Origin of the sequence: Flavobacterium notoginsengisoli, from assembly GCF_014207905.1 — a bacterium.
GTDB lineage: Bacteria > Bacteroidota > Bacteroidia > Flavobacteriales > Flavobacteriaceae > Flavobacterium > Flavobacterium notoginsengisoli_A.
This window is the reverse complement of the sequence record NZ_JACHLB010000001.1, coordinates 928,394-986,064: the sequence shown is the minus strand read 5'-3', so window position 1 is coordinate 986,064 and position 57,671 is coordinate 928,394. Positions and strand designations below refer to the sequence as shown.

Sequence of the window (57,671 nt, the reverse complement as noted above, 5' to 3'; positions counted from 1 at the left end):
AGGAACTAATCCGCGATGGTCCATGTAAGCTATAAATTCATTTTTAAGAATTTTCGTGTCACCATTCAAACAAGCAAAACTTTTAAATGAAATTAAAATCAACGCAACAAGAACTAGAAATCTATTCATAAACTAAAATGTATTGATTAAACCTGAAATAAAGAAAAACCTGAAACCTGACTCGAAGCTTTAGCTGAACAGACGAAGCAAACAAAAACTATTTATTCAACCACCAAATACTGGCATTTAAAACCGTTGCAAACCCTACCCAAGCCAAATAAGGAATTAGTAAATAGCCTGAAATTTTATTGATTTTAATGAATTTTAAATACGTTTCGTAAATCATCAACCATAAAAGAACAATTTCGATTAAAGCCAACATCGGATTTTTTAATCCAAAAAATAAATAAGACCAAATCGAGTTTAAAATCAACTGAATTATAAAAAATAGCAATGCTTTTTTAACTTCTTCAGTCTGTTCTTTTATTTTATCCCAAACCAATGCCGCAGCAACTGCCATAAAAATATAAAGAATTGTCCAAACTGGCATAAAAATCCAGTTCGGCGGATTAAAAACTGGTTTTTCTAGCGTTACATACCAAGTTTCAATACTTGGTTTTGTTACTACTCCTGCAGAATAACCTACTGTTAGACAAATTACTAAAGCTATAGCGATTTTTACGAACTTATTCATTTTATTACATTTTGAATTCAAAAATAGTCAAAAGAAAAGTTTAAACCATATAAGTGATATAAGTTCATTTTAGAAAAGCTTGCTTATATTTTCTTATATAACTTATATGGTGGAAAAATGAAAAAGTTATCTTTGCCAAAATTTTATAATTCATGTTTACAGCAGCCGATTTTATTCCAAATAAATATACTTCAACAATCGAAAACGGAAACTTTGAGTGGAGCGCTCCAAGTAATATTGCCTTAGTAAAATATTGGGGTAAAAAAGACAATCAGATTCCAGCAAATCCTTCGGTTAGTTTTACTTTGAACAATTGTAAAACTATTACAAAATTGGCTTTCTCTAAAAAAGAAAATCAGGAGAGTTTTTCATTTGATTTACTTTTTGAAGGAAAACCAAAAGAAGATTTCAAACCAAAAATCCAGAAGTTTTTAGAACGAGTTGAAGTTTATCTGCCGTTTTTAAAAGATTATCATTTTACAATTGATACTCAAAATACATTTCCTCACAGTTCAGGAATTGCATCTTCGGCATCTGGAATGGCGGCTTTGGCAATGAATTTTATGAGTTTAGAAAGAAAACTGAATCCAGAAATGACAGATGATTATTTCTATCAAAAAGCATCTTTTTTAGCTCGTTTAGGTTCAGGAAGTGCTTGTAGAAGTGTGAAAGGAGAAATGGTAGTTTGGGGAAATCAGGCCAATATTGAAGGAAGTTCAGACTTGTTTGGGGTTGAATATCCGTATGCAATTCATGACAATTTCAAGAATTATCAAGACACTATTTTATTGGTTGATAAAGGCGAAAAACAAGTTTCGAGTACAGTTGGACACGATTTAATGCACAATCATCCGTATGCAGAAAGACGTTTTGCACAAGCGCACGAAAATTTGGATAAATTAATTGCCATTTTTGAAAATGGAAATCTAGACGAATTCATCAAAGTTGTAGAAAGTGAAGCATTGACTTTACACGCTATGATGATGACTTCGATGCCATATTATATTTTGATGAAACCGAACACGCTTCAAATCATCAATGCAATTTGGAAATTCAGACAAGAAACCCAAATTCCTGTATGTTTCACATTGGATGCGGGCGCAAATGTACATGTGCTTTATCCCGAAAACGTTACAGAAAAAGTATTACAATTTATTCAGGACGAATTAGTTGTATTTTGTCAGAATCGTCAGTACATTTGCGACAAAATTGGAAGTGGCGCATTATTAATTGACAATTGTTAATTGTTAATTAATAATTGATTAAATTTATGGAGAGAAAAAACGTTATTAAAGAAAAGTCTTTTGCTTTTGCAATTGAAGTAGTTAATCTTTATAAAGTTTTAGCAGAAAAGAAAGAGTTTGTTTTATCAAGACAAATGTTGCGATCAGGAACATCGATTGGAGCAAATATCAGAGAGGCTGAACATGCTCAAAGCAAAGCAGATTTTATTCATAAATTATCTATTTCATTAAAAGAAGCAAATGAAACTGAATATTGGTTAGAGTTGCTACATGAAACAAAATATCTATCAGAGATAGATTTTCAGAATATTAAACCAAAAATAACAGAGTTATTACGATTGTTGACAAGCATTGTAAAAACTTCGAAAAACATATAATTATCAATTGTTAATTATCAATTTTCAATTATGAAAGGACCATTATTTTATTCAAAAATATTACTTTTTGGAGAGTACGGAATTATTCGTGATTCAAAAGGGCTTGCTATTCCTTATAACTTTTACAATGGCGCTTTAAAAAAGTCTGAAGAGCCTTCAGACGAAGCTATTGCATCAAATAAAAGTTTGAGAAGTTTTGCTTCTTACCTTGAAGTTTTACAAACACAGCAGCCAGATTTGGTTACTTTCGATTTAGAAAGTCTTAAAAATGATGTAGAAACCGGAATGTATTTCGATTCTAGTATTCCGCAAGGATACGGAGTTGGAAGCAGTGGTGCACTTGTTGCTGCGATTTATGATAAATATGCTGCTAACAAAATTACGGTTTTAGAAAATCTGACACGCGAAAAGCTATTACACTTAAAAAATATATTTTCTCAAATGGAAAGCTTTTTCCACGGAAAAAGCTCTGGTTTAGATCCGCTAAACAGCTATTTGAGTATTCCGATTTTAATCAATTCTAAAGACAATATCCAGACTACTGGTATTCCGACTCAAAGCGTTGACGGAAAAGGCGCTGTATTTTTATTAGATTCTGGAATTGTAGGAGAAACTGCTCCAATGATTAGCATTTTCATGGAAAGCTTAAAAGATAAAGGTTTCCGTGCTATGCTTAAAAATCAATTTGTAAAATACACCGATATCTGTATCGACAACTTTTTGCATGGTGATATGAAGTCTTTGATTGGTAATACTAAAAAACTTTCTAAAGTTGTTTTAAATAACTTCAAGCCAATGATTCCGGAACAGTTTCATGCAATCTGGCAACAGGGAATTGATACCAACGATTACTACCTAAAACTTTGTGGTTCTGGCGGAGGCGGTTATATTCTTGGTTTTACTGAAGATTTAGAGCGTGCAAAAGCTTCTCTGAAAGATTATAAATTAGAAGTTGTTTATCAATTTTAATTCCTTAAATCCGCAAATTATTTGAGTAGATCTTTCTAAGTTTTCATCCTAAAAAGTTATTTATTATGAAAAGTATTTTTAAAATAATCAAAGCAACTTTTTTAGGAGGAATTCTATTCTTAGCGCCTTTGGTGGTATTGCTTGTTATTCTTGAAAAAGGATACGGTATTATTCAAAAAGTCACTATTCCTCTGGTAAATAATCTCCCCAGAGTTCATGTTTTAGGAATTGCACTTCAGGAACTTGTCGGAATATTAATTATTATTCTGGTTTGTTTTATAGCTGGTTTATTGGCAAGAACTTCAAAAGCAAAAATGCTGATTCAAAAATTAGAAGACGGCATTTTAAGTTTTGTTCCTGGTTATTCCTTTATGAAAAGCATTAATGAAAACATTATGGGACTAGAATCTAAAGAAGACTTAAAAGTAATTCTGGTTCCTACTGACGCTGGCTGGCAATTTGCTTTTTTAATAGAACAGATTGACGAAAACAATTTTACGGTTTTTGTTCCAGATGCCCCAAATCCGTGGAGCGGATCTGTGGTTTTTGTAGAGAAAAAAGATATTAGGGAAATCGAAATGACTCAAAAACAAGCTTTGGCGTGCATTAGAAAATTAGGATTTGGCTCTAAAGAATTGTTAAAAAACAAACTCTAAATTTTTAAAACCAAAAATATCTTTTAACTTCCCTTATCTAAACCTCTACAAACTATAATTTATGTTAAGCAGACAGCACAAACTTTTAATAATGAAAATTGTTAGTCTGTTTTCTGTGGTTAGAGGTTACAATATTCCAATTATCGTTTTAGCCCAATATTTATCGGCAATTTTTATATTGGCTCCAGAAATTAGAGCGTTAGATATCTTACTTGATTTTTATTTATTTCTAATTGTCTTTGCTTCGGCTATTACAATTGCTTCGGGTTATATTATCAATAATTTTTATGATAGTCAGAAAGATTTAATAAACAGACCCAATAAATCTATGCTGGACCGTTTAATTAGCCAGAAAACTAAATTGACGGTTTATTTCTGCTTAAACTTTTTAGCTGTTTTAATGGCTTCTATCGTTTCTTGGCGTGCTTTTTTATTCTTTTCTGCCTACATTTTCTTGATTTGGTTTTATTCTCACAAAATAAAAAAATACCCGATTATTGGAAATTTAATGTCGGCATTGCTTGCTGTAACTCCGTTTTTTGCAATTCTATTGTATTTCTACAATAAGATTTCGTTTGAAGACATCGAGAATCATATGAGTCATTTTGTGGTAATTTCTGCTCATGCTGTCTTCTTGTTTTTGCTTTTGCTGATTCGTGAAATGATAAAGGATTTAGAAAATCTAAAAGGTGATTTAGTGACAAATTATAGAACGATTCCAGTAATTTATGGGGAAAAAATATCGAAACAAATTATTACTGCTTTGACTATTTCGACCATATTTCCCGTTTACATTTTAGTTAATGTTTATGACGTTGGCTACATGGATATCTATTTTTATGTTTGTTTTGGAGTTTTACTGTTCTTCCTTATTTTTCTATGGAAATCTGATTCTAAAGAGCAATTTTTAAAACTTCATAATCTTCTGAAATTCCTGATTGTTTCTGGGGTTTTCTGCATTGTTCTGATCAATCCTAGTGTTTTGTGGCACGGAAGAGAATTGATTTCTAACTACTAAAGTTTTTTTGTTTCACGCAGATTTAGCAGATTTTTTCTTTGTGAATTGATGCAATTTTTAAAAATTATGGTAATGCTAAATATTTAAAAGAAGCCAATTGTTTGAATTCTAGCCCCGATTGAAGTGGAAATCTTTTTATTTTTTTCTTTAAAAAAAATAAAAAATTGAAACGGAAAGCGGGAATCCATGCTTTAAAAAAAGCCTGTTGTGATGCTTCAAATTCATATAAAAGGAATACCTATTAATCTAAGAACATTGAACTTAAGTTTTATTAGCAGGAAAAAACTATCTTTGCACAAATTAATGATTTTATGAACAACAAGGAAGGCAATAATAAAAGAGGCGGATCGAGACCAAATAGCTCAAGATCAAACTCAAGCAAGCCAAAACCTCCTATGGCTAAGCGTGCGCAAGGGCCTAAAAAAGTAAAACCTGAAGTTAAAGCGGCGCAGGAAGCTGCTGCTGAAAAATTCAGAAAACAAAACACACCAGCAAAGAGACAAAAAGCTTCTGACGAAATTCGTCTGAATAAATATATCTCTAATTCTGGCGTTTGTTCTCGTCGTGATGCCGACATCTATATTCAGTCTGGAAATGTAAAAGTTAACGGAACTGTTATTACCGAAATGGGTTATTTGGTAAAAATTAATGATGTTGTAAATTTCGACGGTGTTACTCTTACTCCAGAAAAGAAAGAATATATCTTATTGAATAAACCTAAAAACTTTACAACTGCATTTGATGAAGGGCAGGAATTTCGTAACGTTCTAGAACTTGTTCGTGGCGCAACTAATGCAAAAATTGCTGCAGTTGGAAGAATGGACAAGAATACAACTGGTTTATTATTGTTTACAAATGATACTGATATGATTCGTAAATTTACTTTACCGAATCAGAAATCGTCTAAAATTTATCAGGTTTCTTTAGACAAAAACTTGAAGTTTGAAGATTTAGAAAAAATCAGCAAAGGCTTAGTTCTTGACGGACACCGTGTTTCTGTTGAAGAAGTAAGCTACATTGATAACGAACCTAAGAGCGAAGTGGGACTTAGATTGCGTACAGCAAATGTAAAAGTGGTTCGTTCTATTTTTGAATCGTTAGAATATAATGTTTTACGTATAGACCGCGTTTCTTTTGCTGGATTAACCAAAAAGAATCTTCCTAGAGGAAATTGGCGCTTTTTGACTAATCAAGAAGTTATTAATTTGAAAAACATTTAAGTTGTTTTTCAAATTAAAAATCATATTAATTAAATCCTGTTTTCTCTGAAAATGGGATTTTTTTGTTTTAGAAACTAAAGAAATTGTGTCCGAAAAGGGTAAATATTGATCTTCCGATAGATTGGTTCTTCTCTTCTACTGTTTCGTAACTTGAAAAACCTAGGATAATTTTTATTCCGGGAGGAATGCTGTTTAGAATATCTCTTTTTTGATCTTCTAGAAGAAGTTTTAAGCTTTCTAATAGCTGAAGATTAGCTCTTAAGTAAGAGATTACAAGAAGTGCAGAAAAGTTAAGTATTTCTCTGGCTGTTTCGCTTTTGATTCCGACTTCGTTTGAAACCATTTCCGAAATTCTTCCTTTTTTGTTAGCAAATAATTCTTTTAGTAAATCATTTCCTTCCAAGCGATAACAATCGTCTACTGATAAAATTCTGCCTGCATTAAAATCGACTTCCTGATAAAACGTAGAATCTTCTTCTACCATTGCCACTATTTCGGAGTAAAAATCAGGTTCTTCTGCTTTGTTATAGAGTCCCATTAAAATTGTACCTATCGAGACATCAATTCCTTTTATTAAAAGTGCGTCATTCTCGAAATAAAACTTGTTTAACTTGGAGACCACATTTGAAGAAATAAAGCGTCTAAGTTCAATCTGTAGGTTGGGGGTCATACTCATAACTTAAAAAAATGATTATTTATACTCGTTTAAAATAATCGATAAAGTGAGGCTTTTTATCGTTTATCGTGATAAAAATATAAAATATTTTAACATTTCCAAAAATTAAGTTAAAAAAATGGACTGCTAACAACTGCTTTTTAACAAATAAAATCTGCGAACGCCAGTAAATACAACCCTTTCATTATCAAATAAAAATTAAAAAAAAATCATATTTTTTTCTTTCAGGCAATAATTGAACCCAAAGATCGTTACACAATTAAAATAAAATGTTTCGATATTCCCACAAAACGTGTAAAAAAATCCCGAGATAGATGATCGAAAACAGGAAATTGATGAAGCTTGAAGCTAAGAATCCAAGTACAGATCCTGTGGCGGCTTTTAGAGCTCTTTTGTGATTTTTAGAATCGTATAATAATTCGCCAAAAAATGCCCCAACAAACGGACCGATAATTACTCCAAATGGAAGCGGAGACAAAATTCCGACAATCAACCCAATGTTTGTTCCCCAGATTCCATAAGAGCTTCCACCAAACTTTTTAGTTCCTTGAGACGGAATAACATAATCTAAAATGGTAATAATGACCATTAAAACAAAAGTGATTCCTAAAACCCAATAATTATTTTCTACAGCTTTCGTAAGATACAGCAAAAGCAGACCAACCCAACAGCTTGACAAACCAGGTAAAACAGGAAGAAAACTTCCAAAAACTCCAACAATCATGCAGATAAATCCTAGCAAAACTAATAGTAAATCCATATAAATTTTGATAAATTTGTTATTACAAATTACCATTTTAATCTCTATTGCGCAAATTTTCAAAAATGTGGTCTTGAAAATGAGAAGATTCAAAGCAATAGAAAGTTTCCCAAAAAAAATAATTGTATTTTTGCTTATTCATTCAACATTAAAACTTTGAGGCAGTTTTTCCCTTTTTTCATTTGTATTCTTTTCAATTCTTGTCAATATTTTGAGAAGCAAGTTCCTTCTGAAAAAGAATTACTTCAAAAGGAGCTAAAATCAATTAACTGGAAAGAGGTTGACGAATATCCGTCGTTACCCAACTGCGAGAAAATTGCCGACCGAAAACAGCGTCAGCAATGCTTTTTTGAGGTAATGTCAACTCTAATCGAAGAAAAATTGAACGTTGACACTTTATCTATTTTATATCCAGAATTAGATACAATTGAAGTAAAAGTTACCGTTTTTCCAAATGCTACGATGAAATTTGAACCTCAATTTCCAAAAGATTCTGTAGCTTATGATACGATAAAAATAGACAGTATACTGCACGCGCGTCTGGTCGATTTTCCTAAAATTAATCCTGCCATCAAACGTGGAATTCCAGTAAAAACTCAATTTATTCTTCCGGTTATTCTAAAAGCTAAAGAAGAAAAATAGTTTTATTAAAGCGCTATTTCTTAAACTGACGGCCTTTCCATTGGTAAGAGCCAAACAAACTATATATTGCAACGGTTGAGCTAAAAAACGGATAGAGCAAACTACTCAATAAAAGGCTTTTAATTTTGGTTTCGGTTAAAAATCTATTGGTGAAATAAAGCAAAACAAAATCCACCAAAAACTTAGAAAAAGCAAAAATTACAAAAATCGGATAAGACCAAATTCCGAAGAGAAGAAATAAAAATCCGACAACAAAACTTAAATTTCCGAAAAAGACAATTAAGCCAAGTGCTTTTCCGAAAGTGCTTTTATAAGAACTCGTTTTTGCTGCCCAGCGAACTCTTTGGTGGAATAACGAACTCCAATTTTCTGTTGGTTTTGTTTTTACAATTGCTTCTTCAGCTTTTAAATAATGAACTTCATCTGGAAATTTCTCAATAGCTTTTTGAAGCAAGAAAACATCGTCGCCACTTGCAATTTTATCATTTCCATCAAAACCATTCAGTTCTTCAAATAAAGATTTTTTGTAGGCAAAATTGGCTCCGTTGCACATAAAACCTTTATGAATTCCGAAACTTCCAATTGTCGCACCTTGCAAACTGGTCAAATCTAACTGCTGAAAATGATCTAAAAAAGAATTCTTGCCTTCATAAGTTACCGCGCCAGCGAGCATTGAAATATTGTTTTCCTGAATATAATTATCAAAAGTTAAAAGCCAATTTTCTGGCACCAAACAATCGGCATCGGTTGTAATTATCCAATCGGTTTTTACCTGATGCATTGCTGTTGTAATAGCGTCTTTTTTGGGAGATTTCGAAATTCTGACATTATCGATTATCGAAACTTGGAATTTGGAATTTAAAAATTGGAATTTCTCATTAGAGTTATCATCAACCAAAATAACCTCAAATAACTCTTTTGGATAATTGAATTTTGAAAAACACTCTAAAAGTATTGGCAAATTCTCTTCTTCATTTCGAAAAGGAACTATAATTGTAAAACTTGTTTTTGGGTTTAAATCTGATTTTTGATATTTTTTTACTTTTAAAAATCCATAAATAAGCAATGCAATACTTACTATATAAATTCCTAATATGGTAAAAAACACAAAAATCATTCTGCCGTTTTGGTTTTAAAATTCAGCACAAAATAGCTTCCTAAAACTACTGGAAGAACTACATTTAAAAACCACATTAAAGTGCTGATGAAAATAACGATCCATTCGTTTACGCCCAAAATTCCGAAGAAATAAATAGCTACACTTCCTTTTACAGCAAAATCTAAAAATTGAAATGTTGGCAATGAAGAAGCCAAAAAATAAACTGAAGTAATCGCGGCCATCAATGTTAAATAAGGCAAATCGACATCAAAACCTAAAAACAAAAAGTAATATTGGTGCGAAAAAACCAAATAACGGCAAATGCCTAAAAAGATATTTTTTTGATGAATGGATTTCGGAATTTCATTGATTTTATGAATCAGTTTTTCAATAGAATATCCTTTTACTTTTATTTTTTTGATTGAAAATAAGACAATCAGAATCAACAAAAATCCTCCGAAAAGAATCAGAACTGTTTGGGTTGTAATAACATTAAATTGAGCGTTGAAATACAGTAATCCAAAAATCCCGAAAACAACCGTTAAAACCATCTGAATTCCGTTGCAGATTAAATTTAGGAAAACTACTTTTTTAGCTTCAGATTTCGGATAATACAATGCTTTTCCTGCATACTCTCCTACTCCGTTTGGTGTAAAAATTCCAGCTGTTAAAGCAGCTAAAACCTGTTTTGTGGCTTCATAAACTGATATTTTATGAATTACCTGCGCCAGATTTTGCCATTTTAAGATTTCAAAATAACGATTCAGAACACTCAAAAGCAGTATAAATCCAATTCCTAAAACAGATTGATTTTTTTGAAACAAAGCCATGAATTTATTCCAGTCTAGTTTATCGTTGTTTGCCAGCTGGTTGTAAATAAAATAAAATGCGCCGCCAACAATCAAAAGTTTGATTACAAGTACAAGGAATTGCTTAGCTTTGTGAGGAATTGAAATCATGCCGCAAAAGTAATCAAATGTGGCAATTTGAAAATGAGAAAATGAGTCAATTTTCAAAACTTGAAACTTCAAACCTGAAACAAAAAACACTTGACACAAGAACGCATCATATTAGGCATTGACCCTGGAACCACAATTATGGGTTTTGGATTGATTAAAGTCACCAATAAAAAAATGGAATTTCTGCAATTAAATGAATTGCAACTTTCCAAATACGACAATCATTACCAAAAATTAAGAATCATCTTCGAAAGAACAATCGAATTAATCGAAACGCATTGCCCTGACGAGATTGCGATTGAAGCACCTTTCTTTGGCAAAAACGTTCAATCGATGTTGAAACTTGGTCGTGCGCAAGGTGTGGCAATGGCTGCGGGACTTTCAAGAGGTATTCCGATTACAGAATACGAACCTAAAAAGATCAAAATGGCGATTACAGGAAACGGAAATGCCAGTAAAGAACAAGTTGCCAAAATGCTTCAACAACTTTTAGGTTTGAAAGAATTGCCTAAAAATCTAGATTCAACAGACGGTTTGGCAGCTGCGGTTTGCCATCATTTTAATTCAGGAAAAGTTGTAGCTGGAAAGAGTTATTCGGGTTGGGATGCTTTTGTGAAACAAAATGAAGATCGAGTTAAAAAATAGTTTACAGTCGCAGTCACAGTTTACAGCTGAGACTGAAACTGAAAACTGAGACTGAAAACTAAAAATGAGCGGCATCTACATTCACATACCTTTTTGCAAGCAAGCTTGTCATTACTGCGACTTTCATTTTTCTACTTCGATGAAAAAGAAAGACGAGATGGTTTTGGCTTTGGCTAAAGAAATTGGTATGCGTAAACCTTTCGACTCCGCTCAGGATGACAAAATCATTGAAACCATTTATTTTGGTGGTGGAACTCCTTCCGTTCTGTCGAATGACGAAATCAACTTTTTAATTTCTGAAGTTTATAAAAACTATAAAGTTGTAGAAAATCCAGAAATTACGCTTGAAGCAAACCCAGATGATTTGTCTGCAGAACGAATTTTAGAATTATCTAAAAGTCCGATAAATAGATTAAGCATCGGAATTCAGTCTTTTTATGAAGACGATTTGAAAATGATGAATCGCGCTCATAATTCGGCGGAAGCCAAAAAATGTCTGGAAGAAGCAACAAAATATTTCGATAATATTTCACTCGATTTGATTTATGGAATTCCTGGATTGAGTGACGAAATGTGGAAACAGAACATTCAAACCGCTTTAGATTTTGGCATTCCGCATATTTCGAGTTATGCTTTGACTGTTGAACCAAAAACGGCTTTAAGCAAATTAATTCAAACTGGAAAAATTGCTGAACCGCAAGACGAAGTAGCTTCGAATCATTTTATGATTTTGGTCGAAATGCTTCAAAAAAACGGTTTTATTCATTACGAATTATCCAATTTTGGTAAAGAGAATTATTTCTCCAAAAACAATTCGGCTTATTGGTTAGGCAAAAAATATATCGGAATCGGACCTTCAGCACATAGTTATGATGGCGAAAAAAGAGGCTGGAATATTGCGAATAATTCACTTTATCTAAAAGCAATTCAAAGCAATCAACTTCCTATTGAAACGGAAACTTTAACTGTTTCAGATCGTTATAATGAATACATTATGACAGGTTTACGAACGATTTGGGGTGTTTCTTTAGACCGAATTGAAAAAGAATTTGGTTCGGAATATTTGAATTATTTACTAGAACAATCTGAAAAATTCTTAAACGACGGTTTACTTTCAATTGAAAACAACATTCTTAAACCAACTCAAAAAGGAAAATTTTTAACGGATGGAATTGCAAGTGATCTGTTTTATTTAGATTCTGAGAATTAACCGCAAGGTTCGCTAAGGTTTACGCAAAGGTCGCTATTTATCTTTTTTTGAAAGAATAAAACTACAATTTAAGATTTCAAAATATTATATTTGAGTTTTAATATTGATTTTATGACAGAAAATGATTTATCTCGAATTGTATTTAATTCTGCTTTGAAAGTTCACCAAACTTTAGGCCCAGGACTTTTGGAAAATGCTTACGAAGAATGTCTATTTTATGAATTAAGAAAACTTGGCTTAGCTGTTGAAAAACAAAAAGCCTTACCTTTATTGTATGAAGAAATAAAACTAGATATTGGTTATCGATTTGATATTTTAGTAGAAAACAAACTAATTTTGGAGATAAAAGCTGTAGATTGTTTAAATGAAATTCATTTTGCTCAACTATTGACCTACTTGAAACTAACAGATTGCAAACTAGGATTATTGATAAATTTTAATGTCGCATTATTAAAACATGGAGTTAAAAGAATAGTAAACAATCTTTAATAAAATCCTTGCGCCCTTTGCGTAAACCTTAGCGAACCTTGCGGTTAAATTTATGATAGCAAAAATCAACAACTTCGAAATCGACTTATCAAAACCTATTGATATCTCCATTCCATTAAGCAATACAGATGAAAATCCAATTGCCTGGTACATCGAAAAACCAGAAATCAAACCTGTAGTTTTTGGCGACTGGATAGGGAAAGTTTCGGAAGGAAAATCATCAACCAATTTCAATAATATTTTCTTCAATCCGCATGGGCATGGAACGCACACGGAATGTTTGGGGCATATTACAAATGATTTTTATAGTATTAATCAATCGTTGAAACAGTTTTTCTTTCTTGCTAAATTGATTACAGTTGAACCAACGAAAATTGGAGATGATTTTGTGATTACGAAAGAAAGCATTTCGACTTCGCTCAATGTGACAAAATCGGAAGCAATTATCATTAGAACACTTCCGAATCAAAAAGAAAAGAAATCAAGGAAATACTCGAATACCAATCCACCGTATTTGTCTGAAGACGCTGCAATTTTCATCCGCGAAAGCGAAATTCAACATTTACTGATCGATTTGCCAAGTGTTGACAAAGAACATGACGAAGGAAAATTATTGGCGCACAAAGCGTTTTGGAATGTAAAAGACACACATAATCTAAATCCTGACGCAAGATTAAACGCGACAATTACAGAAATGATTTATGTTCCAGACGAAATTGAAGATGGAAATTACATCCTAAATCTTCAAATTGCTTCGTTTGAAAATGATGCAAGTCCGAGCAAACCTATATTATTTAAGATTTTAGATTGTAGAGTTTAGATTTCTACTCCTTCAAAAAATCTAAAATCTAAAATCTGAACTCTAAAATCTTAAATTAAAAATGATTACCGTTTCAACAGATAAAACAAAACTCGATGTTCCGTTTATACAGAACTTTTTAAAAGACATTTACTGGGCTGCGGGGCGAACTATAGAAGAAGTTCAGCGTACAATTGATGCTTCGGTTTGTTTCGGAATTTATTTAGATGACAAACAAATTGGCTTTGCACGCGTTATAACAGATTTTGTGGTTTTTGCTTATTTAATGGATGTTTTTATTGACGAAAAATATCGTGGAAAAGGATATTCGTCAATATTAATTGACGCAATGATGAAGGAACCTCAGCTTCAAGAAGTTAAAATCTGGCGATTGGCAACAACAGATGCGCACTTTTTATACGAAAAATTCGGATTTACAAAACTGAATCATCCTGAAAAGATGATGGAAAAAATAGTTTAACAAATACTAATTTCACTAATTAGCATGAAAGAATATAATTGGTAAAATTTCTGCTATTAGTGTTGAATTATAATTTTTTATAATATGAATTTAGAAACGTTTTACGAATATTGTCTTTCAAAAAAAGGTGTCAGCGAACATTTTCCTTTTGATGAAGACACTCTGGTTTTTAAAGTGGGCGGAAAAATGTTTGCTTTATCTTCTCTTTCGCAATGGGAAAAGAACGAGCAATCTGTCAATTTAAAATGTGATCCAGACCGCGCACAGGAATTGAGAGCAGAATATGACGAAATACAACCTGGTTTTCATATGAGTAAAGTACATTGGAACACCGTTTCTTTAAATGGAAATTTACCTCTGAAATTTGTTAAGGAATTGATTGATCACTCGTATGAATTGGTTTTCAAAAGTTTGACGAAGAAAATTCAGAATGAAATTATTGACTCGAGGTAAATTTTTTTACCGAACAGGCGGAGCAAATAGAAAATTAGGCATTACATTTGTAGCGTAAGAAAAAAAACTAAGCAGCTTAGCAGCTTTGAAACTTAGCAACTAATAAACAATGAAAGAACAATTTAAAAAATTTCTGAACGAAGAACAAGATCCAAAAGCGATTGAAAAAATCACTTCGAAACTCACTGATTTATTAATGAAAGGTGAAGAAGTTGGATACATCGCAGTGCAAAAAAAGCCTGCCATTACTGTTTTTCCAGATAGTATTGTATTAACAAATAAAAGAATTATTATCTGCAAGCCTAAAAATTTGGGACTTTCTATGGATTTTACAGATTATACTTGGGATGATATTGCAAGTACTTTTGTTAAAGAAAATATTCTAGGTTCTGAATTTTCATTTGGTACCAAAACAGATTTGGCTGTTTCTATTGATTATATTCCGAAGATTCAGGCTAGAAAAATTTATACTTACGCTAAAGAACAATTGGATTTATTAAAAAATCCTGTTCAGACTGCAACGCCAATTCAGGAAATTGTTGAAGAAGCTGAACCAGAATTTGAAGACGAAATCGAAGAAGTAGAAACAGAAGAAGTAACAAGCTTTGCTGAAATTTTACCAGCCGCTCCAGTTGTTACTGAAACTTTTGAACCGCTTCCGACGCAACCTGCTGGAGAGCGTAAATTAAGTGATTTATCTAAAGAAGAACTTTTTGATAAATTACAGAACTACAAAAAACTTCTTGACAATGGTTTAATCATGCAAGGAGAATATGATGCTTACAAAAAAGAGATTTTAAGTTATATGTAATTCTTAAAGTCAAAAGTCGAAAGTCTTAAAGTTTTTTGACTTTGTCTAAAATAAAAAGTCCTAAATAGAATTTCTATTTAGGACTTTCTTTTTTAAGTCTGTAATTCGACTTTATGACTTTTGACTTTCCAACTTTCGACTAAAGCGTAGCTTTCTGTTTTTCTACAAATTTATGCGATTGCAGTTCCAGTAATTCTTTTGCGTTCTTTCGCTGTAAATCGAATAAACCTTTATCTTCGGCGATGTCGGCGTATACTTTATCGTGCATTTCAGCACTTGTTTTCACTAACAGATCGCGTTGGTATTTGTTTTGTGACAAAGTCGCTTTCATAGCTGTTTCGGCTTCTTCTTGTTTAAAGTCAAATTCTCCTTTTGGAGCTAATAATTTGGCTATAATTGGAGAAGTTTCAATTGCTAAAAACAGCAACATTATGAAAAATGACGGAAGCCAAGGCAGTTTGTTCAAGGCATTAATACGCGCCATTAATCCGTCAAAACCTTCGATGATTGGTTGGGTTTGTGAAACTTTTTTGTCTAAATCGGCTTGTAGTTGTTTGCCTTGCTTTTCTTTTTCGGCAATTTTAGCTTCATTTGACGCTTTAAGAGTTTCAAATTCTTTTAGAGCCGCATCGTGTTTTTCGCGTTTTTCTTTGTAAACCGGGCCTTTTCCTAATTTTTTCGTTCCGGCAGTTCCTTCAGCTTCTGTAATATAAACGGAATACAAATCGTTTACTTCTTTTTCTTTCTTTACAATATCAGCTTTTAAAGCAGCAATTTCGGCTTTATTTTTGTCTAAATCTGTTTTGAAATACGTTCCGATTTGTTTTTTATTGGCCAATTCCATTTCGTTTTTTTCTTTCAATAAAACGGTATTGATTTCTTTTTCGAAAATTTTAATTTCTAAAGGTTTAGAAATTACAATCGCAATAATAACTGCCAATATAATACGTGGTGTTGCTTGCAGAAATTCATCCAAAAAACGATCTCTTTTCTTAATTGTAGAAACGATAAATCGGTCTAAGTTAAAAATCAGCAAACTCCAAACAAATCCGAAAATTAGGGCAGGATAAATAGAATCGAAAACGGTAAAAAGCGCATAAGCACTGGCTAAGAAAGCCATAACTGCTGTAAAGAATACAGTGGCTCCAATACCAACATATTTGGTTTGTTCGCCTTCTGAGCAGTCTTTCAAGAGATCACGGTCGACTCCTGAACATAGGATAAAAAATTGTTTTAACATGATTGATGATTTTTGATTGTGATTGATACGGCAAATTTAACGCCAAATTTTCAATTACAGTCAAAATATTATTTTTCTTTTCGTTGGGAATCAATTATTTGATGCTTTTGATGTTATTTAAAGATTAATAAATCTTAACATCAAGAGCGTAATCATAACACTATGTTAATTTTTTTTGAAGAGTTTAGTAAAATTGAGGTTTTAGCTTCGCAACCGAAAATAAACTTAAACACACACAATGAAAAAATTTTATCTATTAACCGCATTCTTTTTATTCGCCTTTACAGGTTTTGCTCAGAAAGCGATTATATCTGGAAAGGTATTAGACGCTGACGACAAACTTCCTCTTCCTGGAGCTATGGTTCAAATTGTAGGAGAAAAAAAATACACCGTTTCTGATTACAATGGTCGTTTTGAACTATTAAATATTAACGAAGGAATTTATAAAGTTGAAGTAAAATATATTGGATATACTACTCTAACTCAAGAAATAAAAGTAGAGCAAGGAAAAAACAACGTTATTGATTTTGCTCTTAAAGCTTCTGAAAATGAATTGAAAGAAGTTGTTGTTGGAGACATCTTAAAAGGTCAGGCAAAAGCTTTGAATCAGCAGAAAAACAATAAAAATATTGGTAACGTAATTTCTTCTGATCAAATGGGACGTTTTCCAGATGCTAACGTGGGAGACGCTTTGAAACGTGTTCCTGGTATCACAATGCAAAATGACCAAGGTGAAGCGCGTAACATTATCATTAGAGGTTTGGCTCCATCTTTGAACTCTGTAACTTTAAATGGTGACCGTATTCCGTCTGCTGAAGGAGATAACAGAAACGTACAAATGGACTTAATTCCGTCTGATATGATTTCTACCATCGAAGTAAACAAAACCCTTACTTCTGATATGGATGCCGATGCAATTGGAGGTTCTGTAAACTTAATTACAAGAGCAACTCCAAACGGAGAAAGAATTTCTGCAACATTGGCTGGAGGATATTTACCAATTCGTGATCATGCTTCTTACACAGCAGGTTTCGTTTACGGTAATCGTTTTATTGACAACAAATTAGGAGTTGTAGTAAGCGGTTCTTACAATAATGTTGATTATGGTTCTGATAACATCGAAAACGAATGGGTAAAAGATGATTTCGGAAACGAATATTTACAGGCTTCAGAAATTAGAAAATACGATGTACAGCGTATTCGCCGCAGTGGTTCTATTGCTTTAGATTATAAATTCAATGAAAACAATACGATTTTCGCTAACGCAATTTACAACTGGAGAGATGATAGAGAAAACCGTTTCAGAACAACTTACGATGATATTGAGCCACTTTATAATGGTGAAGAAATTGTTGGTTTTGAAGGTCGTGTAAGACGTCAGACAAAAGGTGGTTTAGATAACAACCGAAACAAAAACAGAAGATTAGAAGATCAAAGAGTTCAAAACTACTCTCTTCGTGGAGAACACTTAATCAATTCTACCTTAGATTTAGACTGGTCTGCAAATTATGCAAAAGCAAGAGAGTACCGTCCAGGTGAGCGTTATATCGAATACCGCCAGAAAGGTTTAGAGATGTTTGAAGATTTAACAGATCCAAGATTTCCATTAATGACAACTGTTGGAGAATCTACAGATGAATTTGCATTTGATTCTGTTACCGAAAATACAGACGAAACTAGCGAAAGCGAATTTGGAGCTAAAGTAAACATCCGTTTCCCATTTTCTGTAATTGCAGGAGAAAAAGGAAGATTGAGAACAGGTTTGAGACTTCGTTTGAAAGAGAAAGAAAGAAACAATATGTTCTATTCTTACACTCCATTAAATGATGATATGGAATTATTATCACAAGTTCCAACAAGTTACTTTGATGGACAAGGATTTAATCCAGGAAGTAAATATGTACCAGGAGTTTTTGCTTCTGCCAACTTTTTAGGAAGTTTAGATTTAAACAATGCTACTTTATTCGAAAAAGAAACTGATCCAGCTGAATATTTAGCTGTAAACTACAATGCTAAAGAAAGAATTTCTGCTGCTTATGTAAGGTGGGATCAAGATTTTAACGACAAACTTTCAATGGTAATGGGGGTTCGTGTGGAGAACACTCATATCGATTATACAGGAAACCGTGTATTGGATGAAGAAGAATTAGAAAGCAAAATCAACAATACAAATTCATACACAAATGTATTGCCAAGTATTTCATTCCAATACAACGCTACAAAAGATTTAATTTTAAGAGCGGCTGCTACAACAGCTTTGGCTAGACCAAACTATTATGCACTTGCGCCTTACGTAAACAATATTGCTGCAGATAAAGAAATTACCGCTGGAAATCCGGGCTTGAAAGCTACGTACGCATACAATTATGATTTCATGGCAGAAAACTATTTTAAATCTGTTGGTTTGATTTCTGGAGGTGTTTTCTACAAAAGATTAAATGATTTCATTTACAACTACAGCGACAATCAATATACTGATGCGAAATTTGCTGCAGATTTCCCAAATCAATCAAATCCAATTCCAGCTGGAGAAAACTGGTCTTTCTTACAGTCAAGAAACGGAGATAATGTTAATGTTTACGGATTTGAGGTTGCTTTACAACGTCAGTTAGATTTCTTGCCAGGTAAATTCTTGAAAGGTTTTGGTATCTACCTGAACTATACTTACACAAAATCTAAAGCAAGCGGAATTGCCGATGAAGATGGAAACGAAAGAAACAACATTAGCCTTCCAGGTACTGCACCACATATGTTTAACGGATCTTTATCTTGGGAAAACAAGCGTTTCTCTGCAAGAATCTCGACAAACTTTACATCTGATTATTTAGATGAATTGGGTTCTGAATCTTACAAAGACAGTTTTTATGACAAGCAATTTTTCTTAGATGCGAATGCTTCTTATAAAATTACAAAACAATTACGTGTTTTTGCTGAAGCTAATAACTTAACAAATCAGCCGTTACGTTACTACCAAGGAGTTGCTGCACATACAAAACAAGCTGAATATTACCAGCCTCGTTACAACTTCGGATTGAAATTAGACTTGTAACATACAACTTTTAAAAATTCTTAAATTAGACAGAGTTTAACCGCTCTGTCTAATTGCATTAAAATACATCACACAAAATGAAAAACAAATCTTTAGTCGCTCTTTTACTTTTAAGCATTTCTTTTACAGCTTGTAAAGACGATAAATTAGCGCCAATTCAGCCAAATGCTGTAAAACCTACCGTAGTTACCGAAGCATTACCTCACGATACAGACGATCCGTCAATTTGGATAAATCCAATTGAGTTTTCGCAAAGTGTTATTATTGGAACTGATAAAGATACAGATGGAGCTTTGTACGCTTTTGATTTGAATGGAAAAATTCTAAAAAAATCAATTCCGTTAAAACGTCCAAACAATGTTGATATCGCTTACGGATTAATGATTGACGGAAAAAAAGTAGACATTGCGGTTACAACTGAACGCGAAAGCAATAAAATCAGAATCTTTAGTGTACCTAGCTTAGAACCTATTGATAATGGCGGAATTCCTGTTTTTGAAGGCGAAGCAGAACGTGATCCAATGGGAGTTTCTTTATACACTCGTCCAAGCGACGGAAAGATTTTTGCAATTGTAGGAAGAAAAACGGGTCCTTCTGGAAGTTATTTATGGCAATATGAACTTTCTGGCAACGGAAAATTTGCTACAGCAAAAGTCGTTCGTAAATTCGGAACTTATAGTGGAAAGAAAGAAATCGAAGCGATTGCGGTTGACAATGAATTAGGTTTTGTTTACTATTGCGACGAACAAGTTGGAATTAGAAAGTACAAAGCAGATCCGGCTTTAAATGACAATAAAGAATTGGCTTTCTTCGGTCAGAAAGATTTCAAAGCAGATCACGAAGGAATTGCCATTTACAAAAAAACAGATTCTACAGGATATATTTTAGTGTCTAACCAACAGGCTAATTCTTTCATGGTTTACCCAAGAGAAGGCGCAAACGGAAATCCAAACAATCATCCTTTATTGGCCGAAGTTCCAACTTCAACAATAGAATGTGATGGAGCTGATGTAACAAGCATAAATTTAGGACCAAAATTCAAAAACGGACTTTTCGTAGCGATGAGCAACGGAATGACTTTCCACTATTATTCTTGGGATTTAATCCAAAAACGTATCGACGAAGCGAAAAAATAATTTATTTTTTTTAGGTTTTTCAGTCGCAGTTTTTCAGTGTTCTATTTATTTTTTTTTATTTTTTTTACTGCGATTGGAAACCAAACAAAAAAGCTGTTCAGATATTGAACAGCTTTTTTTTATTTGAATTAATGTAATCCTTTTATTCTGTAATAGGCGCACCTGCTAAGATTTCAGCATTTGCAAACTCTTCAAATTTCGCAAAATTAGCTTTGAATTTCTGAGCCAATTCTAACGCTTTTTTATCGTATAAATCTTTGTCATCCCAAGTATTTCTCGGATTTAAAATTTCCTCTGGAACATTTGGACAAGATTGTGGTTTTGCAATTCCGAAAACAGTATGGTTAACGTATTCTACATTATCCAATTCTCCTTTTAATGCAGCCGTAATCATGGCACGAGTATATTTCAATTTCATACGGCTTCCTGTTCCGTAAGGTCCGCCAGTCCATCCTGTGTTGATTAACCATACTTTTACGCCCGCATCTTTCATTTTTTTGCTCAACATCTCTGCATAACGCGTTGGGTGTAAAGGCATGAAAGGCGCTCCAAAACAAGCAGAGAAATTAGGTTGCGGCTCTGTTACACCAGCTTCAGTTCCAGCAACTTTTGCAGTATAGCCAGAAATAAAGTGGTAAGCCGCCTGACCTGGAGTTAATCTTGAGATTGGAGGCAAAATTCCGAAAGAATCTGCCGTTAAGAAAAATATATTTTTAGGATTATGTCCAACCAAACCTGGCTGTACATTATCAATATGTGTAATTGGGTAACTTACACGTGTATTTTGCGTGATCGAAACATCGTCGTAATCTACTTCGTTTGTTCCCGCTTTAAAAACCACATTTTCTAAAAGAGCTCCTTTTTTTATTGCTCTAAAAATGTCTGGTTCGTTTTCTTCTGTTAAGTTGATTACTTTAGCATAACAACCACCTTCAAAGTTAAAAACAGTGTTTTCGTTGGTCCAGCCGTGTTCATCATCTCCGATTAATTTACGCTCTGGATCTGCAGATAAAGTTGTTTTTCCTGTTCCAGATAAACCAAAGAAAATAGCCGTATCTCCGTCTTCTCCAACATTAGCACTACAGTGCATTGGAAGTGTATTTTTAAAAACTGGAAGAATAAAGTTTAAAGCAGAAAAAATTCCTTTTTTCATTTCTCCTGTATAACCAGTTCCACCAATTAAAGCGATTTTTTTAGTAAAATTTAAAATAGCAAAATTAGACTGGCGTGTTCCGTCTACTGCAGGATCTGCCATAAAACTTGGAGCACAAACTACTGTCCATTCTGGTGTAAAATTTGCTAATTCAGACTCTTCTGGACGTAAAAACATATTGTAGCAAAACAAATTTGACCAAGCTGTTTCTGTTACAACACGTACATTTAATCTATAATTTGCATCAGAACATACATAAGAATCACGAACAAAAACTTCTTTGTCTGATAAAAATGCTGTTACCTTGTTATAAAGCTTATCAAAAGCTTGAGGTTCAAACGGGATATTTACATTTCCCCACCAAACTTGATCTTTGGTTACATCGTCTTTTACGATAAAACGATCCTGTGGAGAACGACCTGTAAATTCACCTGTATTAATTGCTAAAGCTCCGGTAGAATTCTCAACACCTTGTCCTGACTGCAACGTAATAGCATGTAATTCATCTGCTGATAGTTGATAACGAACTTTTGCATTTTCAATTCCTAAGTCTTTTAACGAAATCGATTGCGCGAAAACTGTGTTAGTGTCCATAAATTTAAGTTATGTTGTGGTTTTTGTTTAAAGCAAAATTACAGATTAATTTTTATTTGACTCAAAATACTCAAATTTCACTCTGATTTATATCAAAAAAGTAAAATTTCACTTTAAAAAAATAAAAACAAAAAAATAAGCGCCTTTAATTTGTTTATGTTCAGCCTTTTACACAATATTTGTTATATTATTTTTATTTAAAAACAGAAAACAACAAAAAATCACATAAATAAAGCTATATGTTATTTATGTGACAAAATTAAAGATTAATTCTTAGACAGAATTTTTTTTTCGGGATTTTATGATTTTCTCTTCAAAATCGTAAAGAATAATAGCGCCCAACCTATAATTAATAGAAAACCACCTATTGGAGTTGCGAATACGATAATTTTAGAATAAAACAATGTATAGTCTTTTGTAGCCACTAAATAGATTGAACCGCTAAAAAGAACAACACCAGCAACTATAAAATTGTAGATTGTTTTTAATGTTTTTTCGGCAAAGTCTTTTTGAGTTGCTAAAAAGAGAAGAAAAAGAGCATGATACATTTGATAACGAACTCCAACTTCAAAAGTATTTAATTGATCAACTGAAAGATATTTTTTTAATAAATGCGCACCAAAAGCACCTAATATAATAGCTAACATACCTATAAAAGCTCCAGTAAGAACAAGTTTTCTTTTCATAATTTTATCTGTTGAAATTCTAAGCAAAAGTACTTCAAAGCATTCAAAAAAACCACTTTACTTTCGATATTATTTAGAACAAAATCAAATTATTTTTTCTTTCATTTTTAAAAATAAATTCCCTTTTATTTAATTTATATTGTTACATTTATAACATTTAAATATATTTGTGTTAAAATATTTAAAACATGAGAAACGTTTTAATAATTGGAGCCGGAAGATCTGCATCGTCTTTAATTCGATATTTATTATCAAAATCTAATGATGAACAACTGCATTTAACTGTAGCCGATCTTTCTTTGCCTTTAGCGAAAGCCAAAACCCAAGAACATCCAAATGCAACTGCCCTTGCCTTGGATATTTTTAATGCCGAAGAACGAAAAAAAGCTATTTCAAATGCTTCTATAGTGATTTCGATGCTTCCAGCACATTTGCATATTGAAATTGCAAAAGATTGTCTGGAATACAAAAAACATCTCGTTACGGCTTCTTACATAAGTGATGCTATGCAGGCTTTAAATGAAGAAGCAATAAAGAACAATTTGATTTTTATGAACGAAATTGGTCTTGATCCTGGCATCGATCATATGAGCGCCATGAAAGTTATTGACGAAATACGGGCGAAAGGCGGTAAAATGCTTTTGTTTGAATCTTTCTGCGGCGGACTTGTAGCTCCCGAATCTGACAATAATTTATGGAATTATAAATTTACTTGGGCGCCAAGAAATGTGGTTTTGGCGGGACAAGGCGGTGCGGCAAAATTTATTCAGGAAGGCACTTATAAATATATTCCGTACAGCGCTTTATTCCGTAGAACTGAATTTCTGGAAGTAGAAGGTTACGGGAAATTTGAAGCTTATTCTAACCGCGATTCTCTTAAATACAGATCGATTTATGGTTTAGACGATATTCTGACTTTGTACAGAGGAACCATTAGAAGAGTAGGTTATTCAAGAGCTTGGAATATGTTTGTTCAGCTCGGAATGACCGATGACAGTTACATTATTGAAGGTTCTGAAGACATGAGCTATCGTCAGTTTATCAATTCTTTTCTTCCGTATCATCCGACAGATTCTGTTGAAATTAAAACACGTTTGATTTTAAAAATTGATCAGGACGATATTATGTGGGACAAACTTTTGGAACTGGATTTATTTAACCCAAACAAAAAAGTAAATCTTCCGAATGCGACTCCTGCACAAATCTTAGAAAAAATCTTAACCGACAGTTGGGCTTTAGAGCCAGAAGATAAAGATATGATTGTGATGTATCACAAATTTGGCTACGAACTGAATGGAGAAAAGAAACAAATTGATTCTAAAATGGTTTGCATTGGCGACGATCAAACCTATACCGCAATGGCAAAAACAGTCGGACTTCCTGTTGCGATTGCTACTTTATTGATTCTGAATGGAAAAATTACAACTCCTGGTGTTCAGCTTCCAATAAAAAAAGAAGTTTACGAACCTATTTTAAAAGAATTAGAAGAATACGGTGTCATATTTAATGAACAAAAAGTACCGTATTTTGGATATAATCCAGACTTATTTTAGGCTGGATTCTGCATTTTTTATTTTTAGAATTTTTTTTTAATTAGTTTTTAATTTTATCCGCTTCCAGAAACCTGAAAGCGGATTTTTTTATTTAGACATTTAAATGCTAATTATTAATATCTAAAATTGGCACTTTTAAAACATAAGATGTTTTAACTGCTTTTCCATCTTTTTCTCCAGATTCCCATTTAGTGTCTTTAAGAATTTGAACAACTTTATCAAAATCTTCAGGTTTAATTGAACTAATTAAAGTAAAATTCGACAGAGAACCATCAGCCTCAACTATAAAACCAATACTTAATTTTCCTTTCGGTAAATCTTTGCGTCCTTTGTAAGCTTCAGAAATAGTTTCATTAAGCTTGTCTCGATTGCCAATAAATTTAGGAGTAATATCTACCTGTTCTGACGCCAACGTGCCAGGCAAAGCAAATACTCCATTAATTACATGAATTGGATTATCTTCCTTATCATCTACATTTTTAGGCATAAAATCCATCTGTATTTCTATTGAATCCCAATTTCCATTTGCGGATTTTTTTTCTGAAATGTTTTTTGGTTTTGATTGTAAAATTCGAAGTAACTTGGCTTCTGTTTCGTTTCCTTGTTCTTCAAAAAGTTGAATTTCGGTAATATCTCCTGCATTGTCTAAAAGAAATTTGAATCTTGCTATTTCATTTTTTCTTTCAACACCTTCTGTCGTTTTATAATTATTCCCGATATAAACTCCCAACTGATTCATCAAACTCTGAATGTCATCTTCTTTAATTTTTGTCTTTTTATTATAAGTATAATGCATTCTAATTTGCGGTCTTTGAGAAAATTCAGATGCATTTAAAACTTCTTTTTTATCCAATTCCAGATTTACCGTATTCTTAATTTTTGCAATATTTTCTGCAGATATAAAAAAAGTAATGACTAATAAGAAAGGCAAAAAGACAGTTTTAGAAAATAAAACCTTTGTTTGGGAGACAATTTTTGTAATCATGATAAATCTTTTTTAGTTATTAAATAATTTAAATCAATTAGCAGGATTCTAAGCCCTTAATTCATTTACTTTCTAAACATTGTAGTATCAAATTCCATTTTTTGGTATCCATAGGATTTTTTCCATTCTTTTTTCTTGTCTAATACTTCGTCGTCTCTCATACTATTTAAAGTTTCAGAGTCAGATTGTTTCATTCTATCAAAAGTCTTTTCATTGCCAGTTAGAGAATAATTTAGCTGGTGTCCCACGTATACCTTGGCAAATGGAGAATTTTTTGGAGGAGAAACAGAAGAAGAAACAGAAGAAGCAGCTATTTTTTCCTTCTCAATTAATTTGTGCTTCTTTTTAATTAAAACCTTTTTATCGGCATTTGTAAAAGCTGCTGCGCTTTTAGAATAAAACTTTTCAATATCAGAAATACTTTGAAATGACCCTTTTGTTACTATTTTAACTTCCTGAGCAACGATCTCAACACACAATAAAATCATTAAAATAATAACGACAGGCAAGACAACAATTTTCTTTAGCAATACTGTATTGGCAGATGTTCTTTTTTTCATCATAATTAATCGTTTTTTTGTTACTAAATAATTCAAATTACTGGCCAAGTAAATCGTTTGATTTCCGCTTCCTTTTTGCAAAAGCAAATTTTGATAAAATGGAACATTATTATATTCTTGCACTATTTCCTGATCGGCAAGAAATTCATGATTGAGTTGTATTGCTTTTTTATAAAAGATAAAGAGCGGGTTAAACCAAAAAATCGTCTTTAAAAACTCAACAAACAAAATATCCAGAGTGTGTTTTTGAGTGACATGAACCAATTCATGGGTGTATAATTCGGCTTCTATATTTCGGTTTTTATAATCCTCAGAATTAACAAAAATGTAATTTAGAAAAGTATGTGGAAGGACTTTTTCATCAATCAAAACCAATTTTGAATTCTTAAAGTTTACAATTGGATTTCTGTTTGATTTTGATAGGATTTTCCAAATATTTCTGCAAAATCTAATCGCCATTAAAAATGTGACTAATCCATACAAACTCCATAAAAAAATCAATGTAGAATCAATCTTCTCTTCACTTCGAATTTGAGTAACCGTAGCTTCATCTACACTGATTTGGCTTGATAAATTCATTGGCACTTCTTTGATAATTTCGAATGAAACAAACGGAATCACAAACGAAATTACAATCGAAAAGAGCAAAAAGAATCTATTAAACTGATGCATTTTTTCTCGTTCTAATATCAAATGATAAAAGGCAAGAAAAACGCTCAAAGCAATCGTCGATTTTATAAAAAAGTCTATCATTTTTTCTTTTTTTGAATTTCCGAGTCAATTATTTTCTTAAGATCTTCTAATTCTGAAGCCGACAGATTGGTTTCGGTTGTAAAAAACGAAGCAAATTGTGATGCCGAATTATTAAAGAAATTGCTAATCAATCCTTTTACGTGTTTAGAGAAATAATCTGTTTTTTTCACCAAAGGATAATATTCTCTCGAATTTCCGAATTCGTTATACGCTACAAACTTTTTGTCAATCATTCTTTTTAATAAAGTTGCGACTGTTGTTGTTGCGGGTTTGGGTTTTGGATATGCTTCTAGCAAATCTTTCATAAAAGCCTTTTCAAGCTTCCATAAATATTCCATTAACTGTTCTTCTGAATTTGATAATTGCATTTTTTTTAGGTTCTAAGGTTCTGAGATACTAAGCCGCTAAGGTCTTTATTTTGATTTTAATTCTACAATTATAGATTTAACTCTACAAATGTAGAATATAATTTTAAAAAAGCAAGAAAAAGTTTTCTTTTTTAACTTTAAAAATCAAATTATCAATAAAATAGAAAGTATTCCTTATGGCTTAAAACCAATAAAAATGACAATTAATAGAAAACAAAGTTCTTCAAAAACCAGAAAAAACATCTGAACCTTTAAACAGGAAGCAACTCCAAAGTTCTCTCTACTTCTTCCAAATCAATGTAGAAGTTTTCCTCTTTTTGAATTCCGACAACAAAACTGTAATTAATATTTTCCATGTCTGTTGTGTTTTTAATAACGGCACTAAAACGAGTTGGAGGCTGTAGAACCAGAACCGAAGAACCTGCTTCGAGCATCATTAAACCGTGAAACAAATGACTTCCTTCAATTCCAATAAGAACTTTTGCGCCCGCGCAAGCCGAAAGTATTTCTGATGCCGTATTTTGAGTTACATCTACAATTTTGAAACTGTATTTTTCGTGAAGTTTTTCAGCAATTTCAATTTCATTTAGCATCACGCGCGAGATTCCAGAATTGCGTCGTAAAATAAAAACGCCTGGATGCGAAGTTCCAGGAAATCGAGTTAATAATTTAGTTCTGTTTGCCGCAAAGCGAAGATGTTTGCTTTCGTTATTTCCCCAATTATCATCAAAGAAAATTGCATTTTTAAGAAATGCAGCATTAGTTCGAAACGGATTCATTTCAAGAAATGATTCATATTCCGTCATGTGTGAATACGGAATAATATCTGAAGTTACAGGAGTTCCTTCGGTAGCAGCCAAAGCATAATTGGCGCAATCATCTGTTAGCCAAAGTCCAAAATACTGATTTCCTTCAGAAGTACTGTAAATGGCCGCATTATCAACTTCTGTATTCATTACAATACGTGGAAGATAATTCATTTTATGAGAAAGCTGAAAAGTCGGATGAAGCCTAAAATTATGAAGTCCTTTATAAATAAAACCATTAATCATCCAGATTTCTTTGAGCTTGTAGGCACGCGTTTCCTGATGCTCAACCTCAAAACCTCCATTCATTGCCTTAAACGGATCATCTGTATAAGCCGTTCCCGTTACACGCTCTAATTGACCGTCAAGAAAAAAAGCTTTTGGTGAGATAGTAGTATTTCCAGGAGCAATTCGCCATGATTTAACAGCAAGGTTTTCTAAAATATCTCCCTCCCGAAACATCGAGTGCGACTTTTTTAAACCTCTAAGATATCTAGTATACGCTATTGGCGAAAATCTAACTTTTTTTTCAATTAAGTCCATTGTTCAATATTAAAAACAACATTAAAATAACATTAGAAAACTTTACAAAACAGAAATATTTTCAATATCAAAAGGGGCTTACTGATAAAAAAATCAAATTTAACTTAATTTACCTAACAAAATACAAACGCAACATTAAAATTTACTATTAAATTTCAAATCAAAAATTCCAAATTCCAAATTTAAAAACCCTTAAAATTAAAAAAATCCGCTCATTTCTTGAACGGATTTGTATGTTTTATTTAACCGCAAAGAGCGCAAAGTCTTTTATAATGTCATATTTTAAACGCAAAGTTCGCAAAGCTATTTGACAATATAACTTTGCGAACTTCAATAAATCTTACTTAAAAAATCTTAGCTAACTTTGCGTAAAACCTTTGCGCTCTTTGCGGTTAAAACTATTTAGAAAGCTCTACAAAATACTTGTAAAACAAAGGAATAGTCTCAATTCCTTTCAAGTAATTAAAGATTCCGAAATGTTCATTTGGCGAGTGAATTGCGTCAGAATCCAAACCAAATCCCATTAAGATCGTTTTGCTTTTTAATTCTTTCTCAAACAAAGCCACAATCGGAATACTTCCTCCAGAACGAACTGGAATTGCAGGAACTCCAAATGTTTCTGTATACGCTTTATTTGCGGCCTGATAACCAATGCTGTCAATTGGCGTAACATAACCTTGACCACCGTGGTGAGGCGTTACTTTTACTGTAACTCCAGCCGGAGCAATACTTGTAAAATGTTTCGTAAAAAGTTCTGTAATTTCTTCCCATTCCTGATTTGGAACCAAACGCATCGAAATTTTAGCGAAAGCTTTACTTGCAATAACTGTTTTTGCACCTTCGCCAGTATAACCGCCCCAGATTCCGTTTACGTCTAATGTCGGACGGATTGAGTTTCTTTCGTTCGTTACATAACCTTTTTCGCCGTAAACATCAGCTATGTTTAGAGCATTTTTATATTTTTCTAAGCTAAAAGGCGCTTTTGCCATTTCGGCTCTTTCTTCTGCTGATAATTCCTGAACTTTATCGTAGAATCCTGGAATCGTAATATGATTGTTTTCGTCGTGAAGCGAAGCAATCATTTTTGCCAAAATATTAATCGGGTTTGCTACTGCTCCACCGTATAAACCAGAATGCAAATCGCGGTTCGGACCTGTAACTTCTACCTCAACATAACTCAAACCTCTTAAACCTGTTGTGATTGATGGCTGTTGGTTAGAAATCATTCCCGTATCTGAAATCAAGATTACGTCGTTTTTCAGTTTTTCTTGATTGCGTTCTACGAACCAAGCCAAACTTGCTGAACCAACTTCTTCTTCACCTTCGATCATGAATTTTACGTTGCAAGGCAAATTATTGTTTTGCACCATATATTCTAACGCTTTTACGTGCATGTACATCTGACCTTTGTCGTCACATGCTCCACGTGCGAAAATGGCGCCTTCTGGATGAATATCTGTAGTTTTGATAACGGGTTCGAAAGGTGGTGAAGTCCATAATTCTAATGGATCTGGCGGTTGTACGTCGTAGTGACCGTAAACTAAAACCGTTGGAAGATTTGGATCTATTATTTTTTCACCGTAGATAATTGGGTAACCTGGAGTGTCGCAAGTTTCAACAAAATCGCAACCTGCTTTAGATAAACTTTCTTTTACAGCCTCTGCTGTATCAATAACATCTTGGGAGTATGCAGTGTCGGCACTAACCGACGGAATCTTTAATAATTCGATCAATTCATTGATAAACCGATCTTTATGTTGTTGAACGTAGGACTTAATATTTTCCATTTAAATAATTTTTATAGAAAACCAAATGTACAAAAAAGAGAATTAAAAAAAATTTTGAAAAAATGCTTTGATTATTCAAAAGTATGCCTATCTTTGCACCCACAATTCCGCGGATATGGTGAAATTGGTAGACATGCCAGACTTAGGATCTGGTGCCGCAAGGCGTGTAGGTTCGAGTCCTATTATCCGCACTAAAAAAGCTTCTGAATATTTTTTCAGAAGCTTTTTTGTTTTTGTAAATGTTTCTTATTTTTATCATTCATTTTCTATATTTCTTTTTAAATAATTCAATATAAACAATTGACAAGAATTAATAGACCACTACGAATTATTTTTCTGATACTATTTGGATTTTGCTTTTCATACAAATTATACCAAACTTATCAAGCAGATCTTTTTCTTGACGGAATTATTCTTTTTATAATTGCTTCTGCTGGCCTTTTAATCTTTTTCAAAACAATATTTATAGATCGAAAAAAATTCTCTAAAAGCAGAAAACTGATAAGCTACTTGCCAACATTTATTGGAGCATTATTAATTTTAATCAATATTGGTTTATTTTACTATCTAGACAACAAGAAAAACTCACCCAGCTTAATTCGAGGATTTAATGATGGAGGGTTCAATGGTTTTCTAGTAGATTTTAAAACAGATGGAAGTTATGTAATGGCAAATGGAAGCGGACTAGGACAAACCTACTTCTATGGAAAATATACGATTAACGATAGTATAATAACCATTGATAAATATGAAATTGATAATTGTATAAAATCTAACAAACTTGTTATTCGAACTGAGAATTTTTATCCAAAAGATAGTCTTGATTTACTTGAATCAAAAGCAAACTATATAACACAAATAGATAAAAACGGAAAAGAAATTTCCAAAGAATTTCGATTTCGTATAACAAATGACAATAGAAAAAAACAAACCGAAATAAAGTAACTCTTTACAATCACCTTGAAGAAAGGAGCTTTTCCAGCAAAAACCAACATCTTGTACACTATAAAAAATTGCGGAAATCACTCTCAATTTTTGTTGGTATGCGTTTTACTTTCTCCTTTCGTCGAGATGAAGATTTTATTTTTATTAATTAACATCCAAATAAGGATCGAGCACTTCTGCCAATCTGTTCAGCCAATAAAAATTATCGCCGATTTGAGGCAATTCTGCTTTAACACTTTCACGACATCGCATAGAACTTAGCGAAAGAGAATAATTTACCTGCCGAAGCATTTTCGCCATATCTTTTACATCCACAACATCACTAAAAAAATCTTTTAACCTAGTTTCGAGTTCTTTCGATATATTTTCTGTAATCATTATCTTATTTTTCGGTCAAATATAATATTTTTTGACACAAATTTGTGTCAAAAAATATTATATTTGTTATGACTTTTGAAATATGAATATTTCAGAAGAAACTTTTATCTCAAATCTTGGCATTCACATTAGACAACTACGTGAAAAGAAAGGCTTATCACAACAAGCTTTAGCCGATGATTGCGACATTCCAAGAAATCAAATTGGCAGAATTGAAAGAGCTGAAATAAATACAGGTATAAAAACCCTTATACGAATAGCAAATGCTTTAGATATTGATCTTAACGAATTGCTTGGTTTTCCTTTGAAATAATCTCTTAAAAAAATGAAGATTCAAAAGCATAAAACAACTGAATTTTTTATTACTATTTCACTAATCCTTCTTATCATGATTGCTTTTCTAAATCTGAAAAGACTTCACGTAAAATTTCAAAACAAAACAGGAGAAAATATTGATTCTTTGGTAATTGGAGGAAAATTAATTGGCAATTTAAAAAACGGAGAATCAACAAAAGAAATTAGTTTTAAAGAATTTCTTTTTGATGGCTCGATACCATACGAACAAATCAGCGGTAATTCGAATAACAAAAAGCTGGACAAATTACATTGGAGCTGGTGTGGCACGAACATAAACACAAAATCTGAAGGCTTTTATTATTTTGACATTAAAAAAGCTTTGGATGAAAAAGGAAATCCGTGTCTTTATTTAGTTCAGCATAACACAAAATTTTTTTGGGAAGAATAATAAAATTTCTTTTTTCGCAATCATAAAAAAAACCTCCAGCTAAACCAGGAGGCAATTCGTAAAACTTTATGCCTTAACAGGCTATTTTTTCTTTTTGTTATATCCTTTCTCATCAAAAGGCTTTATTTCATCCAAAAACATTTGCTCTAAAACCTTCAATTCCTTTTGATCAAATTTTACTGCTGTATCATTTTCTTTTATTTCGCTCAGGATTTCAAATTCGAATTTATCTTCTCCAAATTCTTTCCAGTCTTTTTGAAGTTCTGCCAAAGGATGATTTCCGCAGTTAAGCTGAAATTTCAGGCGTTTAAAAATAGCATCAAGATCAGCACTGCTGTCTATATATATTTTTTTGTTTTCGGTATTTTGTATTTGAAAAACACCTTTTTTGAACTTCATTTCCTTGTATTCGTCTCTAAGTTCTTTTTTGGTTTTCATGCGGTTATTTTTTCATTGTTTTTTCTATTTGTGATTTTAAATTTTTAGCAAAATCACCATAATCAGACGGATAATTTCTGTTTAAATACAGTAGTAAAATCCCCGTAATTAAACAATTAAGCTCCTTTACTATTTCCCGAATTTCTTCATCTGTAAAACTCTTTTTATCAATGCAATATTGAAATTCTTCCTGGCAGAGTTTTTCGAGAAAAGAGGAAATTAATTCTGATATTTTGGCATTTTCAGTCGAATTTGGAAGTTTTTCGATAAAAAAGATTTCAAAAACACTTGGATACTGTACAAAATATTCGGCATAAGAAATCGCAGTCGCAATGATTTTCTTTTCCCCTCTTTGTAAATCTTTTGTTTTATCTTCAACATATTCCTGACATTCCTGCTGAAAATCTTTCACACAAAGAAAAATAAGTTCTTTTACATCTTTAAAATAATTGTAAAGTGTAGCAAACGAATATCCCGCTTTTTCAGCTATACTTCTTACACTTAAAGCCTGAATGCCTTCTCCTTTTAAAATTTCTTTTGTTGCCTGAATGAAATAATCTTTCATTCTCTGTTCTTGTATTTCTTTTCTGTTCATAACGTAAACATCATTATAAAATATGAACATTGTTCATATTTTGAACAAAAGTAAAAATAATTAATACAATTGCAATGCTTTTACCATAAAAAAACTCTGGCTATAGCGGGAGGCAATTTATTTAACTTTCTTATTCGATAAAACATATTAGTCTAGTTTGTCATTTCGACGGAGGAGACTCGAGCGATAGCGAACTGGCGAAGCAAATCTCCGCGAGAAGCTCGACAAAGATTGGCGATTATCGTTGCGGAGTGGCAAAAACAAAACACAACTCAGAAATTTCTTTAATTATTTTACACTTTAATCTCTAAATATTCTTATTTTTAAAATACCAAAAACCTAAATCTGCATATTTTATTTTGTTTTTAAATTTCAAAAATCATTTAGAACATGAAGAAATACAGATTATTAATCATTTTATTAGCAATTATTGCTGTTTTTTATTTTGCAAGAACCGTTCGAAGTTTTACCGTTAAACAGGAAACTCGAACTATTAAATCGGAACACTTTATTGTTTCCTATAGCGGAATCTATAAAAGCGAAGCCGAAAAAGTCAGCCAACATCTCGAAGAAAATTATGCCACAATAAGAGAAAATCTAAAAGATGTAAAACACGACATTGTAAAGGTTTTTATTTACGGTTCACAATTTAAGTTTATGGAGGCTACGGGTTTAACCGAAAAAGCAAAAGGTACAAGTCGCGGTCCGAACGAATTTCATTTTATTTATACCAATTGGTTTAATTCTATTTTTCCAGATGATCCGCTAAAAACGGCTTTGCATGAATTTACGCATTGTGTGCAACTGAATATTTTAATCGACAAAGCCAAAGAAACCATCATTACGCAAGACCGACTTACTTTTGATAGGGAATTTGAGAAAAAGTTCAAATCCGAATATGCGCGCTGGCTTTGGGAATCAATCAGTATTTTTGAGGCTGGGGAAGTCAATTCTATTAGTGTGAAATACGCCAAAAGCAAAAATCTGACTTTAGAAGAACTAAACAAAAGCAATCAGATTTATAATATTGGCTACACCATAATCGAATATCTGACTAAAAAATGGGGAAAAGACAGTCTTCCCAAACTGATTGCATCATTCGGCAACATCCAAAAAACATTAAATATAACTCCTGAAGAATTCGAAAAAGGCTGGATGGCTTTTTTGGATGAGAATTATTGATTTGTCTAAAACCTTTTTACTTTGATATACAAAAAACCTCCACTTTTAACTGGAGGTTTTTTATTATTCTAAAATTTTAATATTATTTTCTGTCTTCTCTAATATTTCCGTTCCCGTTGCGTTATCTTTTTAAATGAACTAAAATTTTAAATTTAGTTTTACGAATTATTTGATACTCAATTGTTAAAGTTTCAAACGTAAAAAAAGCGTTATGATTCTAGTAGAAGTTCTCAGAAATAAATAATATTAATTTGTTAAAGAAATATTAAAAAATCTTCGTAACTTCACGCAACCATCCTGATATTCAGATATCTAAACAAAAAGAGGCTTTATGAAAAAATTTATTTACTTTTTGATTCTGACTTTAGGAATTCTTGGTTGCTCTTCTGACGATGACATACCAACCAAAAATTTTAAATTCACTACTGCATATACTACAACGATAACCGTTGGTGGCGTGGTCGGCACGCGCGAACGAACTTTTAAAATCGGTGAAACTTTCAAAGGTCTTGATGACGAAAAAGAAACTATAAGAATTAGGATCGCAGAACATACCGAAATGAATGAAAATTGCCCAAACAGCTGGTGTTATCAAGAATTTTTAAATGTTCCGCGTGAGTATTTGCAATTGATAGAAGAATAATCTACTAACATTTTTTTACCTCCTCTGCTTTATTTATTATTAAATGAAAATATACAAAAGAAAATTCGAGCTATTTGTATTCACATTTACCCATTTGATAGTCCTACCTAGTTTTACAAATTTCAGAACAATCAATTAATCTGATCTTCGCTCGAGTTTATTATTATAGAATTATAAAAAAGAAAAAAAAACTTACTAAATTAACGCAACCATTTTGATATTCAGTTATCTATTATAAAAAAGATATATATGAAAAAAATGATTGGTTTCCTGTTCCTATGTTTAGGAATTCTTGGCTGCACTTCTGACTCTGATAGTAGTGCAAATGCATTTGTAAAAATGAATACTAATACCACTCAAAGTTTTACCGATATTTCCTTTATCGATAAAAATCAAGGAATAATTTGCGGCTCTCTCGGTTTTTTGGCTAAAACAAATAATGGCGGAAAAACATGGACACATTTAAATGTGGGAGATAATCAGACCTTTATGAGCGCTTTTATGGTAAATTCACAAAATTTCTTTACCGCGAGACTTGATTTATTTTCCACTTCAAATTCTGGCGCAACATTCAAGAAAAATGAAAACCTTTCTGTTACTTCGACTATTTTTTCAATCAAATTTTTTAATTCTACCAAAGGATTATTAATAAGAGGTGGCATTATTTTTAGATCAACTGATTCTGGAAATACTTGGACAGAAACCTATAATCTTACCAATCCAAGTAATTTAGAAATAACTTCAGATTTAATTGCTTACGCTTACGGCGGATATACTTCTGGCGTGGTAGATAATGGCGAAATGCTTAAAACAATTGATGGCGGTCAATCGTGGGTTAAAATCTTAAATTCAGATTCAAATATTATTTCAGCTTCTTTTATTTCTGATAATATTGGCTATTATGTCAATAATAAAACGGAATTACACAAAACTATTGACGGCTCTAAAACTTGGGTAAAAATAACAGCCTTGCCTGTTTATCCATCATCTGTTTGTTTTATTAATGAAAAGGTAGGATACGTTTCAACATACGAGGGAAAAATTTTAGAAACAAAAGATGCAGGATTAAATTGGAAAATAGTTTACAACGAGCCGAACGAACGAATCTTTAAAATTATTACTAAAGATAATGCCGTATTTGCTATTGGTGACAATGGATTGTTTCTTAAGAAAAGATAAAAAACCTTTGTCAAAGTTTAAAACTTTGACAAAGGTTCCTAGTATAGTTTAGCATTCAGTTATTTGGATTTTATTTACCCAAAAGCTCAATTATCTTATCTACATTAATTTCGCTGTAATCATTGATATAAAAATCACATGGCGGAAGTTCTTCTTTCGTATGCGTGCTCAAAACACCAACAACTTTCATTCCTGCGTTTAATCCGGCTGTAACTCCAGAAAAAGAATCTTCAAATACCACACAGTCAGACGGAGAAACGCCCACACGTTCTGCTGATTTTAAATATACTTCTGGATTTGGTTTATGATACGTAACATCTTCGCTAGACATCATCGAATCCATTTTTTCTCCAAGTTTTAGGGAATTGGCAATTAAATCTAGGTTCGCACGAGGCGCTGAAGTTCCAACAGCTGTTTTGAAGCCACGAGATTTTAATTCGCTTAAAAAATCCATGTAATGCGGAATCGTTTCTACTTTGTCTTTGTAAATCTCACGAAACATTCCTTCTTTTTCATCCTCCAATTTGATCAATTCTTCTCCCGTAATTGGGCGCTTGAAGAAATGCGTCATGATATAACTATTGTGTTTTCCGTACATATGCTCTTCGAATTCTTCTTGCGTGTATGGAATATTATATTTTTTGAAAAACTCCTCGAAAGCGACTACATGATGCGGATTGGTGTGACAAATTACACCGTCCATATCAAAAATTACACATTGCTGGCTCATATATTTTATTTGTTTTTTAACGGTTGCAAGATAACGCATAAAGCGTTTATTACACAGAGATTCGCAAAGGTTTTTCTCAGAAATTCGCTAAGATTTTGTTTTTAATCTCGCAAATACGCTAAGTCACAAAAGTTTATTTCACGCAGATTTAAAAGATTTAAGCAGATAAGTGCAGATTTTTATTTTTAAAATTAAATCTGCTGAAATCTGCCAAATCTGCGTGAAAAAAAATCTTTTTAATCTTATTAATCTGTGGCTCTAAAAAAACTTCGCGGCTTCGCGACTTTGCGAGATTAATTCTCTAGCCAATCCAAATTTTACTTTTCACCAAAGTCATGGTTTGTCTCAAATGCTGATTGCACGCGATCAGAATAATCAAAATCAATAAACCGTAACCAACTATGGTATAAATTTCCATATCGGCCAATAAAGTGGCTTGTTTTGTAATGGTTCCAAAGACTTTTTTCATCGCTAAAACATTAGCATTATCTGCTGAATATCCTTTTGCAATAAAACTTTGCGTTGTCGAAGCAATAGTTTGCTGTGTCTCTGCATTTTCACCAGTTACAAACTGACTTAGTTTTAAAAAGTGTTTTTTATTTAAAGAAACCATTGCATTCTGCATGACGCAAAACCCAATTGTACTTCCCCAAAAACGTCCAGAAACACCGACAATTCCCGAAGAAACTGCCATATTTGCCGGAACGGATGATGTTGTAAATAAGATTAAAGGAACAAATAAAAAGCCAACACCAATTCCTTGTAAAATGTAAGGAACGATAATATCGCTGAGCGCTACATCTGGCACAAAAAGAAACGTAAACCAGAAATGAAATATCGCAATAAGCGTAAAACCAATCATAAAAATGATTTTAGTAGAAACCGATTTCATGAGGAAAAAAGCCGCTAAAATAAGTCCGATTACATTTCCTAAACCGTTTATGTATTGCACGCCCGCAACACGCGACGGATCCCAATTCCAAATCGAGAACATTGCAGAATGGCACAAACTTAACGTTGCTCTGCTGATGTAAAAAAGGAAAAACAATAAAAATCCGATTCGAAGATTGGCATATTTTAAAACTTCAAAATCAAAACTTGGTCTTTTTACTAGACGTTCTTTAAAAATAAATAATCCGCCTGTAATAAGCGAAATCATTAGCATTAAAACCATTTCTGAAGATTCAAACCAATATTTTTTTTCGGCGTAAACAAAAAAATAGGCACCGCAAAGAATCGAAATTAAAACCAAAAAATAACTCATCCAATCGATCTGATACAACGGAATTTTCTTTGTAATTCGGTGCCCTCTGAAAGTAACTAAGATTAAAAACACATTGAGAACCTGAAGCCCTCCCGACACATACAACATGTATTTCCAGTCGTAATGATCGAGAAACCAAACAGCAATATTCATAATAAACGGCGTGGACAACAACAGCGAGCCATAATAAAATGAAAACCCGATGATTATGGCATTTTTAGAATTAAACTGCTCAATAAGCAACTGTCTGATTGTAATTACCGGAAGCGCCATCAAGATTCCCTCCGCAACTCTCATCAATAAAAAAACCGCAAAATTGGTAATATATGCCGATGTGATAATCGTAATTCCGATTAAGGAATAAACTGCCATCAGATAATTTTTGGCAGGAAAAAAACTCGAAAATCGGCTTTCAATCAAAATGGTTGCCAACAGAGTTCCGTACGTTACGCACATTGCAAACTGCAAATCTTCGGGCTCAATATCCAGAAAACTTGCCGCATACGTTACGTTTGACGTATAAACTCCCAACAAAATCATGGAATGCAACAAACAGACGAACAAAATAATAATGATCGCCCACTTTGGAACCCAAGATTTAAATATACTTTTATCTTCCATTTTATTTGTGCGCAGCAACAACTGTAATGTTCATTCCTGCTCTTAAAAAATCGGTTTGTTTGTCTTGTTCTTTTAACTGAATTCGAACCGGAATTCTCTGTTCAATTTTCACGAAGTTTCCTGTTGCATTATCTGGAGGAAGCAACGAGAATCTAGCACCACTTGCTGGCGATAAAGAGGCAATTGTACCAATAAACGTTTTATCACTTACAGCATCAGCTTTAATTTCAACCTCTTGCCCAACAGTTAAATATTGCAATTGCGTTTCTTTAAAATTGGCTGTAATCCATTTTTCTTTACTAACGATAGAAAGCAAAGATTGTCCTTCTTTTACCAATTGTCCAGGCTGTAAAGTTCGTTTTCCAACCCAGCCATCATAAGGCGCTGTAATAATGGTGTACGAAAGAAATAAAGCTGCATTATCAGCAACAGCTTGTTTCGAAGCAATATTTGTCTGCGTTGTCGGCACATTGGCTTCAGCAACAGAAGTGCTTAATGTTGCAGAATGGATTCTATTTTTCATTTCCTGAAAATGTGCTTGAGCTGTCTCGTAATCTGCTTTTACTTTTTCTAATTGCTGAGAAGTTGCCGCTTCGTCTTTTACCAAAGCTTTATACCTTTCATATTCTAGTTTGGTTTTCCAAAGATTCGATTTGGCAGCATCCAATTGCGCTTCGTTAATTGCAGTTGCACTTGCTGTATTAATAGCATTTTTTTGAGCAACAACACTATTTTGTTGTGCATTTTGAACATCGGCCAAAGCCACATTCAATTTAGATTGATATTCTCTATTATCAATCACAACCAAAGTGTCGCCTTTGTGTACAAACTGATTTTCGTTAAAACGAACTTCTTGCACATAGCCTGCAATGCGCGACATAATTGGCGTAACATATTGTTCAACCTGAGCGTCATTGGTTTCTTCATGATTTCTATTAAAAACATAAAACCAAATTCCTAAAATAACTCCGCTCACTACAAGCACACTTGCTATTACTGTTATTAATATATGAAACGTTCTATTTCTTTTTGTTTCATTTTTTATCTTAACCATCTTTTTCTATTCTCTTTAACTTAGTTCTTTCAAAAATCTCTTTCTTCTTGCCTCTTTCTTCTAAGGCTTTAGCCTAATCTTTCGCCATCTAACTTTGCGTAAGCATTCCCGCCGTATGCAACAATTCATAATGTTTTAAAATCGCATCCAGTCGCGTAGAAATCTTGTTGTATTTCGCCTGAAGCAAAGCATTATCAGCATCGACCATTTCGGTAATTAAAACCAATTGGTTTAAGTATTTCAATTTTACTATTCGATAATTTTCAGCTGCAAGATCTAAGGCTTTATCAACTACGACAAACTTCTCAAGGATTTCCTGATATTGCGTATGCTCTTTATAAAGCTTGTCTTGAATTTCTTCCTTTACAATTTCGGATTGCATTTCTTGCCATTTGATTTTGGTATTTGCCTGATCCATCTTGGTTTTATTTTTATATAAAGAAGAAAGATCAAAAGAGGCTTCAATTCCTACTTGTCCTAAAGTGTACAAATACGGATTTGGCGGAAAAAATTTATAATTCGGATAATAAAAACCATAGTTTCCGAAGAAGTGAACACTTGGCAGATAATTTCCTTTTACCATTTGCAATTCGGTTTTACTAATGTTTAATTCCTGACTTGCAATACGCATTTCTTCGTTCTGCAAAGCTTTCGTCATATAAAAATCATATGGGTCTAAGCCGTTCATTTCGTCAAGACTACTTGTAGTATCAATTGCAATTTCCTCGTTTTCGGGAAGCTGAATCAGCGTTTTCAGATCGTGAAGTGCGATTTTAATGTTTTTGGAGTTAGTTAACGCATTCAATTCACGATCTGAGAGCTGTAATTCGGCACGAATAACTTCGTTTTTCGTAACCGTTCCATGTTTTTGGAGTGATTGTACTTCTTTTAATCGGCTTTTTTCTTCTTTGATGTTTTCTTCAAAAATCTTCTGAAGTTCCATCATTTTATATATCGCCAGATAGTTTGCTACAACTTCCAGTTCAATATCATTTTCTGTTTTTTCCGATTTTATTTTGGCAATTTCGTTTTCCTGGTTCGCAATTTTAATTGCGTTATTAATTTTATTTCCAACGTAAATTGGCATTTTAAAAGTAGAATTTACCTCGTAGATTTCAGGAATTGCTTTTGTCACTTCTTTTCCGTTCAAAAAACCATTTCCTTTAAATTCGGTAATATTGGTAATTCTAGAATACATGCCATTTAATTCTACATCTGGCAATCGGAGTTCTTTTCTTTCTTTGATGTTTTGCTCAGCGAGCGTAATCTCAAGTTGAGATTTAAGGACTTTTTTGTTGTTTTCTTTTGCCAGTTTCATCGCTTCTTGTAAAGAAACCGAATGAATTTCCTGTGCTTGTAAGCTACCAAAGGCTAATATGATGAAAAATACCAATAAGCTTCTGAGAAAACAATCTTCTTTAGAGTTTGTTGTTTTAAGGAACATGAATACTTTAATATTTGATGCTGCAAAGTTCCTTCATTTTTCTGTTGACTGATAATTATAAAAAGCCAACAACATATTCATTTCGGACAAATGTTAAAATTCTATTTCTCGAAAACGTTATATTAAAATACTGAAAAACAATTTATTACAAAACATATTTAGATTGTGATTATTTTTTAAATTCTCTCGGAGATTTGGCAGATCAAGCAGATTATTAATGTATTAAAATAAAAATTCGCGCTATCTGCTAAATCTGCGTGAAACAAAAATTATTTTCCACGCTCTAAAATCTCTTCTCCATTTAAATAATCGGAAGGTCTTTGCCCAAGAATCTTGAAGAATGTGTTGCTGAAAGTTGGAACACTATTATAACCAACTTCTTGAGCTACCTCTTTTACCGAAAGTTTTCTTTCTAATAAAAGTTCAATCGCTTTTAAAATTCTTCGAATGGTATAATATTGAATGAACGACATCTTGAGATCTTTTTGAAATAAGCGATACAAAGAGCGTTCGCTAAACCCGAATTCATGCGCTACATCGGCGAAAAGTATTGTCTCTCCAAGATTGTTTTCTACATAACGCAGAATCTTTCCAAGTCGTTTATCTTTTGGCTGCGGAAGTTCTAAAGGCAAATTTGTATGACATATTTGAGGAAGAATCGCTTTTATCGCTTTAGCAATCACAAAATTTGGAGAATTTTTCTTTAAATCTCCATTCCACTGATTGGTAAAAAGCATCATTTGAAGCAATAAATTATTGACTGGATAAATGCCTTCGCTTTTATAAAATTCGTCTTCGTCTTTTTCAACTGGAAAATACAGATTTCGCATCATTACATGTTCCGACTTTGGTTCGATACTGTGCTCTAATCCAGCTGGAATCCAAATAAAATGTCTTGCAGGCAAAAAATAGGATTTTGTTTCGGTAGTTACAAAAACCACATCACCTTCTGCATATAGCATTTGCGCTTTATCGTGTTTATGCCATGGAACAAACAATTCGCCCATTATATCATGATGGCAATAAATGCTTTTTTTATCGGCATCTACTTTCTTGATGTAATATTTGTCTACTTTAAAAGTTCCTTGTTCCATAATATAAAGATAGGAAGAATTTTAACCGCAAAGCACGCAAGATAAAAACGCAAAGTCCGCAAAGCTAAATTAAACCTTTGCGAACTTTGCGTAAATCTTAGCGTCTTTGCGATTAAACAAAAAAAAAAAAGCCTTTCCGTTAAGAAAGGCTTTTAACAACTTAGGCGGTCTGGACGGGACTCGAACCCGCGACCCCATGCGTGACAGGCATGTATTCTAACCAACTGAACTACCAAACCCTGCGTTATTGCGAGTGCAAAAATACAACAGATTTTCGTTTCTGCAAGCGTTTTTATGAATAAAATTTGAGAAATTTTTAATCGGTTAAATGCCAATATTTTAAAAATTCACCTTGAAATTAAAAAAGAAGAAGTTTCTTTCTTTTTACTCAACCGCAAAGCACGCAAGGCTAAAAACGCAAAGTCCGCAAAGCTTAAAAAAACTTTGCGGACTTTGCGTAAATCTTAGTGCTCTTTGCGGTAAAAACAAAAAACCAAAGTGTCTTAAATCAAAAAAGCCATCCACAAAAGTGGAAAGCTTTTCATTGGTCTAACTACTAAACCAGCTACGAGTTACAAAGTCGTAGCAAAACAACACAACTAATCTTAGATACCGTATTTGGGCAAAAAAGCCTTTCTGTTACGAAAGGCTTTCCCCAATATTGCGGTCTGGACGGGACTCGAACCCGCGACCCCATGCGTGACAGGCATGTATTCTAACCAACTGAACTACCAAACCTCTGCGTTATTGCGGTTGCAAAGATATAACAGAATTTCATTTCTGCAAGCATTTTTATAAAAAAAATGAAATTATTTTTTAAAATATTATCCAAAGTTTTGTTTTTCAACCAAATATGTAGTCAATATTTTTTCAAAATTATCGCCTACATTTACCGGAACGTACTTAATTTGGTTCTTCGCGCAGGTTAAAGCCAGGTTTTTAAAATAAGCTTCTACCCTCTTTTCGTATTCCTCTTTTACATTATCAGCAAAAATAGAAACCTCATCTCCCGATTCTAAGTCGATGAATTTTCTAGGTGAATTGTCAAAATCAAACTTCAATTCGGTCTCATTATCAACTACATGAAATAAAACTACTTTGTGTTTGTTGTGTTTTAAATGCTGTAAAGCGTTGAATAACTTCTCGTCATTTTCCGTCTGAAACATATCTGTAAACAAAATAATCATCGAACGGCGGTGCATTTTCTCGGCTATTTGATGCAGATATGTAATCGTATCGGTTGTTTTTTTGACTTTTGGCTGAACCAATAATTCTTCCAGTTTATTCAACAACATTCTATGATGACGATCGCTTCCTTTTTCTGGAGCGTAATATTCATATTTATCTGAGAAAACGCTCAAACCAACAGCATCACGCTGTTTCTTTAAAATATTCATTAAAACCGCCGAAGCTAAAACGGCAAACCCGATTTTCTTTTCGTAAAAGGACTGATTCGATTTCAATTCTGGATAATGCATTGACGACGAATTATCGACAATCAAATGACAGCGTAAATTGGTTTCTTCCTCAAAACGTTTTGTGTACAAACGATCGGTTTTGGCAAACAATTTCCAGTCGATATGTTTGGTGCTTTCGCCTGCATTGTAGACTTTATGCTCGGCAAATTCGGCCGAAAATCCATGAAAAGGACTCTTGTGCATTCCCGATATAAAACCTTCCACAACCTGATTCGCCAGCATTTCAAGGTGCTGAAAACTGGAGACTTTCTCTATTTCCGATTCAATTTTCATTCGGTTTCTTTTTTAATATTTTGTGCTTTATAAAGCAAATCTGTCGCCATGAATAATTTGCGTTTCAAGATCGGACTAAAATTAGGATTTTCTTTTAAGAATTGCTGCACTTCATCAAAAGCAAATTTAGACGAATATCTTCCAACCGTATTATCCAGCCAGTCTTTCGGGAAGAAAATATCTCCGGTGCGCTGAATTTCTTCTACCAAATCTAATGAAAATCTAATATATTGTTGTGCACTTTCCTGACGAAGCGGATGATGAATATTGGCCAATCCAACAGAAACCCACGATTCTTTTTCACGATTTGCATCGTCTTTTAAAGATTCCATAAACGCAGATCGAACCGATTCGTCTTTTGACAAAGAAGGAAGCAAAAATTCAAAACGCTTTTGTTTATCCGGATTTGTAAAAGATGTTCTGGTTTTCTCCAAAATCTCATCTGCTTTTGGATGGTTGAAAATCGCCAGATTCATCGCCATATTGGTATAATCGTCTTCGTTTAATTTCAAATTCGGAATCGAAATTTCTCTGTTCCAAACTTTGTACAAACTGCCTTTTGCCGAATTAGAATACGCAATCGAACTAAATAATCCGAATAATGTCTTTTTAATATTAGCCGATAAATTCGCTTGAAGACGTTCATTTAAAACTCCTTCAAGCTGTTTCTGAACTTTATTTTGCTGTTTTTCGGTGAAGAATCTCCAATAAATGGTATTCAGACTATTCGAAGCAATTCTCAAAACCAATTCGTTCTGCTCTGTTTCAATTGCCTTTAAAAAACCATCAAAAGCCTGCTTTGGAGTTACATTTCCAATCAAAGTATTTTCGTAAAGATTACTGTAGCTTGAAGCTCTGGCCATTTCATCTTTCAAAGATGCTATATAATTCAAATTATTCCCGTCAAGCGGAAAAACTCCGTATCCAAAACCATTATAATTGTAAACCACAGCAATTGGTTTCTCAAGTCCGATGGCTTCTTTTACAACCGTATTTTTGTCATTAATATTGACCGATAAAATCTTCACCTCTTTAGCATAAACTAAACCAATCTGAAAAACCTGGGGCCAGATATTACCTGATTTGTCTTCTGCTTGCTGTGCAATTTCAAACTTCTTGATTTTATTTTTAGAATCATATTCTATTTGATCTGTAAAAATGGCTCTTCCTGATTTGTTTACCCACACATCGCTCCATTTTTTCATGTCCAACGGTGTTTCGGCATCCAAAAGTTCTACGAGATTATTCCAATCCGCATTATCATTGGCATATTTCTGAATGTAGTTTTGAATTCCTTTCTGGAAAGCTACCTTTCCCATTGAAGCTTCTAACTGACGCATCATAATTGGTGCTTTGTTGTAAATAATAGCCCCGTAAAGCGAACCTGCATTTTTTAAATTCGCCAAATGCTGTTTAATCGGATGCGTTCCCAAAGATCGATCTTCCGCGTAAGCGCTAGGATAATGCGCGGTAAAAAACTGCAGATTGTGATTGACTTTCGGGAAAATCGGATTCATGATTTTATCGGCCATAAAGTTGGCAAAAACCTCTTTCATCCAAACGTCATCAAACCATTTCATGGTTACCAAATCGCCAAACCACATGTGCGAGGTTTCGTGAGCGATGAGTTTGGCGCGGTTTAATTTCTCGGTATCGGTTGCACTGTTGTCCAAAAACAAAGTAGATTCTCTGTACTGAATCGCACCGACATGTTCCATTCCGCCATATTGAAAAACAGGAATTGAAGCGAAATCCAGTTTCTGAAATGGGAATTTATAATTGGTATATTTTTCTAAAAAATCTAAAGACTGCTGATGTAAATTGAAAATAGTATCAGCGCTTACGCGAAATTTCTCCGGACTATTTTCACGATACAGCATCGTCATTTCTAAACCTGGTTTTTGAGTCGTGCTTTTGAATTTTCCTGCTACAAAAGAAAACAAATAGGTACTCATTTTGTCTGATTCTCCAAAAGTATAAGCTGTAAAATCTCCTTTATCCAATTTCTCTACCACATCGGCTCCAGCCAAAACCGACCAATCTTTTGGCACAGAAAGCCTGAGTTTGTAAGTTGCTTTTAAATTAGGCTGATCAAAGCATGGAAATAAAGTGCTTGCGCGATCCGGAACTAATAAAGTATAAAGGAAATCATCATTTCTATTTAAGGATAAATTACCGGCAATAAAAGAAATAGAAATCGTATTTTTTCCTGAAACCAAAGCCGAAACCGGAATTACAATATGTCCGTTTTCATGAACAACAGCAAGCTTTTTTCCGTTTGCTGCAACCGTTTTTATGTTGGAAGTTTTCTCTTTAAAATCGAAAATTAAAGGTTGACTTAAATCGGATAAATTCAGATTGACGAATAATTGAGAATTGATGTTTTCCGCTTTCTGATTCGGAATTTCGAAGAATAGAGTGTATTGTAGATCTGAAATTTGTTTTTTACGAAATTGAGCCAGCTTCTCGGAAACACCGCTTTCTAGTAAAACATTTTCTTTTGATTGAGAAAAACCAATTGGCATCAACATTATAAAACAAATCAGGCTGTAGAAAATTTTCATTTTTTAAGGGATATAAGATTCGTTAAAAATAAAAAATAAGTTCCAAAAAAGACCCAACAGGCTTTAAAAACCTATTGAGTCTCAAAAAAAACGACGCTACAATTTAAACGAAAAAGGCCTGACTGTTGTCAAACCTTTTCCTTTACTAATTCAAAGCTATCCAAAAAAAGAATTATTCAGTTTGTTGAAAATCAAAGCTTAAATCTCCTGCATTGTAATTTGATGAAACATTGGTTGGGAAAATTTGCCCTGTTCCAGAAATCCATCTATACTCATTAATCGTAATGTTTCCTGCAACAATTGGATATGTTGCATTGGTAAGATCTGCTTTGTTTTTTTTGTACCAATCATTTGAGTTCATGGTAATCATGTATTTTTTGTCTTTATCTAAAAGCAATTCGCTAATTTCTTTAGAAACTTGTACATCTGCAGTTGCAACGTTTAAAGTCTCAGATCGCAATACAGATTTCGCAGTATAGTCCCAAATCGTAATACGTACAGATGGGTTTGTTGCTGGAAGTTTCAAGGTAATTGCTTTTATTTTTCCTTTAACTGTTGGCGTAAATACCAATCCGAATTCGTAATCTCCAGAGTTGATAAAATTACTTACTGTAGTAAAACCTGTTGCTGTGTAATAAGCTTCTAATGGGTTTTCGGTTTTATATGTTGGTTTATCGTCTTTATCACTGCTGCAAGAAATTGCTAAAATAGCAGTCAATAAAATGGCGAAAATGGTTTTAAACTTTTTCATGATGTAAAATTTTAGTTTTATTTGGTTAAGATTGGTTGTTTTAGAAATTACGGCTGAATATTAAAACGTGAACAAACTTCTTCATAGCTCATTTTTGAATAATCCAGTTTTGCTGTCTTTGCTGTTGCTGCTGCTTTACCGCCTGGAATCAGGATATATCGCCAATTAAGAGTTGTTGGCAGAGAAACTGTTGTACCGTCTGCAGCATGTTTAAATCTAAATAATTTGATTTTCTGTACACTTGAAATAGCTGTAATAGTATTTACAGATCCTCCTGCTGTTGATGTATATGGAAGTGTATAAGTTCCACCTCCAAAAGACATATAAACGAGTATTGTTCCTTTTGCTAAAATATCTGCTGATAGTTCTGGAGCATTAATAGAAGTTGATAATCCCGAAGTTCCGTCTACAGTTTCTGCAACTGCTGCTGGCGCAGTCATCCAAGCACTGTAAATAACATTTGCTGTTCCTGGCGCACCGTCGGCTCCATTAGTTCCATCAGCTCCGTTAGCTCCGTCATCGCCACTGCATGAAATAGTACTAATTGCAAGTAAAAAAATTGAAAAAAAGGCTTTAATAGTTTTCATAATAATTCTAGTCTTAAAAAATTGGTCAAATGGTTCTTATTTAATTCAATAACATTATTTTTGCAATTATCAATAAGGCTGTTTCTTTCCTTGTGATTGAATTACATGACAAAGTTGTCGGAATAAATTCTGGCAAAAAATCGCTAATAGACGAACAGCATTTTAAATAGACAGACAACCATTTTTTTGCTTTTTTATATTTGAAAAAATCATTTTTGGATGAAGAAATATACTTGCGTTATAATTGACGATGATGAAATAGACAGACTAACAGCGGTTTCTTATGCCAAGAAATTTCCTGTTTTAGATATTGTAGGCGTTTTTGAGTCGGCAGAAGATGCTGTTCCTTTTTTAGAAAAAGAAAAAATCGACATCTTGTTTTTAGATATCGATATGCCTGGTTTAAACGGAATTGAATTTAGAAAACAAGCTTTAGATGTTCCCGTTTGTGTTTTTATAACTGCTCATCCAGAACATGCAGTAGAAAGTTTTCAAATCGAAACCTTAGATTTTATTGTAAAACCTTTGAAACTGGATCGTTTTACACAAACTATAAATCGTATTGAGGAATTTATGGAAATCAAACTAAAAGCTTCTCTGTTTGAAGCTAGCATTGGTGGCGATACTATTTATATTAAAGAAGGACACGAGCAAACGAAAGTTAAACTTCATGAAATTTTATATCTCGAAGCTTTAAAAGATTATACTTTGGTAGTTACAGACCGAAAGAGGCATTGTGTGCTTTCTAGTATTGGAAATTTATTAAAAGAAGATCATTTTCAGTCTTTTATACGTATTCACAGAAGTTATGCCGTTCAAAAACAATACGTTCAAAAGATAAATTCGAGCGAAATAATTTTGAATAATAATGCCGTCATTCCGATTGGAAGAAGCTACAAAGAGAACTTAAATCTGATGGCATGAGAAATCTAAAGTTCCTGCTTTTACTTCTTATTAGTTGCAATGCTTTTGCTCAGCAGGAACCCAATTTGGCGCGTTATAAAACAGTAGACGAAAAACTCAAAGTCTGGCTGAAATATTGCAATGAGCTTCTAAATGGCGATGAATACGTCAAACTTATTAATGCTTCAGATAAAGGAATTTCGATTGCAGAAAATAAATCTGCATACATCTCAAAGTTCTATTTTTTAAAAGGTTTTGGGTATGAATTCAATAATAATCAATATCAAAAAGCAGTAAAAAACTACGAAACCTCTCTTACTTACGCTCAAAAAGCAAATCATCTCAAGAATATAACCTCAAATTGCATGAGGCTAAATTATATGTATTATTCGCTGAACGAAATTAAAAAGCGTGATAATCTGATTATTTACATCAAAAAAATTCTTGATACCACTAAAAACAATTACGCACAATCTATTCTTAACGGAAGTCTTGGCGAATATTATTTAGATCACGCTGATTATGAAACTTTTATTGATTATCAATTAGCTGCGATCAATTATAAAAAACAGCTTCCGAAAGATATTGCTAATGTTGAAAATATAGGAATTTCATATTGCCAAATTGGTTCTGCTTACGCCAAAATGAAGCAATATAATAAAGCAATCGAATATCTAAATTATGCCAAACCTCATGTAAAAACTTCGCCTTATGTGAGCGCTTTTTTGTGTAATTATTATTTGCAATGTTTTGTTCCTTTAAGAAACCTAGACAGTATTAAAAAATATTACAAACTGGTTTATACTTATCCTTCAAAAAAGGATTCTTTATTTTTAAATTTAAGTTTCGCCAATAGAAGTTTATCAGAATACTACATCAATCAAAAGCAAACTGACAAAGCGTTTATGTATGCCCAAAAAGCCGTTTCTCTAGGAAAAAAATCGACTGACGACGAGATTTTGATGGAGGCCGAGACTGCAATGGGAAAAGTTTTATACCAAAAAGGAGAATATAAAAAAGCGATTGAAACCTTAAAAAAAGCTTCTTTAAATGCTTTAACTTACGATAAAGAATCTTTTGTAACCATCAACAAAAAGCTTTCTCAAAGTTACGCCGCGCTTGGACAATGGAAAGAAGCTTATTATTATAACGAAATTTACAGCGAACATAATGACGAAGTAATGGAGCAATCTGCTAATCAAAGTATTGCAAATGCAGAAGCTCGTTATCAGAACAAAACCAAACAACAGGAAATCAAGAATCTTTCGACTGAAAATGCCATTAAAAATATTCAAATCGAAGAAGCCAAACAACAACGTATTTTCTTAATTTCTGGAATTGCTTTGGTTTGCATAATCGGATTATTATTGATGAACCAAAGCCGAAACAGAAAAAAGACCAATTTGAAACTTCAGGCTTTGAATAAAGAGTTGGATGAAGCCAATAAAATTAAAGCTCGATTTTTTAGTATTTTAAACCATGATTTAAGAAGTCCGATTTCAAATCTGATTCATTTTCTGCATCTTCAAAAAGAAAATCCCGAATTGATTGACGAAGAAACGGCGCTCAGAATGCAAAATAAAATTACAACTGGAGCCGAAAATTTATTGTCTTCTATGGAAGATATTCTGCTTTGGAGCAAAGGGCAAATGGAAAATTTTAAACCTCAGTTTAGAAAAACAGTAATTGCCATTTTGTTTGAAGAAACAGAAAAACATTTTTCTAACATTGAAAATATCGAAATTGTTTTTGAAAATCCAGAAAATATCATTTTAGAAACAGACGAAAATTATCTGAAAACTATTATGAGAAACCTTACCGGAAACGCGATAAAAGCTTTAGACAAAACTCCAAATGCTAAAATCGTCTGGAAAGCTTGGCAGGAAAATCAGATCAATTATCTTTCTATTACCGATAACGGCCCGGGCGGAACGCAAGAAAAATTCAAAGCCTTGTACGACGAATCTCAAGTTATCGGAATCAAATCTGGTTTGGGTTTGCATTTAATTCGTGATTTGGCAACAGCAATTAATTGCAAAATTAAAGTTTGTTCAAAACCAGATGCCGGCGCTACTTTTACTATTATTTTTGAATAAAAGTTGCCACAAATTTCACGAATTTTCACGAATTAAATTTGTGAAATTAATAGATTCCGTTTCTGCTTTTGTTGATAAAAATTAGTGCCAATTTGTGAAATTAGTGGCAGAAAAAAATCCAATAAAAAAGGTTTGACTTTCGCCAAACCTCTTTTATATCAATCGTAATCTGAGATTACAATAAAGCGTCTAAACTATCTGCGTAGGCTTGTTTCGGAGCTACTCCTACTTGTTTTCCTACTACTTCACCATTTTGAAACACCAAAACGGTTGGTATGTTACGCACACCATATTTTGCAGCAAATTCTTGGTTAGCATCTACATCTACTTTACCAACAACTACTTTACCAGCATACTCTTCGCTTAATTGGTCAATGATTGGACCAACCATTCTACAAGGACCACACCATGCTGCCCAAAAATCTACCATTACTGGTTTATCTGATTTTAAAACTACTTCATCAAAAGTAGCATCTGTTATTGCTAATGCCATAATATATTAAGATTAAAATTATGTTTGAATGTTTAACTTTCAAACTACAGTACAAATTTAAAAATTTAAAACAAATCAAACACGATTACTAAATTAGTTTTCATTATAAATGTATTGTCATTAATTATCAACTAAATAGATGATAATTGTTTACTGAAATTACAACTTATTCAATTGAAAACCAACCCAATAATATGTTAATCTTTTTTGTAGTATCTTTAATACTCCAAAAAATTAATCCTAATGCAGCAAACTTTACTTCATATAAAAAACTTTTTGCAATCTGATTCTTTTAAAAAGTATGCCAAACGTTTTGGATTCTTCATTCTCGGATTAATTGGAATTCTTTTAATCGCCTGCGGAGCTTTGTCAATTTATTTCAACCAAAATAAAGCAGAAATTATTGCAAAAGTCAATCATAAAATCAATGAAAATATAAATGGTAAATTTCATATTACTGACTTTCATTATAAATTTTTAACCGGTTTTCCGAATTTCACTTTGGCTTTGAAAGATGTAGAAGTAAAAGACAATCAATGGCCAATTCATAAACATACTTTATTGAAAGCCAACGAAATTGAAGCAAGATTAAATATCTGGAGTTTATTGCAAAAGGAAATCAACATTCATAAAATAGTCATTAATGACGCGCAGATTTACATTTATAAAGCCGAAAACGGCTATTCGAACGTAAACATCTTTAAGCCCAAAAAGAAAAAAACAGCAAGCAATAAAGAAAAACCAGAAACTACGATTGATCAAATAAACCTCAGCAATGTTCATGTAATTATTGACAATCATTTGGGACATAAATTATTTGATTTTGATGTCGCTTCTTTAGATTCAAAAGTAGATTATGATGATGACAATTGGAATACAAATTTGTATCTGAAAACCAAAATAAATAGTCTCGCCTTTAATACCGTTCACGGAAGTTTTGCAAAAGAAAAAATGCTGGAAGGTAATTTTGACATTTCCTATTCTGAAGCCTCTCAAAAAATTGACATTAAAACCCAAAAACTTAAAATTGGTTCTGACGCTTTTGATATTGTAGCTTTCTTTAATATCGGAAAACAAAATTCGCTTTTCGGAATTAACATCGAAAGCAATATTTTATGGCGAAATGCTTCCAATTTATTGTCGGCAAATATTAGTTCCAAACTCAATCAGTTCGATTTAAAAAAACCAATTGAAGTTAATTGTGACATTAAAGGAGATTTGAATGTAGAAGGCGATCCGAAGATTGTGGTTCAAGCCGATATTAGAAATAATGAATTGACAATTCCTGATGGTTTGTTTACGAATTGCAGTTTCAAAGGCATTTTTACGAATAATTTTAAACCCGAAAAAGGGTTTAATGATCCAAATTCAGCAATCGTTCTGACGCACTTTAAAGCTGAATACGAAACCATTCCGCTTCAAATTCAGCAGGCAATTATCAACAATCTAGAAAAACCCATTGCAACCGGAATCGTAAATGCTGATTTTGATATTTCGAAACTCAACAAAATGAGCAACGAAAAAATCCTTCATTTTGAAAGCGGTCACGCTAAAGCCAATTTAAAATTTCAGTTTGATATTGTCGATTTATACATCAACAAACCACGCGTTACAGGTGAAGTTGCTATTGATGACGCTACATTTGATTATCTTCCGAAAAGTATTCATGCCGAAAAAACCGCTGTACAATTATCGTTTACCGAACAGGCACTTTACATCAAAAAAATAGCTTATAAACACAAAAAGAACATCATTCGCATTGACGGAAAAATCGATAATTTCCTGAATCTGTATTACGATGCTCCAGAAAAAATGGTTGTAAACTGGAATATTTACTGTCCGAATATTGATGTGAAACAGTTTTTAGGTGTTTTGAAGAATTCACAGGCTCGAAAAACGGTTCAGAAAAAAACAGTTAAAAAGCAGAATGTCAATTTTACGAATCAGTTAAAATCGGTTATCGAAAAATGTACGGCTGTGATTAATCTAAAAGCTGACAAAATCACTTACGGATCGCTTACCGCAAGCAACACACAAGCAACATTGCAAATGCTGAATTCTAAATTGTTGCTCAAAAACGGAACTTTACAAACTTCTGGCGGAAGTATTGCGTTTAATGGCGCGATTCAGCCCAGCGGAAACCATTATATTTTTAGTTCAACAGCGCAAGTAAACCGAGTGGATATTGCTAGTTTTTTAAGATCTTTCAATAATTTCGGAATCCAATCTTTTAGTCCAAAAAACATTCGCGGAAGATTGAGCAGCAACGCCAATGTTACCGGTTTAATGAGCAGTAAAGGCGATTTGATTGTGAATTCGATGCGAGGAAAATTAGATTTTAAAGTCAATCAAGGCGCTTTACTCAACTTTGAACCAATTATGAAAGTCGGCAAATTTGCTTTTCCGTTTCGCGATGTCGAGAATATTACTTTCAGCGATTTATCGGGTTCGCTCAATCTTCGCGGCGAGCAAATAGACATTAATAAACTTGTCATTAGTTCGAGCGTTCTCAACTTAGACGTAGACGGAATTTATTCTTTCGGTCGTGGCACAAATCTGGCGCTTACCGTTCCGCTCCGAAACTCCAAAAATGATGCGAAACTGGCAACTAAAGAAGAACGTAAAGCGGTTAGAGAACGTGGGATTGTGCTGCATTTGATTGCTTATGATAATGAGGGGAAGATGAAGATTAAGTGGGGGAAGAGGGATAAGGAGTAGCTATTGTTTTTTGAAAAATCATTTTTACAAATTTTACAGAACACTTAAATATTTTTATATTTTTACGTAAGATAATTAATGCAATAAATAAAACATGGCAGGAGAAAATTGGAGTCGAGAGCAAACAATAGTTGCCTTAAACACCTACTGCAAAATTCCATTTAATAAAGTTTCATCAAATCATCCTGAAATAATTCGGATTTCTAAAATCATTGGTAGAAGTCCCAATTCCTTAAAAATGAAAATTGGAAATTTTGGAAGCTTTGATTTAGAACTTAAAGCAAAAGGAATTGTCGGATTAGCGAACGCTAGCAAACTTGATAAAATCGTTTGGGATGAATTCAATAATAATTGGGAAAATCTCGGTTACGAAAGCGAGTTACTTATTTCTAACTTTACAAATGAACCTATTGAAAAAATATCAAGAATTGATCTTGATAATTTACCTTTAGGAAAAGAGAGAGAATCAATAATTAGAGCAAGAGTTAATCAGAGTTTCTTTCGCTCTACTATTCTTTCATCATATAATTCAAAATGCTGCATTACAGGATTATCTATTCCTGATTTTCTTGTTGCTAGCCACATAATTCCTTGGTCAAAAAATGATAAAATTAGATTAAACCCTCATAATGGGCTTTGTATAAATTCAATTCATGATAAAGCTTTTGATAGAGGTTTCATAACTATTACAACCGATTATAAAATAAAAATATCACAATACTTCAATGAATATAAATTTGAAAATGCAGTAGAAGATTTCTTCTTAAAATACCACAACAAACCAATCATTTTACCAGATCGATTCCTTCCCTCCAAAGAATATTTAGATTTTCATCAAACAACAATTTTTAAAAAATGAAATTTATAACTGAAATAATTTTTGGCAAAGAGCAAATAACAAAATATCATAACAGTCAATCTTTTAGTGATTTTGAAAAAATAATCAATGTAAAAAAATACACTTTCGAAACTCAGTTAGAAAGAAATGCATTTTATAAAGGATTGGCAGAAGGAGCTGGTTGGTCAGAATTTGAAGTTGTAAAAGAATTTGAAGAAACTGACCATAAAGAAATAAATGAAAAGGAAGAAGATGGATTTGATTATTGGTCTTTTATTGAAAAGTTTTATCCCAAATACTATCAATGCAATAATGTTTTACTTAGCGACATTTTAACAAAAAAACTTGATGGTGAGGAAATTTCTGAAAATGATGAAGAATATATAAAAGACTGGGATGTTAGAAATGAATTATTAGAAGTTGATAAAGAATTATTATGCAAAGCTTTCGAAAACTATTTCAACACTATTTATCCAGAAAAAGTAATTTATAGTAAATAATAAAAAAGCCACTTCCCCAGTGGCTTTTTTCTCATTTTCTATTCAACATCCAAATAAGGATTCAATATCTCAGCCAATCTATTCAACCAATAAAAATTATCTTCGAGATTAATATTTTCTCCTTTCAGAGTCTCTGAATCTCTCATTGCATTTAGCGCAAGAACATAATTCACTTGTCTAATAGTTTTCGCCATACTTTTAGGATCAATAGATTCGTTAAAGAATTCAGTTAATCTCACCTCAGTTTCTTTTGAAAAGTGTTTGTACTCATAATTTGAAGTTTAGGGAATTAAAAAACCCGAACGGGTTAGCTGTCCTACGCCTTCAAATACGCGTTGCAGTTGTTTCCAATACCGCCAGCATGCCGCACGGGCAAGAAGTTTTGTTGTTTTCATTATTCGAAGTTTAGGACTGCAAACATACAAAAACAAAAAACAAATTGTAAGTTTTTTCTTTATTTAAAATATAAAACCTTGAGTACGAATCGAAATTACAAAATTGAAAAACAAATGCTTTAAAATTTCATAATATTTCCTTAACCCACTTGCCTTTCTGCTTTAAAATAAATAAGTTTGAGTATGAATCATTAAATATTATGCATTATGAAAGTACAAATCAACACCGACAAAAACATTGAAGGAAGTGCAAGATTAGAAAGCTATTTTGCTGCAGAAACAGAAAAAAGCTTAGATCGTTTTCAAGATAAAATTACCCGTGTAGAAATTCATTTTGGAGATGAAAATGGGGAAAAATTCAGCTTGCATGACAAAAAATGTGTGATTGAAGTCCGTCCTGTAAAACTACAAGCAATAACCGTTACAGAACACGCCGAAACGCTTGAAAAAGCTTTTAGTGGCGCATTGGCTAAAGTCAAAAAATCGTTGACTACCACTTTCGAAAAAATAAAAGCTCATTAATTTAATATAAGTTGCAAAGTAACAAAGTGACAAAGGTTCTAAGTTTTTCAGGAACCTTTGTCACTTTATTTTTTTTGCTTTGTTGTTTTGTCACTTTAACTTACGATTTTGGTAATGGTGCTCCAACGGCAATATCACAGCGGTGTCCTGGTTTTCCGTGAGGCGGGTTCATACCGTCTGCGACTATCGCTTCTGTACCTTCAGTGCTCAACAAAGCCGGAACTGGATTTGATGCTGGCGGAGGCGTAACGGTAAAACTTTGAGAAACAGATCCGCTTTGTGCTGTGTTTGTAGCTGCAGTTGTTTTTGCCACTGGAGAATTTAATGGCGCTCCTACCGCAATATCACAACGATGGCCCGGCTGTCCGTGAGGCGGATTCATTCCTTTTGCTGTTTTTACTGGCGCTACAGTTGTTGTCGTTACAACTTGCTGCTGTTGACTTTGATTTACTTGAACTGACTGACCTTGTTGCGCAGGTGCCGAATTTAATGGCGCACCAACCGCAATATCGCAACGGTGACCTGGCTGGCCGTGTGCAGGATTCAGTCCTTTATTATCTCCTAAAACTGTATTCGGATTTGCCGCAGGATTTTGAACCACTGGCGCAGCAGTTTTCGTTGTATCTTTTGCAAGTCCTAATCTAACTAATTCAGAATTTGCAGTACTTTCTTGAGGTTCTAATTCCTTTTTGCAGGAAATGAATAATAAGGAAGTTATAGCTAGTGAACTTAGAAGTATTTTTGCATTCATTGGGGAGGTATTTTAAAATCTCTCAAATATAATTGTTTTTTCATGATTAAACCATATTAAGGAATATAAGATAAT

The 57,671-nt window shown here is 33.0% G+C and carries 57 protein-coding genes and 3 tRNA genes (1 of these 60 cut by a window edge); 30 read left to right on the top strand and 30 right to left on the bottom strand.

The annotated features are described in order from the left end of the window. Together HNP35_RS04270 and HNP35_RS04265 are read right to left on the bottom strand one after the other, a co-directional pair. Window positions 1–129: the beginning of a tetratricopeptide repeat protein gene (locus tag HNP35_RS04270; protein WP_184158117.1), read on the bottom strand. The gene continues 849 nt to the left of window position 1, outside the view; 129 of the gene's 978 nt are visible here — the first part of the coding sequence; it begins with the start codon at window positions 127–129; its stop codon lies off the left edge, out of view. Between the two features lie 88 nt (window positions 130–217). Beyond that, on the bottom strand, window positions 218–694 hold the full coding sequence (locus tag HNP35_RS04265) for a TspO/MBR family protein (RefSeq protein WP_184158119.1): 477 nt from the start codon (window positions 692–694) through the stop codon (window positions 218–220). Window positions 695–846: 152 nt separating this feature from the next. Between HNP35_RS04265 and HNP35_RS04260 the strand changes: the two genes are divergently transcribed. The 6 genes from HNP35_RS04260 to HNP35_RS04235 all read left to right on the top strand — a co-directional run bounded on the left by HNP35_RS04260 (window position 847) and on the right by HNP35_RS04235 (window position 6,178). After that, window positions 847–1,938, top strand: a complete 1,092-nt coding sequence (locus tag HNP35_RS04260) for a diphosphomevalonate/mevalonate 3,5-bisphosphate decarboxylase family protein (RefSeq protein WP_184158121.1) — start codon at window positions 847–849, stop codon at window positions 1,936–1,938. 26 nt (window positions 1,939–1,964) lie between these two features. Then, on the top strand, window positions 1,965–2,315 hold the full coding sequence (locus tag HNP35_RS04255; RefSeq protein WP_184158123.1) for a four helix bundle protein: 351 nt from the start codon (window positions 1,965–1,967) through the stop codon (window positions 2,313–2,315). A gap of 30 nt (window positions 2,316–2,345) precedes the next feature. Next, window positions 2,346–3,284, top strand: coding sequence for a mevalonate kinase family protein (locus tag HNP35_RS04250; RefSeq protein WP_184158125.1), 939 nt, complete (start codon window positions 2,346–2,348; stop codon window positions 3,282–3,284). Window positions 3,285–3,349: 65 nt separating this feature from the next. Next, entirely contained in the window at window positions 3,350–3,940 is a 591-nt protein-coding gene (locus tag HNP35_RS04245) for a DUF502 domain-containing protein (protein ID WP_184158127.1), read from the top strand. 61 nt (window positions 3,941–4,001) lie between these two features. Then, window positions 4,002–4,958, top strand: coding sequence for a geranylgeranylglycerol-phosphate geranylgeranyltransferase (locus HNP35_RS04240; RefSeq protein ID WP_184158129.1), 957 nt, complete (start codon window positions 4,002–4,004; stop codon window positions 4,956–4,958). Between the two features lie 311 nt (window positions 4,959–5,269). Continuing rightward, window positions 5,270–6,178, top strand: coding sequence for a pseudouridine synthase (locus HNP35_RS04235; protein ID WP_184158130.1), 909 nt, complete (start codon window positions 5,270–5,272; stop codon window positions 6,176–6,178). A 67-nt stretch (window positions 6,179–6,245) separates the two neighbouring features. On the opposite strand, the gene HNP35_RS04230 is transcribed toward HNP35_RS04235, so the two are convergent. Both HNP35_RS04230 and HNP35_RS04225 read right to left on the bottom strand, forming a co-directional pair. Further along, complete coding sequence (locus tag HNP35_RS04230; RefSeq protein ID WP_184158137.1) at window positions 6,246–6,848, bottom strand: DUF937 domain-containing protein; 603 nt, start codon at window positions 6,846–6,848, stop codon at window positions 6,246–6,248. Window positions 6,849–7,113: 265 nt separating this feature from the next. Next, complete coding sequence (locus HNP35_RS04225) at window positions 7,114–7,614, bottom strand: DUF456 domain-containing protein (RefSeq protein WP_184158139.1); 501 nt, start codon at window positions 7,612–7,614, stop codon at window positions 7,114–7,116. Between the two features lie 156 nt (window positions 7,615–7,770). Here HNP35_RS04225 and HNP35_RS04220 point away from each other — a divergent pair, with 156 nt between their 5' ends. Beyond that, complete coding sequence (locus HNP35_RS04220) at window positions 7,771–8,256, top strand: hypothetical protein (protein WP_184158141.1); 486 nt, start codon at window positions 7,771–7,773, stop codon at window positions 8,254–8,256. 13 nt (window positions 8,257–8,269) lie between these two features. Here HNP35_RS04220 and HNP35_RS04215 read toward each other — a convergent pair whose 3' ends face one another. Further along, entirely contained in the window at window positions 8,270–9,373 is a 1,104-nt protein-coding gene (locus HNP35_RS04215) for a glycosyltransferase family 2 protein (RefSeq protein ID WP_184158143.1), read from the bottom strand. Continuing rightward, a complete protein-coding gene (locus HNP35_RS04210) occupies window positions 9,370–10,314 on the bottom strand; it encodes a lysylphosphatidylglycerol synthase domain-containing protein (protein WP_184158152.1) in 945 nt (314 codons plus the stop codon). Before HNP35_RS04210 ends, HNP35_RS04215 begins: the two co-directional genes overlap by 4 nt. A 90-nt stretch (window positions 10,315–10,404) precedes the next feature. On the opposite strand from HNP35_RS04210, the gene ruvC reads away from it, so the two are divergent. The 7 genes from ruvC to HNP35_RS04175 all read left to right on the top strand — a co-directional run bounded on the left by ruvC (window position 10,405) and on the right by HNP35_RS04175 (window position 15,202). Then, entirely contained in the window at window positions 10,405–10,959 is a 555-nt protein-coding gene (ruvC, locus tag HNP35_RS04205; protein WP_125723175.1) for a crossover junction endodeoxyribonuclease RuvC, read from the top strand. Between the two features lie 64 nt (window positions 10,960–11,023). Next, window positions 11,024–12,169 (top strand): radical SAM family heme chaperone HemW, encoded by a 1,146-nt coding sequence (hemW, locus tag HNP35_RS04200; protein WP_184158159.1) that lies wholly within the window; start codon window positions 11,024–11,026, stop codon window positions 12,167–12,169. Between the two features lie 111 nt (window positions 12,170–12,280). Beyond that, window positions 12,281–12,658 (top strand): GxxExxY protein, encoded by a 378-nt coding sequence (locus tag HNP35_RS04195; RefSeq protein WP_184158161.1) that lies wholly within the window; start codon window positions 12,281–12,283, stop codon window positions 12,656–12,658. Between the two features lie 52 nt (window positions 12,659–12,710). Beyond that, complete coding sequence (locus tag HNP35_RS04190; RefSeq protein ID WP_184158163.1) at window positions 12,711–13,478, top strand: cyclase family protein; 768 nt, start codon at window positions 12,711–12,713, stop codon at window positions 13,476–13,478. A gap of 61 nt (window positions 13,479–13,539) precedes the next feature. Next, window positions 13,540–13,938, top strand: coding sequence for a GNAT family N-acetyltransferase (locus HNP35_RS04185; RefSeq protein WP_184158165.1), 399 nt, complete (start codon window positions 13,540–13,542; stop codon window positions 13,936–13,938). An 84-nt stretch (window positions 13,939–14,022) separates the two neighbouring features. Beyond that, a complete protein-coding gene (locus tag HNP35_RS04180; RefSeq protein WP_184158168.1) occupies window positions 14,023–14,391 on the top strand; it encodes an MmcQ/YjbR family DNA-binding protein in 369 nt (122 codons plus the stop codon). A gap of 109 nt (window positions 14,392–14,500) precedes the next feature. Further along, window positions 14,501–15,202, top strand: coding sequence for a PH domain-containing protein (locus tag HNP35_RS04175; RefSeq protein ID WP_184158170.1), 702 nt, complete (start codon window positions 14,501–14,503; stop codon window positions 15,200–15,202). Window positions 15,203–15,341: 139 nt separating this feature from the next. Here the strand turns inward: HNP35_RS04175 and HNP35_RS04170 are convergent, their stop codons facing one another. After that, the gene (locus HNP35_RS04170) at window positions 15,342–16,442 is read right to left on the bottom strand and encodes a DUF4407 domain-containing protein (protein ID WP_184158172.1); all 1,101 of its coding nucleotides are present in this window, start codon (window positions 16,440–16,442) and stop codon (window positions 15,342–15,344) included. Window positions 16,443–16,680: 238 nt separating this feature from the next. Here HNP35_RS04170 and HNP35_RS04165 point away from each other — a divergent pair, with 238 nt between their 5' ends. Both HNP35_RS04165 and HNP35_RS04160 read left to right on the top strand, forming a co-directional pair. After that, on the top strand, window positions 16,681–19,491 hold the full coding sequence (locus tag HNP35_RS04165; protein ID WP_184158174.1) for a TonB-dependent receptor: 2,811 nt from the start codon (window positions 16,681–16,683) through the stop codon (window positions 19,489–19,491). Window positions 19,492–19,568: 77 nt separating this feature from the next. Next, window positions 19,569–20,627: a phytase gene (locus HNP35_RS04160; protein WP_184158176.1), complete on the top strand. Its 1,059-nt coding sequence runs from the start codon at window positions 19,569–19,571 to the stop codon at window positions 20,625–20,627. A 142-nt stretch (window positions 20,628–20,769) separates the two neighbouring features. Here the strand turns inward: HNP35_RS04160 and pckA are convergent, their stop codons facing one another. Together pckA and HNP35_RS04150 are read right to left on the bottom strand one after the other, a co-directional pair. After that, window positions 20,770–22,374, bottom strand: a complete 1,605-nt coding sequence (pckA, locus tag HNP35_RS04155) for a phosphoenolpyruvate carboxykinase (ATP) (RefSeq protein ID WP_184158178.1) — start codon at window positions 22,372–22,374, stop codon at window positions 20,770–20,772. Between the two features lie 299 nt (window positions 22,375–22,673). Beyond that, entirely contained in the window at window positions 22,674–23,060 is a 387-nt protein-coding gene (locus HNP35_RS04150; RefSeq protein WP_184158180.1) for a DUF423 domain-containing protein, read from the bottom strand. Window positions 23,061–23,248: 188 nt separating this feature from the next. On the opposite strand from HNP35_RS04150, the gene HNP35_RS04145 reads away from it, so the two are divergent. After that, window positions 23,249–24,613: a saccharopine dehydrogenase family protein gene (locus HNP35_RS04145; RefSeq protein WP_184158182.1), complete on the top strand. Its 1,365-nt coding sequence runs from the start codon at window positions 23,249–23,251 to the stop codon at window positions 24,611–24,613. 106 nt (window positions 24,614–24,719) lie between these two features. Here the strand turns inward: HNP35_RS04145 and HNP35_RS04140 are convergent, their stop codons facing one another. The 5 genes from HNP35_RS04140 to HNP35_RS04120 form a co-directional block, all read right to left on the bottom strand. Continuing rightward, window positions 24,720–25,598 carry an energy transducer TonB gene (locus tag HNP35_RS04140; RefSeq protein ID WP_184158184.1) on the bottom strand — a complete coding sequence of 293 codons (879 nt, stop codon included), beginning with the start codon at window positions 25,596–25,598 and terminating at the stop codon, window positions 24,720–24,722. Window positions 25,599–25,663: 65 nt separating this feature from the next. Next, window positions 25,664–26,911 carry a M56 family metallopeptidase gene (locus HNP35_RS04135; RefSeq protein ID WP_184158186.1) on the bottom strand — a complete coding sequence of 416 codons (1,248 nt, stop codon included), beginning with the start codon at window positions 26,909–26,911 and terminating at the stop codon, window positions 25,664–25,666. After that, a complete protein-coding gene (locus HNP35_RS04130; protein ID WP_184158188.1) occupies window positions 26,908–27,279 on the bottom strand; it encodes a BlaI/MecI/CopY family transcriptional regulator in 372 nt (123 codons plus the stop codon). Before HNP35_RS04130 ends, HNP35_RS04135 begins: the two co-directional genes overlap by 4 nt. Window positions 27,280–27,530: 251 nt before the next feature. Further along, window positions 27,531–28,628 carry a glycosyltransferase family 61 protein gene (locus tag HNP35_RS04125; protein WP_184158190.1) on the bottom strand — a complete coding sequence of 366 codons (1,098 nt, stop codon included), beginning with the start codon at window positions 28,626–28,628 and terminating at the stop codon, window positions 27,531–27,533. A gap of 398 nt (window positions 28,629–29,026) precedes the next feature. Continuing rightward, complete coding sequence (locus tag HNP35_RS04120; protein WP_184158192.1) at window positions 29,027–30,415, bottom strand: dipeptidase; 1,389 nt, start codon at window positions 30,413–30,415, stop codon at window positions 29,027–29,029. Window positions 30,416–30,524: 109 nt separating this feature from the next. Here HNP35_RS04120 and HNP35_RS04115 point away from each other — a divergent pair. Together HNP35_RS04115 and HNP35_RS04110 are read left to right on the top strand one after the other, a co-directional pair. Then, window positions 30,525–30,606: transfer RNA gene (locus tag HNP35_RS04115), tRNA-Leu, on the top strand. Window positions 30,607–30,715: 109 nt separating this feature from the next. Further along, window positions 30,716–31,360 (top strand): hypothetical protein, encoded by a 645-nt coding sequence (locus HNP35_RS04110; protein ID WP_184158194.1) that lies wholly within the window; start codon window positions 30,716–30,718, stop codon window positions 31,358–31,360. Window positions 31,361–31,504: 144 nt separating this feature from the next. Here the strand turns inward: HNP35_RS04110 and HNP35_RS04105 are convergent, their stop codons facing one another. Next, window positions 31,505–31,738 carry a hypothetical protein gene (locus HNP35_RS04105; RefSeq protein ID WP_184158196.1) on the bottom strand — a complete coding sequence of 78 codons (234 nt, stop codon included), beginning with the start codon at window positions 31,736–31,738 and terminating at the stop codon, window positions 31,505–31,507. Window positions 31,739–31,820: 82 nt separating this feature from the next. Between HNP35_RS04105 and HNP35_RS04100 the strand changes: the two genes are divergently transcribed. After that, window positions 31,821–32,051 carry a helix-turn-helix domain-containing protein gene (locus tag HNP35_RS04100; RefSeq protein ID WP_184158198.1) on the top strand — a complete coding sequence of 77 codons (231 nt, stop codon included), beginning with the start codon at window positions 31,821–31,823 and terminating at the stop codon, window positions 32,049–32,051. A 12-nt stretch (window positions 32,052–32,063) separates the two neighbouring features. After that, complete coding sequence (locus tag HNP35_RS04095; RefSeq protein WP_184158200.1) at window positions 32,064–32,483, top strand: hypothetical protein; 420 nt, start codon at window positions 32,064–32,066, stop codon at window positions 32,481–32,483. A gap of 81 nt (window positions 32,484–32,564) precedes the next feature. On the opposite strand, the gene HNP35_RS04090 is transcribed toward HNP35_RS04095, so the two are convergent. Beyond that, the gene (locus tag HNP35_RS04090) at window positions 32,565–32,921 is read right to left on the bottom strand and encodes a GIY-YIG nuclease family protein (RefSeq protein WP_184158202.1); all 357 of its coding nucleotides are present in this window, start codon (window positions 32,919–32,921) and stop codon (window positions 32,565–32,567) included. Window positions 32,922–32,925: 4 nt separating this feature from the next. Further along, complete coding sequence (locus HNP35_RS04085) at window positions 32,926–33,546, bottom strand: TetR/AcrR family transcriptional regulator (protein ID WP_184158204.1); 621 nt, start codon at window positions 33,544–33,546, stop codon at window positions 32,926–32,928. Window positions 33,547–33,906: 360 nt separating this feature from the next. Here HNP35_RS04085 and HNP35_RS04080 point away from each other — a divergent pair, with 360 nt between their 5' ends. The 3 genes from HNP35_RS04080 (at window position 33,907) to HNP35_RS04070 (ending at window position 36,520) form a co-directional block, all read left to right on the top strand. Beyond that, complete coding sequence (locus tag HNP35_RS04080; RefSeq protein ID WP_184158206.1) at window positions 33,907–34,698, top strand: hypothetical protein; 792 nt, start codon at window positions 33,907–33,909, stop codon at window positions 34,696–34,698. A 331-nt stretch (window positions 34,699–35,029) separates the two neighbouring features. After that, window positions 35,030–35,341, top strand: a complete 312-nt coding sequence (locus HNP35_RS04075; RefSeq protein WP_184158208.1) for a hypothetical protein — start codon at window positions 35,030–35,032, stop codon at window positions 35,339–35,341. Between the two features lie 249 nt (window positions 35,342–35,590). After that, window positions 35,591–36,520, top strand: a complete 930-nt coding sequence (locus HNP35_RS04070; RefSeq protein ID WP_184158210.1) for a WD40/YVTN/BNR-like repeat-containing protein — start codon at window positions 35,591–35,593, stop codon at window positions 36,518–36,520. Between the two features lie 70 nt (window positions 36,521–36,590). Here the strand turns inward: HNP35_RS04070 and HNP35_RS04065 are convergent, their stop codons facing one another. The 11 genes from HNP35_RS04065 to HNP35_RS04015 form a co-directional block, all read right to left on the bottom strand. Next, window positions 36,591–37,250 carry an HAD family hydrolase gene (locus tag HNP35_RS04065; RefSeq protein ID WP_184158212.1) on the bottom strand — a complete coding sequence of 220 codons (660 nt, stop codon included), beginning with the start codon at window positions 37,248–37,250 and terminating at the stop codon, window positions 36,591–36,593. A 301-nt stretch (window positions 37,251–37,551) separates the two neighbouring features. Beyond that, a complete protein-coding gene (locus HNP35_RS04060; RefSeq protein ID WP_184158213.1) occupies window positions 37,552–39,135 on the bottom strand; it encodes an MFS transporter in 1,584 nt (527 codons plus the stop codon). Window position 39,136: 1 nt separating this feature from the next. Continuing rightward, complete coding sequence (locus tag HNP35_RS04055; protein WP_184158215.1) at window positions 39,137–40,189, bottom strand: HlyD family secretion protein; 1,053 nt, start codon at window positions 40,187–40,189, stop codon at window positions 39,137–39,139. Between the two features lie 88 nt (window positions 40,190–40,277). Then, on the bottom strand, window positions 40,278–41,633 hold the full coding sequence (locus tag HNP35_RS04050; protein WP_184158217.1) for a TolC family protein: 1,356 nt from the start codon (window positions 41,631–41,633) through the stop codon (window positions 40,278–40,280). Window positions 41,634–41,902: 269 nt separating this feature from the next. Further along, window positions 41,903–42,727, bottom strand: a complete 825-nt coding sequence (locus HNP35_RS04045) for a helix-turn-helix transcriptional regulator (RefSeq protein WP_184158219.1) — start codon at window positions 42,725–42,727, stop codon at window positions 41,903–41,905. A gap of 165 nt (window positions 42,728–42,892) precedes the next feature. After that, window positions 42,893–42,966, bottom strand: a tRNA-Asp gene (locus HNP35_RS04040). Window positions 42,967–43,391: 425 nt separating this feature from the next. Then, a tRNA-Asp gene (locus tag HNP35_RS04035) sits at window positions 43,392–43,465 on the bottom strand. Window positions 43,466–43,551: 86 nt separating this feature from the next. Next, the gene (locus tag HNP35_RS04030) at window positions 43,552–44,478 is read right to left on the bottom strand and encodes a DUF58 domain-containing protein (protein ID WP_184158221.1); all 927 of its coding nucleotides are present in this window, start codon (window positions 44,476–44,478) and stop codon (window positions 43,552–43,554) included. Beyond that, window positions 44,475–47,042 (bottom strand): M1 family metallopeptidase, encoded by a 2,568-nt coding sequence (locus HNP35_RS04025; RefSeq protein ID WP_184158223.1) that lies wholly within the window; start codon window positions 47,040–47,042, stop codon window positions 44,475–44,477. Before HNP35_RS04025 ends, HNP35_RS04030 begins: the two co-directional genes overlap by 4 nt. A gap of 172 nt (window positions 47,043–47,214) precedes the next feature. Beyond that, complete coding sequence (locus HNP35_RS04020; RefSeq protein WP_184158225.1) at window positions 47,215–47,793, bottom strand: DUF4082 domain-containing protein; 579 nt, start codon at window positions 47,791–47,793, stop codon at window positions 47,215–47,217. A gap of 47 nt (window positions 47,794–47,840) precedes the next feature. Continuing rightward, window positions 47,841–48,380: a hypothetical protein gene (locus tag HNP35_RS04015; protein WP_184158227.1), complete on the bottom strand. Its 540-nt coding sequence runs from the start codon at window positions 48,378–48,380 to the stop codon at window positions 47,841–47,843. A gap of 219 nt (window positions 48,381–48,599) precedes the next feature. Between HNP35_RS04015 and HNP35_RS04010 the strand changes: the two genes are divergently transcribed. Then, the gene (locus HNP35_RS04010) at window positions 48,600–49,304 is read left to right on the top strand and encodes a LytR/AlgR family response regulator transcription factor (protein WP_184158229.1); all 705 of its coding nucleotides are present in this window, start codon (window positions 48,600–48,602) and stop codon (window positions 49,302–49,304) included. Next, a complete protein-coding gene (locus HNP35_RS04005; RefSeq protein ID WP_184158231.1) occupies window positions 49,301–51,379 on the top strand; it encodes a tetratricopeptide repeat-containing sensor histidine kinase in 2,079 nt (692 codons plus the stop codon). Before HNP35_RS04010 ends, HNP35_RS04005 begins: the two co-directional genes overlap by 4 nt. A 175-nt stretch (window positions 51,380–51,554) precedes the next feature. On the opposite strand, the gene trxA is transcribed toward HNP35_RS04005, so the two are convergent. Further along, a complete protein-coding gene (gene trxA, locus HNP35_RS04000) occupies window positions 51,555–51,872 on the bottom strand; it encodes a thioredoxin (RefSeq protein ID WP_008466289.1) in 318 nt (105 codons plus the stop codon). A gap of 243 nt (window positions 51,873–52,115) precedes the next feature. On the opposite strand from trxA, the gene HNP35_RS03995 reads away from it, so the two are divergent. The 4 genes from HNP35_RS03995 (at window position 52,116) to HNP35_RS03980 (ending at window position 56,845) form a co-directional block, all read left to right on the top strand. Further along, complete coding sequence (locus HNP35_RS03995) at window positions 52,116–54,590, top strand: AsmA family protein (protein ID WP_184158233.1); 2,475 nt, start codon at window positions 52,116–52,118, stop codon at window positions 54,588–54,590. Window positions 54,591–54,684: 94 nt separating this feature from the next. Then, a complete protein-coding gene (locus tag HNP35_RS03990; RefSeq protein ID WP_184158235.1) occupies window positions 54,685–55,449 on the top strand; it encodes an HNH endonuclease in 765 nt (254 codons plus the stop codon). Further along, on the top strand, window positions 55,446–55,928 hold the full coding sequence (locus tag HNP35_RS03985) for a hypothetical protein (protein ID WP_184158237.1): 483 nt from the start codon (window positions 55,446–55,448) through the stop codon (window positions 55,926–55,928). Before HNP35_RS03990 ends, HNP35_RS03985 begins: the two co-directional genes overlap by 4 nt. Window positions 55,929–56,530: 602 nt before the next feature. Continuing rightward, a complete protein-coding gene (locus tag HNP35_RS03980; protein WP_184158239.1) occupies window positions 56,531–56,845 on the top strand; it encodes an HPF/RaiA family ribosome-associated protein in 315 nt (104 codons plus the stop codon). A 100-nt stretch (window positions 56,846–56,945) separates the two neighbouring features. Here the strand turns inward: HNP35_RS03980 and HNP35_RS03975 are convergent, their stop codons facing one another. Continuing rightward, window positions 56,946–57,596, bottom strand: coding sequence for a hypothetical protein (locus tag HNP35_RS03975; protein WP_184158241.1), 651 nt, complete (start codon window positions 57,594–57,596; stop codon window positions 56,946–56,948). Between the last annotated feature and the right edge of the window lie 75 nt (window positions 57,597–57,671).

Bases quoted from the DNA above. Each gene is read 5' to 3' on its own strand.
- HNP35_RS04265 (WP_184158119.1), bottom strand. From the start codon at position 694: ATGAATAAGTTCGTAAAAATCGCTATAGCTTTAGTAATTTGTCTAACA.
- HNP35_RS04260 (WP_184158121.1), top strand. From the start codon at position 847: ATGTTTACAGCAGCCGATTTTATTCCAAATAAATATACTTCAACAATC.
- HNP35_RS04255 (WP_184158123.1), top strand. From the start codon at position 1,965: ATGGAGAGAAAAAACGTTATTAAAGAAAAGTCTTTTGCTTTTGCAATT.
- HNP35_RS04250 (WP_184158125.1), top strand. From the start codon at position 2,346: ATGAAAGGACCATTATTTTATTCAAAAATATTACTTTTTGGAGAGTAC.
- HNP35_RS04245 (WP_184158127.1), top strand. From the start codon at position 3,350: ATGAAAAGTATTTTTAAAATAATCAAAGCAACTTTTTTAGGAGGAATT.
- HNP35_RS04240 (WP_184158129.1), top strand. From the start codon at position 4,002: ATGTTAAGCAGACAGCACAAACTTTTAATAATGAAAATTGTTAGTCTG.
- HNP35_RS04235 (WP_184158130.1), top strand. From the start codon at position 5,270: ATGAACAACAAGGAAGGCAATAATAAAAGAGGCGGATCGAGACCAAAT.
- HNP35_RS04230 (WP_184158137.1), bottom strand. From the start codon at position 6,848: ATGACCCCCAACCTACAGATTGAACTTAGACGCTTTATTTCTTCAAAT.
- HNP35_RS04225 (WP_184158139.1), bottom strand. From the start codon at position 7,614: ATGGATTTACTATTAGTTTTGCTAGGATTTATCTGCATGATTGTTGGA.
- HNP35_RS04215 (WP_184158143.1), bottom strand. From the start codon at position 9,373: ATGATTTTTGTGTTTTTTACCATATTAGGAATTTATATAGTAAGTATT.
- HNP35_RS04210 (WP_184158152.1), bottom strand. From the start codon at position 10,314: ATGATTTCAATTCCTCACAAAGCTAAGCAATTCCTTGTACTTGTAATC.
- hemW (WP_184158159.1), top strand. From the start codon at position 11,024: ATGAGCGGCATCTACATTCACATACCTTTTTGCAAGCAAGCTTGTCAT.
- HNP35_RS04195 (WP_184158161.1), top strand. From the start codon at position 12,281: ATGACAGAAAATGATTTATCTCGAATTGTATTTAATTCTGCTTTGAAA.
- HNP35_RS04190 (WP_184158163.1), top strand. From the start codon at position 12,711: ATGATAGCAAAAATCAACAACTTCGAAATCGACTTATCAAAACCTATT.
- HNP35_RS04185 (WP_184158165.1), top strand. From the start codon at position 13,540: ATGATTACCGTTTCAACAGATAAAACAAAACTCGATGTTCCGTTTATA.
- HNP35_RS04180 (WP_184158168.1), top strand. From the start codon at position 14,023: ATGAATTTAGAAACGTTTTACGAATATTGTCTTTCAAAAAAAGGTGTC.
- HNP35_RS04175 (WP_184158170.1), top strand. From the start codon at position 14,501: ATGAAAGAACAATTTAAAAAATTTCTGAACGAAGAACAAGATCCAAAA.
- HNP35_RS04170 (WP_184158172.1), bottom strand. From the start codon at position 16,442: ATGTTAAAACAATTTTTTATCCTATGTTCAGGAGTCGACCGTGATCTC.
- HNP35_RS04165 (WP_184158174.1), top strand. From the start codon at position 16,681: ATGAAAAAATTTTATCTATTAACCGCATTCTTTTTATTCGCCTTTACA.
- HNP35_RS04160 (WP_184158176.1), top strand. From the start codon at position 19,569: ATGAAAAACAAATCTTTAGTCGCTCTTTTACTTTTAAGCATTTCTTTT.
- pckA (WP_184158178.1), bottom strand. From the start codon at position 22,374: ATGGACACTAACACAGTTTTCGCGCAATCGATTTCGTTAAAAGACTTA.
- HNP35_RS04150 (WP_184158180.1), bottom strand. From the start codon at position 23,060: ATGAAAAGAAAACTTGTTCTTACTGGAGCTTTTATAGGTATGTTAGCT.
- HNP35_RS04145 (WP_184158182.1), top strand. From the start codon at position 23,249: ATGAGAAACGTTTTAATAATTGGAGCCGGAAGATCTGCATCGTCTTTA.
- HNP35_RS04140 (WP_184158184.1), bottom strand. From the start codon at position 25,598: ATGATTACAAAAATTGTCTCCCAAACAAAGGTTTTATTTTCTAAAACT.
- HNP35_RS04135 (WP_184158186.1), bottom strand. From the start codon at position 26,911: ATGATAGACTTTTTTATAAAATCGACGATTGCTTTGAGCGTTTTTCTT.
- HNP35_RS04130 (WP_184158188.1), bottom strand. From the start codon at position 27,279: ATGCAATTATCAAATTCAGAAGAACAGTTAATGGAATATTTATGGAAG.
- HNP35_RS04125 (WP_184158190.1), bottom strand. From the start codon at position 28,628: ATGGACTTAATTGAAAAAAAAGTTAGATTTTCGCCAATAGCGTATACT.
- HNP35_RS04120 (WP_184158192.1), bottom strand. From the start codon at position 30,415: ATGGAAAATATTAAGTCCTACGTTCAACAACATAAAGATCGGTTTATC.
- HNP35_RS04105 (WP_184158196.1), bottom strand. From the start codon at position 31,738: ATGATTACAGAAAATATATCGAAAGAACTCGAAACTAGGTTAAAAGAT.
- HNP35_RS04100 (WP_184158198.1), top strand. From the start codon at position 31,821: ATGAATATTTCAGAAGAAACTTTTATCTCAAATCTTGGCATTCACATT.
- HNP35_RS04095 (WP_184158200.1), top strand. From the start codon at position 32,064: ATGAAGATTCAAAAGCATAAAACAACTGAATTTTTTATTACTATTTCA.
- HNP35_RS04090 (WP_184158202.1), bottom strand. From the start codon at position 32,921: ATGAAAACCAAAAAAGAACTTAGAGACGAATACAAGGAAATGAAGTTC.
- HNP35_RS04085 (WP_184158204.1), bottom strand. From the start codon at position 33,546: ATGTTCATATTTTATAATGATGTTTACGTTATGAACAGAAAAGAAATA.
- HNP35_RS04080 (WP_184158206.1), top strand. From the start codon at position 33,907: ATGAAGAAATACAGATTATTAATCATTTTATTAGCAATTATTGCTGTT.
- HNP35_RS04075 (WP_184158208.1), top strand. From the start codon at position 35,030: ATGAAAAAATTTATTTACTTTTTGATTCTGACTTTAGGAATTCTTGGT.
- HNP35_RS04070 (WP_184158210.1), top strand. From the start codon at position 35,591: ATGAAAAAAATGATTGGTTTCCTGTTCCTATGTTTAGGAATTCTTGGC.
- HNP35_RS04065 (WP_184158212.1), bottom strand. From the start codon at position 37,250: ATGAGCCAGCAATGTGTAATTTTTGATATGGACGGTGTAATTTGTCAC.
- HNP35_RS04060 (WP_184158213.1), bottom strand. From the start codon at position 39,135: ATGGAAGATAAAAGTATATTTAAATCTTGGGTTCCAAAGTGGGCGATC.
- HNP35_RS04055 (WP_184158215.1), bottom strand. From the start codon at position 40,189: ATGGTTAAGATAAAAAATGAAACAAAAAGAAATAGAACGTTTCATATA.
- HNP35_RS04050 (WP_184158217.1), bottom strand. From the start codon at position 41,633: ATGTTCCTTAAAACAACAAACTCTAAAGAAGATTGTTTTCTCAGAAGC.
- HNP35_RS04045 (WP_184158219.1), bottom strand. From the start codon at position 42,727: ATGGAACAAGGAACTTTTAAAGTAGACAAATATTACATCAAGAAAGTA.
- HNP35_RS04030 (WP_184158221.1), bottom strand. From the start codon at position 44,478: ATGAAAATTGAATCGGAAATAGAGAAAGTCTCCAGTTTTCAGCACCTT.
- HNP35_RS04025 (WP_184158223.1), bottom strand. From the start codon at position 47,042: ATGAAAATTTTCTACAGCCTGATTTGTTTTATAATGTTGATGCCAATT.
- HNP35_RS04020 (WP_184158225.1), bottom strand. From the start codon at position 47,793: ATGAAAAAGTTTAAAACCATTTTCGCCATTTTATTGACTGCTATTTTA.
- HNP35_RS04015 (WP_184158227.1), bottom strand. From the start codon at position 48,380: ATGAAAACTATTAAAGCCTTTTTTTCAATTTTTTTACTTGCAATTAGT.
- HNP35_RS04010 (WP_184158229.1), top strand. From the start codon at position 48,600: ATGAAGAAATATACTTGCGTTATAATTGACGATGATGAAATAGACAGA.
- HNP35_RS04005 (WP_184158231.1), top strand. From the start codon at position 49,301: ATGAGAAATCTAAAGTTCCTGCTTTTACTTCTTATTAGTTGCAATGCT.
- trxA (WP_008466289.1), bottom strand. From the start codon at position 51,872: ATGGCATTAGCAATAACAGATGCTACTTTTGATGAAGTAGTTTTAAAA.
- HNP35_RS03995 (WP_184158233.1), top strand. From the start codon at position 52,116: ATGCAGCAAACTTTACTTCATATAAAAAACTTTTTGCAATCTGATTCT.
- HNP35_RS03990 (WP_184158235.1), top strand. From the start codon at position 54,685: ATGGCAGGAGAAAATTGGAGTCGAGAGCAAACAATAGTTGCCTTAAAC.
- HNP35_RS03985 (WP_184158237.1), top strand. From the start codon at position 55,446: ATGAAATTTATAACTGAAATAATTTTTGGCAAAGAGCAAATAACAAAA.
- HNP35_RS03980 (WP_184158239.1), top strand. From the start codon at position 56,531: ATGAAAGTACAAATCAACACCGACAAAAACATTGAAGGAAGTGCAAGA.
- HNP35_RS03975 (WP_184158241.1), bottom strand. From the start codon at position 57,596: ATGAATGCAAAAATACTTCTAAGTTCACTAGCTATAACTTCCTTATTA.